Below are 55,800 nucleotides of genomic sequence, written 5' to 3'. Positions count from 1 at the left end.
CCATGTACAATATGTTGGTGAGGTATCATCTGTATCAAGCTGATAATCATCCCAACAATTTGTGGCTACTGGCTCCAAAGGTTCTGATCCTAAGTTAACCCATGTACAGTATGTTGGTGAGGTATCATCAGCATCAATTTGATAATTATCCCAACAGTTTGTCGCTACTGGCTCTAAGGGTTCTGATCCTATATTAACCCATGTACAATATGTTGGTGAGGTATCATCTGTATCAAGCTGATAATCATCCCAACAATTTGTGGCTACTGGCTCTAAGGGTTCTGACCCTAAGTTAACCCATGTACAATATGTTGGTGAAGTATCATCTGTATCAAGCTGATAATCATCCCAACAGTTTGTGGCTACTGGCTCTAAGGGTTCTGATCCCAAATTAACCCATGTACAGTATGTTGGTGAAGTATCATCAGTATCAATTTGATAATTATCCCAACAGTTTATGGCTGTTGGCTCCAAAGGCTCTGACCCTAAATTAACCCATGTACAGTATGTTGGTGAAGTATCATCTGTATCAAGCTGATAATTGTCCCAACAGTTTGTGGCTACTGGCTCTAAGGGTTCTGATCCTAAGTTAACCCATGTACAATATGTTGGTGAAGTATCATCAGTGTCAAATTGATAATCATCCCAACAGTTCGTGGCTGTTGGTTCTGTTGGTTGTGTACCAATGATTTCCCATTGACATATATTATAATCATAACTTGTAGTTTCCCAACAATTTGATGTTGTTGGTTCATCTTGTAAGGTTACAGTAACAACTGCAATACATGTATCAATATTCCCACTAGTATCTGTTACTGTTAGTGTTACATTATTTAGGCCTTCATTTGCACATGTAAATGCTGTTTGTGATGCAGCAATAGAACCTATTGCACAATTATCTGAAGAACCATTATTTATTTGCGATGGTGTTATAGTTGCGTTTCCACCAGCATCCAATTGAACAGTTATGTTTTGGCAAACTGCATTAGGATTCTGATTGTCAACAACTACATCTACGTTAAATGATACTGTATTGGTATTTCCATTACCATCACTAGTAGAGTAGCTAATCGTTGTAATTCCAGCAGGAAATATGTCGCCGCTATTGAGACCTGTTCCATCAGTTCTAGCTGGAGATAATCCAGTAGCACAATTGTCTGTTGCTGTAGGGTCTGTCCAAGTTGGCTGATTATTTCCGCAGGTTAATGTAATATTAGTAGGTACATTTACAAACACTGGATCTATTTGATCCACAACTGTTACTGTTGCTGTACATGTATCTGTTTGACTATCACCATCGGTTACCGTTAATGTAACATCAACAGGAGTTCCTATATCGTTACAATCAAATGAATTAATGTCTATACTTAAATCTGTAATAGCAACATCATCTGTAGAACCTCCATCAACATCGGCAGGAACAATAGTTACATTTCCAGTATTATCTAATTGTACTGTAATATTTTGACAAACTGCAACAGGAGGTGTGCTACCAGCAACATCTGATGTTATCCCGAAATTATCTATTGAGATATCACCTTGCCATCCTGTTGATCCATCAGAACTTGTAGTAGCACTAAATCTTAGTTTTATAGATTGACCATCAAATGATGATAAATCTATATTTTGTGTTTTCCATGCCTCAGTATGGCTATTCTGTTGGGCTCCAGACAAAGTGTAATCTGTTAATGTTGTATAATTAGCACCATCATCGATACTAACACCTACAGTAAGAACTCCAATAAAGCCTCCAAACATATGATAATCAAATGTTAATGCTGCATTTTCTCTATCTGTGAAATCTAAACACGGACTTATTAATCGCGCAATTTTACTTGGAAAATTCGGGTTAGATGCTTCTATGAATAAGAAATAACTACCGTCAGAAGCTAATGAAGGTCCTGTATCTGCTGAAGGTGTTGAGTTGCCATCACCTTCTTCTTGTTTGTTAGTCCACTCAAAGTCATCACTATTATCATTCGTCCATAGACCTAAAGTGTTCTCAAAGCTTTCCGAATATGGAAAAGAACTAATAGAACTTCCAGTACATGGTATAGGAGTCGCTGTCGTAAAATTAGTAATTGCGGTGTAGCTAGATGTATTTGTTACACATCTCGTTCTAACACGAACATCGTAATCTGTTGAAGGTATTAATCCTGTAATTAAATAACTATTTGTTGCAAGATCTGTGATTGTTGTCCAACCTGCTGCTCCAGATCCTGTTTCTCTATATCTAATGTCATATGTCGCAGAAGGTACTTCATCCCAATCTACTTGTGCTGTAAGTGTTGTGATATTTGTAACACTTAAATTGGTAGGAACCGTAGTTTGACAAGGAATTTGCACGCTAATAATTTTAAAATCATCAATAAAGAATCCATCGGAAGTTGTAGTATAATTTTCTGATTCGTTACTTCCGTCTGTTCTAAAGTTAAATCTGATTTTGACATTTGTTGAGCTTAGTAAACTAGCGTAGGTGCCATCAATAGTGATTTCTTCCATGACCCAATTATCCATTCGGTCTCCATCATAAACTTGTCCGTCACTATTCGCTTGAAAATTAGATGTACCTCCTTTATTATCATGGCTAGTTGTTGAGCTAGTGGCATTTGGTTTTGTGTAATTTCCACAGAGAGGAATCCAATTTGTACCACCATCTGGAGAGCCTAAGATCTCTACAAAGTCATAATTTCTTTCAATATCCCATTTCGAATAAAACTGAATAAGTACTTCATTTGAATTAGAGAAATCAAAACTATTTGTTGTAGTTAGTGTTTTAGTTGCACTGTTAGAATATGTTCCTGTATTTATTGAATTTGTTCCTGAATAGGCATCAGATGTTGTGTTAATCCAACCACCAGATTGTGTCCAACCTGTTAAGCCAGTAGCGTCAGGATCATGATCAAACAATGGTGTTACCGTTGCAATAGGTTGGTAATATTTTTCATAGTTAACTTCATAGATGATACCATCATCATTAGATAGCTTAACGTTATATTCAATTTTTTCATTATCTGTGATAGCAGGATTTAATTGCATTGTAGCTGTCACATTTCTTTGAGTACGAAACGAAGGATTTGTCGTAGTATTAATTGGAATCCCGGATTCCGAAGAAGGCGAGGCTATCGACATTATATTTGAAGATATTGGTGTAACTGTAACTGTAAAATCACTTTGTGTTTGACCAATACGTTCTATACCAAAATCTAAGCTTACATTCGATGTTTCAGTGATATTACTTTGTGTTAAGTCGTGTAGTTTTGCATATTTTCCACCATAATAAGCTGTTCCTAGGGAAATACGCATGGATTGCTTTGCTATAGGTACAATAAGTGATGGTGTTGGCCAAAACCCTGAACTACCATGTTCGGGAGTTGTTGCTATAATGCCTTGTCCAGATCCAGTAGAACCATTATTATCAGGAGCTCCACCCATCATCCAATCATCTGGCAGACCATTAGATTCGTAGAAAATTGTGGCTCCATATAAATATCTATTATATCTGGTCATTTCCTCATGCCATCTGTAATATTCATCCTCACGACCTGAGGCTTGACTTGGTACACCTCCATATGGATGAGGAACAGAATTTGCATATGAGTGATTCCAAACCCCAGACTTAATAGTTCTGCTGGTAATAAAATCGACCATCACTTGAGTTTCTGGCTCAGACTCTGCACTTGGACCTCTATAAGTTGAACCTGTGGGAGATCCTGAAGAACCAATATTATTGTAATTCCAGAAGTAATCAAAATTTCTATTTAAATCGACACCTCTGTTATTTGAGGTGTTACCTGTACCACCAGTATTTGGTCTCAGGTTTTTACGTTGTAAACCTCCACCTCCAGAGTTTAAATGTTCATTCCAGCGTAATCCATCAGGATTCACAACAGGAACAAAGTATAATTCGTTATTATCTACTAGTTCTGTTATTGCTGGATCAATACCATAGTTTTCAATAACATACCACATGAAGTAGATGTTGTTCATTAATGCACTTACTTCTCTAGAGTGAATCATAGAGGTAAATAGCATTTGTGGTTTTGAACCTTCAGGCGCAGTACTTTGATTACCAGTAACTCTTACATACCAAACAGTTTCAGGGTCCCAACGCGTTCCTCCTTGCCCAGTATATGTTAAACCGTTATTTGTTATTGTAGATGCTGGATTACCCCAAGTCGTTTGATTGGTAGAAGATGCATTTGCTTTTTGAGAAACGATGTCTAATCCATTGGATTGAGAATAGATATACATATCATCCAATTCAGATTTCATTTCACTAAATGTCAAACAACCTGCCATAGAACCTAAATTGAAATTTTGAGGTTCAACAAAGTCTATCTCATCACATTCTGCATATTGAATAATATTATCCATTACGACACTAGAAACAGAAGACCTTTCCAAAACATTTGCTCTCGCACTAGCTTTTGCCGCTTTAAGTTGTGCCTTTGCTCTAGGGAGATCTCTTGCTGCTCTATTAGCATAAAACTCTGTTAAGTCGTCAATTTCAAATGTAAAAGAGATATTATTAGCAATTAAACTATTGATTTCACTTTCAGACAATTCGATTATCAAATCTTCGCCATCATGATCTGCTCCACAACTTAAATCGATACCTTGAGAAGCTATCTTGTTGATGGTGATCTGACTAGGGTTATTAATTTTAATTCGCGAGTGTTTGTCTTGCGCAAAAGAAGTTTGTATAACTACAAATAGTAGCACAAATAAGCAGGTAAATTTTCTCATTAGTTTGGGTAAAATGAATTAATACCAATTAAATTAAGATGCTAATATATCATTATTATTTTATTTTACTCCACAAAATGCAATAAAAACCGACGAAGTGTGATTTTGAACTTTTGAAGAATGGTGTTTAATTAGTAGTTGATGGCTATTAAATACGTCTAATTCAATTTATATTTAGGCTTAAATAGCATTCATACTAAATCCTTTTTATTCCATATTCCTACGCTTGAGAGTAAACTCTAAGTTGAGTTTTAAAATGGCTTTTCATAAAGAAAGTCCAGATATTATATCTGGACTTTCTTTATAATAAGTAAATGGTTAGTGTTTACTTTCTCATGAATTTTTTAGTCATGATCTCTTCACCATCATTGACTTCTATGAAGTACATTCCTGAATTAAGAGCACCCACACTAATTTCGCCTTCAGAATCTCCTTTCAATATAGTTTGTCCAACCATATTCATAATTCTATAAGAGAAGCTTTCTCCTTCAGGTAATTTAATGTTTAGAACATCTCCTTTAACTGGATTTGGATACAATAAGAAATCGTCCTCGAAAATTTCAGGACTATCTAAACTTCCTACTAAAACAAGGCTATCCTTACCTCCTCTGCTAGAATTTGTTCCAGTAATGGTAACCTGATCAATAAAAATTTGATCATTATTACCAGATGCATCATTTTGGAACCTAAACCCTGAGTTAGCTACAAAAGCATATTGGGCAGCATTTAAGGTTATCGTTGCGTTGTAAAAGGTATTATTATTAATATTTACACCTCTTGTCCAGGTTGCAACAGTTGACCATGAAGACCCGTTGTAATAACGTAACCAAAAATCTTCATTGTTTTCCATACTTTGAACATAAAAATAGAAATCAACTTCAACCTGAGAAAAAGAAGTTATATCAACATTTGATAATGTCATTGCCGATCCAGTTCCTGAATTATCTCTAATTCTTATAGAATAGTTACCCTCATAAGAACGCGATCCATCAGACCTTCTTGCACAGTCGCTTCCACCGTCTAACCAGCCATCCCAACCAGATTCAAAGAAGCCTTGATTTAAAACAACATCGGTAACTACAGTGTTTACATTTACTGTTCTTGTAACCTCTGTTGCCGCATTTCCTGCTGCATCACTAACATTATAATTTACTAAATACGTGCCTGCTGTATTTGTATTTACCGTTCCGGTAATTGCAATACTCGATGTTAAATTTCCGTCTAAATTATCAGTCGCTGTTGCACCTTGTTCAGAATACGAGTCTCCTACATTTAGGTTAATCGTAGAAGCGCCTATTAATGTAATCACAGGAGCTGTGGCGTCTGTTACAACATTTACCGTTCTTGTAACCTCTGTGGCCGCATTTCCTGCTGCATCACTAACATTATAATTCACTAAATACGTACCGGCTGTATTTGTGTTTACAGTCCCTGTAATTGCAATACTCGATGTTAAATTTCCGTCTAAATTATCGATTGCAGTTGCGCCCTGTTCAGTATACGAATCTCCTATATTTAAGTTTATTGTAGAAGCACCAATTAATGTAATCACTGGAGCTGTGGTGTCTGCTACAACATTTACTGTTCTTATGACTGGTGTTGCCGCATTTCCTGCTGCATCACTAACGTTATAATTTACTAAATACGTGCCTGCGGTAGTTGTATTTACCGTTCCAGTAATTGCAATACTCGATGTTAAGTTTCCGTCTAAATTATCGGTTGCAGTTGCGCCCTGTTCAGTATAGGCATCTCCTAAATTTAAGTTTATTGTAGAATCGCCTACTAATATAATCACAGGAGCAGTGGTGTCTGGATTCACGGTGACGGTTCTTTCGACCTCAGTAGCTGCATTTCCAGCAGCATCACTAACATTATAAGTGACGATATAAGTTCCTGCTGTATTTGTATTAACGGTATCTCCAGCAATTATAATATTTGCTGAAATATCACCATCTACATTATCAGTTGCTATTGCGCCTTGCTCGCTATATGTGTCTCCAAGATCTAAACTTAGAGCTGAAGCACCATTTAGCGTTATCACAGGAGCTGTTATATCAGGACCTGAGCCCTCAATAACCACTGTGTAATCTTCAACTTCTCCATATGTAAAGGTTTCACATGACGTCGGAATACCGTTATATTTCATTGACACTCGCATGCGAGTAGAACTTTCAACTGCGCCACTTGGTATAGTAAAACTACCACTAACAGATGTGTTTTGTGTTGCGGCTTGAGACCATACTTGTTCTCCTGCATCTGTAAAATCACCATCTCGGTTGTAATCAATCCATACAGCATATCCCTCAGAATACACAGTTCCTGTCCATGTTGGTGTAACTGAAATTGTATATTGTGTGTCTTTAGTTACTGTTGTAGAAACTCCTGTAAAATCTGTATAAAATTGTGCTCCAGAAACATTATCAATTGTGTTTAACTGGACTCTACTGATATATTCATCATTTACATTTGTACTTGCTGATCCACAATAATTCAACTGAACATCTGTTGTCGTGAAATTCACAGATGAACTATATGAAGAATTACTTCCTCCAGAACATTTACTTCTTACTTGCGCTTCATAAGCGGTTAAAGTTGTTAAGCCAGTAATATTTGATGAAATTCCTGTTATAGTATTTGTAGTCCATGTAGACGCACCTACAACACGATATCTTAAATCGTATGTAGCACCAGGAACCGCATCCCAACTCAAAGTTGCGCTAGTTGTTGCTACATTAGAAGCAGCCAAACCTGTTGGGACATCTGAATTACAAACCACCTGACCTGCAATTGTAAAGTTAGAATTAGAAATATCAAAGAAAATGTTATTAGCTCCTCTAACCATTATTCTATTTTGGTTTCCTTGATTATTTGGCACAACGATATCATGTGATCCGTCGTTCGTTACACCAGAAGCCATAGAAATTGGATAGGTGTCTCCGCCATCAGTAGAAAGAAAAATATCAACATTAGCAGCGTTTACTCCATTTCCAGTTGTGCCTGCAACATTCCAAGTTACGGTTTGTGCTGTTCCTGCATTCCAAGTGACATTAGTATTTGGAGAGTTTACTATAAAAGGACCTGCAGTACCGTTAACGGATACTAACATATCATCACTATTATTGGTTGCTCCACCAGCTCTATTATCTCTTACTGTTAATCTGAAATTTAAGCTTCGAGCCACATTCGGAACGGCTTCCCATTGCCAAGACGTTGCTCCAGTTTTTACAGTAGATAATCTTGGGAAATATCTTTTTGTGTCTGTAGTAGGATTAAAAGATCTAAAAGCGACACCCGAAGTACCATTTACATTTGGAAGTGTAGTTGATGCATTGTTTTCATCATATTGTTCCCAGCAATAGGTTAACACATCTCCTGTATTTGCATCTGTTGCTGAGCCTTCTAAAACAAAAGCTGTTCCTCTCGGAATCGTATAATTTGAACCTGCACTAACTGATGGTACTGCATTACCAGTATTAGTATTGGTCTGGCAACTTGTAGTTTTTATATAATCCGTTATTTGCTCAATTGATTTTGCATGAAAGTATGGATCACTATTTGATTGTACATCTGTAGCTCCTGTAATTCCAGCATAACCCATAATAGTTGAACCACTACCAGGTTCCATTTGTGCATTAGTACCTTCGTTTCCACCATGAGTCCAAGTATGGTTTCCTCCAAACTGATGCCCCATCTCATGAGCTACATAATCAACATCGAATTCGTCTCCTTCTGGAACTGTATGAGAGGTCCACCCACTACCTTTTTGACCATTTACACAAACACAACCTATACAACCTGCATTACCATTGTTTTGAAGATTCGCAAATAAATGTCCTATATCATAATTAGCTTCTCCTATAACACTTGTTAAGGTCGATTGTAGTTGAGTATTATAACCAGATGTAGTGTTTCCATAAGGATCTGAATTTGTACTCGTATAGATAACATCATCTGTATTACCTATTACAACTAAGGTAACATTAAAATCGCTTTCATAAATACCATTAACTCGAGTCATGGTTGCATTAATAGCTGCTAATGCTAAGGCTTTAGTGCCTCCATGATAAGCTGTATATTCTCCTGTAGTAGATACAGCTAATCGGTATGTTCTTAAAATACCATCATCAGCATTTCTCATAGATAAGTCTCCACTGTCAAGCTTTTTATTTACTTTATCTGTGACCTCACATTCAAAATCATCAGAATAACCAAGTCTATCTGCTCTTTTATATGCTGTATATAATGTTAAATCTTGAGAATACGTTTCAATAAACGTTGCTGGCATATTAGCCGACAACCGCATACTTTGAAATCCTAAAGGCGAAACACTAAATCTTATTACTGCCGAAGGATCATCGATTCCTTGTCCAACATAAGACCGAATGTCTGTATAACGCTCTTGAAGCTCTGGACTAAAAACTGGAGCTTCAGCAATTCTAAAGCTTTCGAATTTACCTTGGTCATTTGGAAATGATAATACAACTCCAGAAGCCATCACATTTAAAGACTGCCTATTAGGCGCATTAACCAAAGCTTGTTTTAAAGCATTAATATTAAGTGTGTACGTTTGAGTTTTGGGGAGGTTTTGTTTGCTTGGTTTGACTTTGACATTGGTTCTGTTGAATTGTTTTGTCCAAACCGAATTACTTTGTGACATCGAAAAATTTACACTCAATATAATAATGAGTAGCCCTAGTTTTAGTTTCATTTGTGAAAAGTTTAAAATGGTTAATAATAGCTAATGAATCTGTATAAAATCACTTGAAGTTAAATATATTATTCTATTAAAGACATAAGACAAGCCCCAAACTTTCTGTTATCTATAATATTTGTGGTTTTCCCGTAATCATACCTCAGACTTACCTTACAATACATAAAAAAAGACCAGATTTTTCATCTGAACTCTCGAAATTAATTAAATAATTAATGTTAATATTAAATTTTCGGACAGAAAGCATTAAAGCATTGATAATATTAAAATTTAGCTATATAGTTTTCATTGAAGCCCACAAACAAAAAATTTGATTATAGTTTTTCCGTAAATCAATAACGGAAAATAACTACATTTACCTATGCAGAAGTCCAAATTACTAGATATTAAAAACCTTTCGATTTCGTTTTCTTCAGAAGGCAATGAAACTGAAATCATTCACAACATTTCATATCATTTAAATCCAAATGAAATTCTCGGTATCGTTGGCGAATCTGGCTCGGGTAAATCGGTCTCTTCATTGGCAATTCTTGGCTTGCTTCCAAAGCGTATTTCAAAAATTACTCATGGTTCAATTGTATTTAATGATGTGGATCTCACAAAACTTAGTCCTAAACAATTTCAGAAGATAAGAGGCAACGAGATTGCTATGATATTTCAAGAACCTATGAGTTCATTAAACCCTTCTATGACCTGCGGAAAACAGGTGATAGAAGTTCTTTTACAGCATACAAACTTATCTAAATCTGAAGCAAAGATTGAAACGCTTTCGTTATTTGAAAAAGTAAAACTACCACAACCAAAACGTGTGTATAATGCGTATCCTCATGAAATTTCTGGTGGACAAAAACAGCGTGTTATGATTGCCATGGCAATTGCATGTAAACCTAAAATATTAATTGCAGATGAACCTTCAACAGCCTTAGATGTCACAGTTCAAAAAGAGATTATTTTATTGTTAAAAGCATTACAAAAAGAAGAACAAATGAGTATTCTTTTCATCTCACATGATTTGTCGTTGGTTTCAGAAATTGCTGATCGCATTTTGGTCATGTACAGAGGTGATATTGTCGAGCAAGGAGATGTTTCACAGGTTTTTAAATTCCCAAAGCATATTTATACAAAGGCATTAATTAATTCTAGGCCTTCAATGCAAACGAGATTAAAACAATTGCCAACTATTGACGATTTTATAAATGACACGGCAAATAATGAAATTATTACTTCGGAAGAACGTACTCAAAATCATAACATTATATACGCGCAAGAACCGCTTTTAGAGGTTATAAATCTGGAAAAAGAATTTATCTCAAAATCGGGTTGGTTTTCAAAACCTGAATCATTTAAAGCTGTTGATAAGGTGTCTTTCAAATTATATAAAGGCGAAACTTTAGGGTTGGTTGGTGAGTCTGGTTGTGGTAAATCGACACTTTCAAACGCTATTTTACAATTAGACAAAGCCACAGCTGGTTCTATATTATATAAAGGAGAAGATATTACTAAACTCTTTAAATCTGAATTAAGAAAACTTAGAAAAGACATTCAAATTATATTTCAAGATCCCTATGCGTCTTTAAACCCAAGACTTACCGTTGGAAACGCTATAATGGAACCTATGAAAGTTCATGGTATAGGCATTTCTGAAGAAGATAGAAAAGTTAAAGTTCTGGATTTACTTTTAAAAGTAGGATTAGATGAGACGTATTTTAATCGTTATCCACATGAGTTTTCTGGAGGACAACGTCAACGTATTGGTATCGCTAGAGCTATTGCGTTAGAGCCTCAACTCATTATTTGTGATGAGTCGGTGTCTGCATTAGATATTTCAGTTCAAGCCCAAGTGTTAAATCTCCTGAATGAACTCAAAGACAATTTTGGATTCACTTATATATTTATATCACATGATTTGGCGGTAGTAAAATATATGTCTGACCAACTGGTGGTTATGAACAAAGGTAAAATTGAAGAAATGGGTGATGCCGATAAAATCTATGAATCACCTCATAAAGATTATACTAAAAAATTAATTAGTGCTATTCCACAGAGCTAGGTAAGGTAAAATTTCTATTTACGACATCGTTCATTCAATTATTACAATAGTTTTAAAAGCTTTAGAAATTTCTTGCGTAATTTTAGGTCAAGATAATACACAGAACATGGTCAACACTGTTTTTATCCTAACAAAACCATCAATACTATTATGAACACAAAAATTCACCACATTGTTTTATATCTCGGTATAATCTTAACGCTTTCAGGACACATAGATCATAAAAAATATCCCGCTGTAGCAATTCATAATTATGACACTATAGATAAAAAAGTAGACTCTCTCATAAACTTAATGACACTTGAAGAAAAAGTTGGTCAGATGAATCTCTACAATGGTTTTTGGGATGTAACTGGCCCTGCACCAAAAGAAGGGTCTGCAAAAACTAAGTATGACCACCTAAGAAAAGGATGGGTTGGTGGTATGCTAAATGTAAGAGGCGTTGAGAATGTTAGAAAATTACAAAAAATAGCCGTAGAAGAAACACGACTTGGCATTCCTCTTATTATTGGTTTTGACGTTATACATGGCTATAAAACCATAAGTCCAATACCCTTAGCAGAAGCTGCAAGTTGGGATTTAAAAGCCATTGAAAAGTCGGCTAGAAATGCCGCATCAGAAGCCTCAGCAGCAGGGATTAATTGGACCTTTGCTCCAATGGTCGATATTAGTAGAGAACCGCGTTGGGGAAGGGTAATGGAAGGCGCAGGAGAAGATCCTTACCTAGGCAGTAAAATAGCTAAGGCTAGAGTTCATGGTTTTCAGGGCGATGATTTAAAAAAAAAAAATACTATAGCTGCTTGTGCTAAACATTTTGCTGCTTATGGTTTTACTGAAGCTGGACGGGAATATAATACAGTAGATATTGGAACTTCAACTTTATTTAATACCATATTACCTCCATTTAAAGCTGCATCTGAAAGTGGTGTGAAAACATTTATGAATTCCTTTAACGACTTAAATGGTATTCCTGTAAGTGCTAGTAAATATTTACAAAGAGATATTCTTAAAACCAAATGGGGCTTTGAAGGGTTTGTAGTTTCAGATTGGGCGTCTCTAAAGGAAATTATTAATTGGGGACATGCCAAAAACAAAAAAGAAGCTGCAAAGATAGCATCTTCAGCAGGCTCAGATATGGATATGGAAGGTTCTGTCTATATTCAAGAGCTCGTTAATTTAGTGAAAGAGAGTGTCATAGAAGAGCATATTATAAATGATGCAGCAAAAAGAATTTTAAAGGTAAAATTTGAATTAGGCTTATTCGATGATCCTTATAAATATTGCAACACAAAAAATGAAAAAGAAATTATTGGTCGTCAAACACATCTAGATGACGCATTGGATATGGCAAAAAAATCTATTGTATTATTAAAAAATGAGACGAACATACTTCCATTAAAAAAAGAAGGTCAGAAAATAGCGCTAATAGGTCCTTTAGCTGCAGAAAAAAACAGTCCTTTAGGTAGTTGGCGAACGGCTTCAGACGATAATACGGCAGTGTCTGTTTTAGAGGGTATGAACGCATATTCAGGTAACGCTGTTCATTACTCAAAAGGAATGGACTTGATTATTGGTGAAACCTCTTTTATTAAAGAAGTAAAAATCAACACGACTAACAGAGATGGAATTAAAGAGGCTATTGAAACAGCAAAAAATGTTGATGTAGTCGTTATGGTTTTAGGAGAACACGGATTTCAAAGTGGAGAATCAAGAAGTCGAACTCACCTAGATTTACCAGGACTGCAACAAGAATTACTTGAAGCCGTTTATAAGGTCAACAAAAATATTGTACTTGTTTTAAATAATGGTCGTCCGCTTGCAATTGAGTGGGCCTCTCAAAACATTCCGTCAATTGTAGTGGGTTGGCAATTAGGGTCACAAACGGGAAATGCTATTGCTCAAGTTTTATATGGTGATTATAATCCTAGTGGAAAACTTCCCATGACATTTCCAAGAAATGTAGGACAAATTCCAATTTACTATAACCATAAAAATACTGGAAGACCTAAAAACACAGAAAATAATGTGTTTTGGTCTCATTATATAGACCAAGACAACTCACCACTATATCCATTTGGATTCGGATTGAGCTATACCAAATTCATATATAAAAATCTAACAATTGAAGATTCTAATTTTTCAATAAACGATACTGTAAAAGTTTCTGTAGAAATTTCAAACATTGGTGATTATGACGGTAAGGAAGTTGTTCAACTTTACATTAGAGATTTAGTAGGGAGTGTCGTAAGGCCAGTAAGAGAATTAAAAGGATTCGAATTGGTAATGCTAAACAAAGGAGAAACTAAAATTGTAGAATTTCTCTTAACAAAAGAAGAGTTAGGCTTTTATGATAACAATGGTGATTTTATTATTGAAGCTGGTGACTTTGAAGTTTATGTTGGAGGTGATTCTGATGCCAAACTAAAAAATCAATTTAATTTAAAATGATTTAAATGCACCTAAAAAACGTATTCATGCCATCCCAAAAGGGTTATAGCATGAATATTTTTTTAGTTAGGTTTAAGATGTTTTTGAGCAATCTTAATGTGTTTTGAAAACTTGCTGAATGCTTGTTTTCGGTACTAGTAGGTTTTGGTAAATTTGGGGCAAAAAAGTTCATAATTTAAAGTCTATGATAGATTTGGGGCAAATCATAAAACTAGGTTTATGGTAAATTTGGTTGTTTCGATTTGGTTTTACGAATATGAAACATATTTTTAGTTAATCAGTTAAAACACACAATAAATCGACGAAATGCACTATATTTTAACATTAATCATGTATTTATTAGAATTTTCCTACGAAAATATTTATCTGTTTTCTTTGGAAATAAAAAAAGCCACTCGTTAAAGTGACTTCTATAAGTTTAAAAAGTAATCTGCTTTAGAAATCCATTTCTGGAATATCGCCTTCAATAATTAAAGTGCCTTCGGTAGCATTTCTAATATCTTCTACAGATACACCTGGAGCTCGTTCTAAAAGTTTAAACCCTTTATCTGTAACTTCCATAACAGCCAAATTAGTCACCACCTTTTTTACACAGGCAACACCAGTTAATGGAAGTGAGCATTCTTTTAATAATTTTGAAGCTCCTGCTCTATTGGTATGCATCATGGCTACTATAATGTTTTCTGCACTGGCCACTAAGTCCATAGCGCCTCCCATACCTTTTACCATTTTTCCTGGAATTTTCCAATTAGCAATGTCTCCGTTTTCAGAAACCTCCATGGCCCCAAGAATTGTTAGATCTACGTGTTGACCACGTATCATAGAAAAACTTGTCGCAGAATCAAAAAAACTAGCGCCAGGTAATGTGGTAATAGTCTGCTTTCCTGCATTAATAATATCTGCATCTTCTTCGCCTTCAAAAGGAAATGGTCCCATTCCAAGAACGCCATTTTCACTTTGAAACTCTACTTCTATATCTTCTCTTACATAGTTGGCTACCAACGTTGGGATCCCTATACCAAGATTAACGTAGTAACCATCTTGGACTTCCTTAGCAATACGCTTTGCGATTCCGTTTTTATCTAACATAATTAATCTCTTTGTCTAACTGTTCGTTGTTCAATTCGCTTTTCATAACGTTCTCCTTGAAAAATGCGTTTTACAAATATGCCTGGAATATGAATTTGATTTGGGTCTAGTGTTCCAACAGGAACTAGCTCTTCAACCTCAGCGACTGTAATTTTCGCTGCGCCACACATATTCGGATTAAAATTACGAGCCGTTCCTTTAAATACTAAATTGCCAGCTTCGTCACCTTTCCATGCTTTTACAAAAGCAAAGTCTGCTTTAAACGCATATTCTAAGACGTACATTTTACCGTCAAATTCTCTTGTCTCTTTGCCTTCGGCGACCTCAGTTCCATAACCTGCAGGTGTATACACTGCAGGAAAACCTGCTTGTGCTGCTCTACAGCGCTCTGCAAGTGTTCCTTGCGGAATTAATTCTACTTCAAGCTCACCAGATAACATCTGTCTTTCAAACTCATCATTTTCACCTACATAAGAAGACGTCATTTTATCTATCTGCTTGCCTTGTAATAATAAGCCCAAACCGAAATCGTCTACACCTGCATTATTAGAAATACATTTAAGTCCTTTAATACCTAAACGCACCAATTCTGCAATGGCGTTTTCAGGAATTCCTGATAGTCCGAAACCACCAAACATAAAGGTCATATTATCTGAAACGCCTTCTAGCGCTTCTTGAACATTAGCTACTTTTTTACTAATCATTTGTCTTAAATTTACTATTGGAAAATTACGAAATAAAAAAGCCATTCAAAAATGAATGGCTTTTGTTTTTATAATAAAATAAGTGTTTAAAAATCTAATACATCATCCAATTCATCTTTAGGATCTTTACCTTCTCCATCATTTCCTTTCCACTTCTCACAATCAACTTCTATCGAAAGATTTTCAGGTTTTTCGAATTCATCTTTTGAAACCCCTAATTCTTCATCGGCATAACACGCTTTCATGTATAAGCCCCAAATTGGTAAAGCCATTGCTGCACCTTGTCCATAAGTAATACTGCTAAAATGCGCTGATCTATCTTCAGCGCCAACCCAAACACCTGTTACTAAATTAGGGACCATGCCCATAAACCAGCCATCACTCTGGTTTTGTGTTGTTCCCGTTTTTCCAGCTATTGGGTTTGTGAATTCGTAAGGGTATCCCGTTATAATTTCCTTATAGACCGGCACTTTTGTAGCCCATGAATGCGTTAATCTTTGACCAGAACCAGCTTGAACAACCCCTTGCATTAAGTTAACCGTTGTATAGGCGACCTCGGCACTTAGAACATCTTTAGTTTCTGGTGTAAATTGATACAAGATCGTTCCATTTTTATCTTCAATTCGCGTCACCATCACAGGTTTATTATAAACGCCTTTGTTGGCAAAAGTTGCATATGCTGCAACCATTTCATAAACGCTAATATCTGCAGTTCCTAATGCTATTGCTGGTACTGGAAGAATTTCAGATGTAATCCCTAAATTCTTTGCCATATCAACTACAGGTTCTGGACCTACTTTATCCATTAATCTGGCTGTTGCTGTATTTACTGAATTTCCTAAGGCAGATTTTAATGTTAAAAAACCATCATAACGATCATCAGAATTTTTAACTGTCCAAGGCTCTGGATTGCCATACTTATTTGCTTCGATAGTAATTTGTTGTCTTGGAATAGTATCACAAGGCGATAAATGTAACTGGTCTATTGCTGTGGCATATACAATAGGTTTAAATGTAGAACCTACTTGGCGCTTTCCCTGTTTGACATGATCATACTGAAAATGTCTGTAATTCATTCCACCAACCCAAGCTTTAACATGTCCTGTTTGGGGATCCATAGACATCATACCTGGTTGTAAGAACGACTTATAATAACGCATCGAATCGATAGGTTTCATAATCGTATCAATCTCACTAGGTTTTCCATCTTTCCAAGCAAAAATGCTCATTCGAACAGGCTTTTCAAAAGAGTCTCTAATGTCATTTTCTGACTTGCCTGCAAGCTTCATCACTCTCCAACGTTCTGAGCGTCTCATACCAGAGTTCATTAAACCTTTAATCTCTTGAGCGTCTAGTTCTAAAAATGGTGCCGTTTTGTTTCGCTTAGGTGTGTTTTGATTATCAAACTCTGCTTGAAGTCTTGGTATATGAAGAGCCACAGCCTCTTCAGCATATTTCTGCATTCTAGAATCTACAGTCGTATAGATTTTGAGTCCGTCGTTATATAGATTGTATTTTGACCCATCTGGTTTAGGATTATCTTTAATCCAATCTTTCATGAACTTGTCCAAATACGCTCTAAAGTAGGTGGCTGAACCTTCGCGATGTGATTCTGGAGAAAAATTTAAATCCAATTCTGTGTCTTGAAGACTATCTTTTAATGTTTCTGAAATGTATTCGTATTTGTTCATTTGAGCCAAGACTACATTTCGTCTGTTTTTAACTCCAACTGGATTACGAGATGGTATTGGATTATATAAAGATGAGTTTTTAAACATCCCAACCAACATCGCAGATTCTTTTAGTTTTAAATCTTTTGGCTCTTTTCCAAAATAAATACGAGAGGCGCTTCTAATGCCATCACCATTGTTTCCGAAGTCATAAATATTCAAATACATCGCAATGATTTCTTCTTTTGTGTACTGACGTTCCAAACGAATAGCAATCACCCACTCTTTTATCTTTTGAGTCATTGCCTCAAATTTATTTTTAGAACGCACACCTACAAACAACTGTCTAGCCAATTGCTGAGAAATCGTACTTGCTCCTCCTTTTTTTCCTAAATAGGCAAAAGCTCTAACTGTTCCTCTAAAATCGATACCTGAATGATCATAATATCTGATATCTTCGGTGGCAACTAAAGCATCAACCAATTCTTTTGGGAGCTCTTCATAATCTACAGGAGTTCTATTATCATCTAAATAGAATTTTCCTAGTGTTTTATTGTCTGAAGAAATAATTTCTGTTGCTAAAAATGTTTTAGGGTTTTCAAGAATGGTATGATCTGGCATCTCCCCTAAAGCGCCCCAAGAGGCCAAAAGAAACATAAAAAAGAATGCGAAAACGCCTCCTGCAAATATCATCCAGAAGCGTCTAATATATTTTGAAAAGTCTTGAGCGTTATTCTTAGTAGGTTTTTTCTTTGCTACTGCTTTTTTTGCCATAATCAATGAGTTTGCGAATGCTCTATTCTAAAACCGACATCTGTGATGCCTTCTAATTTATCAATGCCATCAACACTTCCGTTTTGTCTCATGGCATGTTGTATGTTAACGGTATATTCTCCAGATTCGTTGAAAACAAAAGGTTCTTCATAACCTTTATACCATAATTTATTTTCTTTGACGTCTGTAAATCCAGTGCCCAAAAATGTACCATCTGGATTGGCCATCTTGTATTCTAATGTGTCTTTCAACGTTTTTCCGTTAGGATAATTAACTTCTACAATTAGAAACAAATTACTGTATTTATAATCTTCAGTATTTCTTAAATTAACGAACAAATTATAAGCCCTTGTCGAGTCTGGAGGCGTGACCTTAAACTCAATCTTATTAGCTTTATTCCATTCGTCTGGCACTGATTTGTATTCGTCAAATACACGATTAGAGTCACAAGAAACTGAAATCACTAATATTAGTAGACAAATGAACCAATACTTACTTTTTTGCATTACTGTTATTTGTTTTATTGCTGCTTTGTCTTTGCTTGCCTCTATTATTTCTACGTTTCTTTTTACGTTTTGGACTATCGAAACGTGTTAAACTATCTTGACCAACAACGTTTTCAAACTCCGTTTTAGTATCTTCAATGAGTTCAGAAGCGTATTCTTCTAGGCTTTCGACTTTTTCTTTACGCCTATTTTTTTCTATAATTTCATTGGCTTGTTCAGTAGTTAATACATGCCAATTCATCCACTCACCTTCATAAGCATACCACATATGACCCCTAAAAATATCTGTTTTTTGACAAACAGCTTTACCTTTTTCAGTGTATAATCTAGTTTCGGTTTTTGGGAATGCTTTTAAGGCATCCAGATAAGCGTCTAACTCATAATTCAAACAGCATTTCAGTTTTCCGCATTGACCAGCTAATTTTAAAGGGTTCAATGATAATTGTTGGTAACGTGCCGCAGATGTGCTTACCGATCTAAAATCGGTTAACCAAGTAGAACAACAAAGCTCTCTTCCGCAGGAGCCGATGCCTCCAAGACGAGCGGCTTCTTGACGAAAACCAACTTGCTTCATTTCGATTCGTGTTCTAAACTCTCTAGCAAAAACTTTAATAAGTTCTCTAAAGTCGACGCGTTCTTCAGCTGTGTAGTAAAATGTGGCTTTACTCGCATCGCCTTGATATTCGATATCTGAGATTTTCATTTTGAGTTTTAGATCAATAGCAAACCGTCTAGCTTTGACCTTCATCGGGTCTTCCTTATCTCTTGCTGCTGACCAAATATCAATATCTTTCTGACTGGCCTTACGGTAAATCTTCATGACGTTTTCTTCGTCATTGATATCAACCTTTTTACGTTTCATTTGTACTCTTACCAATTCCCCTGTAAGAGTCACCATACCAATGTCATGACCAGAGCCAGCCTGTGTAGCAACGATATCACCAATGCTTAATGTGAGGTTTTCGGAATTTTTATAGTATAGTTTTCGACCATTTTTAAAACGGACTTCAATACCTATAAATGGATCTTGACCTTGCGGTAACGACATGTTGGCCAACCAATCAAAAACAGTAAGTTTATTGCAGCTATCTGTGCCACAAGTTCCATTGTTTTTGCATCCTTTGGGTTGTCCATCCTTTCCAGTTGAGCAACTTTTACAACTCATGAAATGTTATATATATAATTCGGCAACGTAGATAGATGCCGAATGACGATTAGTATTTATTTTCAAATGTAAAGATAAGATTATTTATTCAGTAAAGTAAAAGTAAATCTAACCCTTAATATTAAACTGAAATGAGTTACAAAAAGGCTATTTAACTGGTGTTATTTTTTAGGAAAAGAGTCAAAAATATTTCTCAAATCCTTTTTATAAGGCAAATGATCTGCTCTCCCTTTTTTGAAAATATCGTTGCTATTGCCTTGTCCTTTTCGTAAGGCCTTTTGTTCTTCGAAAGGTAATTTGTTAATTTCCATACAGCTTGCAGAACAACAATTTTCCATTTGCTCTTTACATGCATCACATTGAATAAACAATAAATGACACGCTTCATTAGCGCAGTTGGTATGCATATCTGCTGGTTTCCCACATTGGTGACAATTGGCAATCACGTCATCGCTAATACGTTCAGAGCGACGTTCATCAAATACAAAGTTCTTACCTAAGAACTTATTTTCTAAATCATTGGCTTCTACCTGTCTTACATAATTGATGATTCCGCCTTCTAACTGAAATACATTTTTAAAGCCTTTGTGTTTGTAGTAAGCGCTAGCTTTCTCACAACGAATGCCTCCAGTACAATACATCACCAAGTTTTTATCTTCCTTGTGCTCTTTTAAGTCTACTTCAATCAAGTCTAAAGATTCTCTGAAAGTATCGACATCTGGTGTAACAGCATTTTTAAAATGGCCTATTTCACTTTCGTAATGATTACGCATATCAACCAAAACCGTGTTTGGATCTTCGATAAGTTTGTTAAATGTTGAAGCGCCAACATGAACCCCTTTATTGGTCACATCGAAGGTATCATCATTTAAACCATCGGCAACTATTTTATGTCGCACTTTCACTTTGAGTTTTAAAAAGGCAAAATTATCATGCTCAATAGCAATATTTAATCTTACGTTTTCTAAAAAAGAAATGGTATCAAGATGATTTTTAAAGATTTCAAAGTTCTCTGCAGGAACAGAAAGCTGTGCATTAATCCCTTCATTTGCCACATAAATTCTACCTAAGACGTCTTGTTCGTCCCAAGCTAAATACAGGTGGTTTCTAAAAATTTCGGTATTGCCAATTTTGGCGTACTTGTAGAAAGAGATGGTTAAGCGTTCTTTTCCCGCTTGTTCGATAAGTTCCGTTCTCTCCTTAGCACTTAAGTTATTGTACAGTTGCATGCTATACTAATTTTTTAAGGTTAAAGACTATTACCATTTCTGGCATTGAGCTGCAAAGGTATGATTTTTACTAGAATATCAAATGGTTACAATAAAAAAGCCCTTTAGACGATCTAAAGGGCTTTTTTGAGGACTAACTCGTTATTAATATTTTTAAAATGTTTGTCTTAAAAATAGAAAACGAGTTAGCCTCCATCAGCTTTACAATTGCTGTTTACTGATACAGCTCCTGAAACACCTAATGTGTTGTTAAAAATAATTTTTCTAAAAAATCTCATTCCTCTGTAAGAATTAAATTTCGGATAAGCCAGTTAAGGCTTGGTTTTCATAGCAAGATTTCCCAATCTCAATTAGTAGATGCAAAAAGTTCAAAAAGGTTGCGTCATAACCTTAAAAAAAATTAAAAGTTGTTGTATTTTAGCTATCCGCTTCAAACAATTATTCAATTAAAACATACAGATCAATGAGCAGTGAAAAAGACGCAAAATTAAAAGCGCTAAAATTAACTTTAGACAAACTAGATAAGGCCTACGGAAAGGGAACCGTAATGAAAATGAGCGACCAACCAGTCGTAGATATTGACGCGATTTCTTCGGGATCTTTAGGACTTGATATTGCTTTAGGAGTTGGCGGTTATCCTAGAGGAAGAGTTGTAGAGATTTATGGTCCAGAATCTTCTGGAAAAACGACATTAACCTTACACGCTATTGCTGAAGCTCAAAAAGCTGGAGGTATTGCAGCATTTATTGATGCAGAACATGCTTTTGATAGAACATATGCTGAAAATTTAGGAGTAGATATTGATAATCTTATTATTTCTCAACCTGATAATGGTGAACAAGCTTTAGAAATTACCGATAATTTAATCCGCTCAGGTGCAATTGATATTGTTGTGATAGATTCTGTTGCAGCATTAACACCAAAAAGTGAAATTGAAGGTGAAATGGGTGATTCTAAAATGGGGTTACATGCACGTTTAATGTCGCAAGCTTTAAGAAAATTAACTGGATCTATAAGTAAAACCAATTGTACAGTGATATTCATTAACCAATTACGTGAAAAAATTGGTGTGATGTTTGGGAATCCAGAAACAACCACTGGTGGTAATGCCCTGAAATTCTACGCTTCGGTACGATTAGATATTAGACGTTCGACTCAAATTAAAGAAACTGATGGTAATGTAACAGGAAACAAAACAAGAGTGAAAGTTGTAAAAAACAAAATAGCTCCACCATTCAAAATGTGTGAATTTGATATCATGTATGGTGAAGGTATCTCTAAAGTAGGAGAAATTTTAGATCTTGCAGTTGAACATGAAATTGTCAAAAAGAGCGGTTCTTGGTTTAGCTATGGCGATACCAAACTAGGTCAAGGTAGAGATGCAGTAAAGGCATTGATAAAAGATAACCCAGAACTTATGGACGAGCTTGAAGGAAAAGTTCGTGCTATCGTAAATTCTGTAGATTAATTCCTTCAAAAAAGTATTAAAACATAATTATATTTAAAAAAATCCCTCTTTTTTGGGATTTTTTTTGTTTTTAGACGCAACCTTTCATAAAGTTGTGCATCTATAAATAGAAATCATATGTATTTCTCAATATTAAATAAATATGAAAAAGATAATTTTTTTAAGTTTTTTAGTGGTTTCGTTATTCTCATGTAATATATCGGACGACGCCCCAAATTTCTTTTATGAAGCTCAACCTGTGGTGAGTGTTGTCATACCTGATTCATTTCAATTAGGTGAAACCTATGAAATCACATTGACTTATATCAAGCCAAGTGGTTGTCATGTGTTCAATAATTTGCTTTATGAAAGTGACCTTAATCAACGAGATATCGCTGTGGTAACAGCCGTTTTTCCTGATCAAGGATGTAATGAAGTGCCCGAGGAGGAAGAGGTCAACTTTAACTTTAAAGTCAACAATACAGGTAGTTATATTTTTAGATTTTGGCAAGGCCCAGATGAAAACGGCGTTGACACGTATCTTGTTATTGAAGTGCCCGTAGAAGATTAAAACTAACTAAACAAAAATCATTTGAGTTTAGAGCAACTCATAGAGCGATGTAAAAAAAATGATGCTCAAGCACAAAGTGAACTATATAAGCTCTATGCGAGTAAACTGTTTTCGATTTGCTTGAAGTATTCGCGTAATTACGCCGAAGCCGAAGATAATTTGCAAGACGCATATATCACGGTTTTTAAAAAAATTGATCAGTTTAAAAGTCAAGGATCACTCGAAGGTTGGATGAAACGTATAACCATCAACACTGCTCTACAAAGGTATCGTAGCGCTGGTGTTTTTGACATTATTAATGAAGATCAAATTGAAGATGTAACCGTCGAGGACGATGACGACAATATCAGCATCGATTTTTTGCTAAACATCATTCAAGAATTACCAGATCGTTACCGATTGGTATTTAATTTATATGCCTTAGACGATTATTCGCATAAGGAAATTGCAACTCTGTTGGATATTTCAACAGGAACATCAAAATCTAATTTGGCGCGAGCAAGATTGATTTTAAAAGATAAAGTAGAACAATACAAAGCGAAACCCAACTCACAAAGTTTATAATGAGTGAAAACAAACATATAGACAAACTCTTTAAAGAGCAGCTTAAAAACTTTGAAGTTGCTCCTAATGATGCTGTCTGGGAAAATATAGAACGTGAGCTTCACAAGGATAAACGCAAGAAGCGTAGAATTATTCCAATTTGGTGGAAAATAGGTGGTATTGCTGCTGCTCTAGTTTTAATGTTTACTGTTGGTAAAGCTGTATTAAGCGACGATTCTAATACTCAAATAGAACGCCAGGTTGTGGATACTGAAACTTCTGAAAAAGATAACACTAATCATTCTGAAAACAAGTTGAATACTTCGAAGGAAGCAAACACTACTGTATCTGTAGCTACTTCAGAAAAGGAAAAGGAAAATTCAACTTCAAACAAGTCGTCTATCATAAAACATAAGTCTCAACAAAAAGATGCTGTTGTTAATACTGATGCACAACTTCCGAAGAGAAATAAAGATAAAAGTAATGTGACCAGCACAACTAAAAATGCGATCGCAAATCGTTCTAATGAGGATAAATTAAACAAAGACGTCATTCAAAATCCTATCAAAAAAGAAGAATCAGAGATTGACAAACTCATCAAAGAGACCACAAATTCAAAAGATACTCAGGTCACATCCTCTAATGTTTTAGAAAAAGAAAATGCCAATACAACAATTGATTCATCTGCAACAAAAGAGGCTATAGAAGAAGAAAATGCAATTGAAAATGCCATAGCAGATGCCGAAAAAGAGGAAGATAAAATTGAAGACATTGAAGAACCTATAAAACGATGGAGTGTTGCGCCTAATGTGGCTCCTGTTTATTTTAACACCTTAGGGAAGGGATCAACAATCGATGACCAATTTGTAAATAACACCAAAGAAGGCGATGTGAATATGAGCTATGGTATCAGAGGTGGTTACGCCGTAAATAAAAAATTAAAAATACGTGCTGGTATTAATAAAGTCGATTTAGGATACTCTACAAAGAACATTCTTGTTTTTGATGGTACAGGTCTTAATGCCGCTGTAAGTTCTAATTTACAACTTGGACATGTTAGATTTCATGATTCTATTGTTGGAAATAATGCTTATGTAAGTGCCAATAGTGTAAGTTTCACAACTGGGCCAGAAATTTTATTCACCAAAGAACAGGGTTCAATTGACCAACAGCTTGGTTTTATTGAAGTGCCTATTGAAATTGAATACAGCCTAATAGACAAAAAAATAGGTGTCAACCTTATTGGAGGTTTTAGTACATTCTTTTTAAATAATAACGAAATATATGCTGTTCAAAATAATGGAGACAGAACTTTATTAGGTGAAGCAACAAATATTAATGATTTGAGCTATAGTGCCAATTTTGGTGTTGGTGTCAACTATAGGTTTTCAAAACAATTACAATTTAATCTTGAACCCACGTTCAAGTATCAAATTAATACATTCAATGATACGTCTGGTGATTTCCAACCTTTCTTCATTGGTGTATATACAGGACTTAGTTTTAAGTTTTAGGTTTTTTAGTTGGTTAGATAATTATTGCAAACTTAAATGCAATGATGACGAAAAGCTGCTCTGTGCCAAGAGCGGCTTTTTTGATTTTAAGCGTTAAAGGCTTCTAATTGACTTGACAATAATGCATGAGATTCGGCATTTACGCGTTTAGTGTCTTCTATAGTTAATCCTTCAGTAGAGATAAACTTATGGACTTTTGCTCGCATTTTCCCTGGACTTCCACTAAAAAAAGTATATGAAAATCGCTTTTTGTTATCTCCAAAAGTAATAGGTACTATCGAGATTTCATGATTAATAGCCATTCGAAATGCGCCATCTTTAAATTTGTCTAAAATAATATCTTCATCAGGAACGCCACCTTCAGGAAAAATACAAATACTCATTCCTTGTTTTAAACGTCGTTGCGCTCTTAAAAAAACAGCTTGTCTACTTTTTAGACTACTTCGATCGACCAAAATACTTGTGCGTTTGTAGAAAAACCCAAATAAAGGAATTTTTGCTAACTCCTTTTTACCAACAAATACAAAAGGGTTTTTAACCGTTACCAACATGAGCATAATATCTGCCATTGAGGTATGATTCGCTACAAACATATAACTCTTTGCTCGTTCTGGGATTTGCTCATGCTCAATTTTTATACGGAAACCCATCCCAATCAAAATGAAACGTGCCCAAAAACGAGCGATTTTAAAAAAGAAAGGATACCAAGACTCTTTTAAAATGGATATGACTAGAAAAGGAAATAGTACAACAATTGGTATAGCTACCAATATATAGAACCAAATGCGGTATAATACCCAGAAAATGTGTTTAAAAAGCTTCATCTTCGTCAAAAGTACATAATTGTTTTGAGCTATTTAATTAAAAAAAATACCTTTGCTGACGATATAAGTTTAATTTATTAAAAGAGATTTCCGCTTTTGCGGAAAATGAACATGGCAAGAATACTTACAGGAATACAAAGTACAGGAACACCACATCTAGGTAATATCTTAGGTGCAATTTTACCTGCAATAGAAATGGCTAATAATGAGACAAATGATTCGTTTTTCTTTATTGCAGATATGCACTCATTGACACAGATTAAGGATGCGGATACGCTTCGTCAAAACACGTATTCTACAGCTGCGACTTGGTTGGCCTTTGGATTAGATGTTGACAAGACTGTGTTTTACAGACAAAGTGATATTCCTCAAGTAACTGAATTGTCTTGGTACTTAAGTTGTTTCTTTCCGTATCAACGATTAACATTAGCACATAGTTTTAAGGATAAAGCCGATCGTTTAGAAGATGTCAACGCTGGATTATTTAGCTATCCAATGCTTATGGCAGCTGATATTTTATTGTATGATTCTGAAATCATTCCCGTAGGAAAAGATCAACTACAACATATAGAAATGACACGTGATGTCGCTTCTCGGTTCCATGCCAAAATGGGAGATACTTTTGTATTACCTGAAGGAAAAGTCCAGGAAGATACAATGTTGATTCCTGGTACTGATGGTGCTAAAATGAGTAAGAGTAAGGGTAATATCATCAATATCTTTTTAACAGAGAAGAAATTGCGAAAGCAAATCATGTCTATCGAAACCGATAGTACGCCACTTGAAGAACCAAAAGATTGGAAAACGTGTAACTGTTTTGCACTTTATCAATTATTAGCTTCAGAAGGTGAGATTAATACCATGAAAGCCAATTACGAAAAAGGCGGTTATGGTTATGGTCATGCGAAACAAGCCTTATATGAATTAATCCTTGAAAAATTCTCTACACAACGCGAACGCTATAATCATTTTATGGCCAACCTCAACGAAGTAGATGCGGCTTTAGCTATTGGAACTCAAAAAGCAAAAACTGTTGCAAATGATGTGTTGAAACGAGTGCGTGAAAAAGTTGGGTATTAAACCAATTCAAATAACTTTCCGGGCAATGGTCTTGTGACACCCTTTAATTCCATAGTCAACAAAATACTGGCGACTTTAGAGATGGGCATTTGGCATGCTATAGCAATGACATCTAAAAGTTGTTTCTCATTATCTTTCAGGTAGTTGTAAATTACTTTTTCTTCGGAAGTTAGCTCGACAAATAACTGCTTTTGGATGACTGGAGTTTTGTTATCTTCCAATTGCCAGTTTAATATATATGGAACATCCAACGGATTTGACAATACATGCGCTTGTTGGGTTTTTATCAGGTTATTGCAACCCACACTTTGGCTATCTGTAACACGGCCAGGAACAGCGAATACATCTCGATTATAAGAATTAGCGATATCTGCAGTGACGAGGCTTCCACCTTTTTCTGCTGATTCGATAACAATCGTCGCTTCGCTTACACCAGCAATGATGCGATTCCGTTTTAAAAAGTTATTCCGATCAAAAACAGCTGTGCTCCAAAAGTCTGTGAGAAAGCCACCATTACGCTCTACATCTACCATATGTTTTTTGTGGATTTTAGGATAAATTTGATTGAATCCGTGTGCCAAACACCCAATAGTTTGTAGGTTGTGTTTTAATGCCGATTTATGAGCTGTGATATCTGTTCCGTAAGCAAAGCCAGAAACGATAACAGGATCAAAGGGCACTAATTGTTCGATAAGTTTTTTACAAAAGGCAACGCCATAGGTTGTGATTTTACGCGTACCAACAATACTTATGATTCGCTTTTTCTTGAGCTTAACAGTGCCCGCTTGAAATAATAAGATTGGACCATCGATACAATGTTTTAATTTTTCAGGATAATCATCGTTGGTAAAATACAAACTGACGATATCATTATCTTTAATAAATTTCAGCTCATCTTCAGCTGCTTTCAAATGCTCAGAAGCAAATAATCCTTTTACTGTAGTAGTTCCAATACCATCTATTTTAAGGAGATGATATTGTTTTTCTTTCAAAACAGCTTCAGCAGAACCACAATGACTAATTAATTTTTTAGCTGTAACATCTCCTATTTTAGGAACATTCTGTAAGGCTAGTACATAAATCAATTCTTGATCTGTCATTTTTATAGTATATTTTCTATATGCAAGAAACAAAATTAGACTGTTAATAAATAGTTATCCTTAAGTTTTATTCGCTTTCAAATTTTTTTAACTTTGTTTCTATGCAATTAGAAACTTACATCAGTGATTTACTATATCGATACGATTGTGTGATTGTACCTCAATTTGGTGCATTTTTAACACATCGTGTTTCAGCCAAAGTACACGAAACAACACATTCATTTTATCCGCCAAAAAAAGCGTTGTCTTTTAATGAGCAGTTACAAACCAATGATGGGTTACTAGCTAATTATATGGCTGAAGTTGAGAAAATTCCATACCAAGTTGCTGTTGAAAAAATCGCTAAACAAGTTAAAGCCATTAAATCTTATTTAGTTGAAGGTAAAACTATTGCACTAAATAATATTGGTGATTTAATTTTAAATTCTGAAGGCAAAATCAATTTTGAGCCGTCTCTTCATATCAATTATTTAACAGATGCTTTTGGCTTATCACAGTTCACTTCTGGTGATATTACTAGAGAAGTATACAAAGAAAAGGTTGAGAAAATCGAAAAAGTGATTCCGTTAACCATTACTCCTGAAACACGCAAAAGCAGACCTTATTTAAGATATGCTGCTATTGCTTTAATAGCCTTAACTATTGGAGGTTTTGCTGCATCTAAGCTTTATGTGGATCAAATTGAAAATCAAAATCAACTAGCTCAAGAAGAAGCTAATGAGCAATTGGATGCCAAAATTCAGGAAGCAACATTCATTATTGATAGTCCGATACCTGCAGCAACACTTACTGTAGAAAAACCAACTGGGAACTACCATATTGTTGCTGGCGCTTTTCGTGTAGAAGCGAATTCAGAAAAAAAAATACAACAACTCAGAGATCAAGGGTTTAAAGCTCGTGAAATTGGCGTGAACCGTTACGGGCTTCATGAAGTTGTGTATTCTAGTCATATCGATAGAAATGAAGCGTTAAAAGCCCTAAGAACCATTAAACGAACTCATAATCGTGAGGCTTGGTTATTAGTAAAAGCAGTAGACTAGTTCTCGATACAACCACTATTTAGTCGGTCACTCGAACTGACGTTATTAGAAGCCAGTTTATTTTTATAATTTCATAAATCACTTAGCGAAGATGTAAAATCATCTTACCTTTGCGTGAAATTAAACCCCTATTTTGATGGAGCCAAGAACAGCATTTCAGTCTAAAACAATCATGACCGATTTGGTACTTCCTAGTGAGACCAATCCGATAAATAATTTGTTTGGCGGTGAACTTTTAGCACGCATGGATCGTGCTGCTAGTATTGCTGCGCGTCGTCACAGCAGGCGTATTGTGGTTACAGCGTCGGTTAATCATGTTGCCTTTAATAGATCTATTCCTTTAGGAAGTGTTGTTACTGTAGAAGCTAAAGTCTCTAGAGCTTTCACAAGTTCTATGGAAGTGTATATGGATGTTTGGATAGAAGACAGAGAATCTGGTGAATGTATTAAAGCCAACGAAGCTATTTACACCTTTGTTGCTGTTGATGAAACTGGTCGTCCAATTAGAGTCCCAGAACTTATAGCAGAAACACAACTCGAAAAAGAGCGCTACGAAGCCGCGTTACGCCGTAAACAATTAAGCCTAGTCCTTGCTGGTAAAATGAAGCCTGGTGATGCCACTGAGTTAAAAGCGTTATTTTTTGACTAATTAAACCTTTTATTTTGAAGACCGTCTTATAGTAGAATCTAAAATACTATGAGAACCTTAATCCTTATTTTTTCGACAGCATGCTTATTAAGTTTAAACTCATGTGCAACACGAGTAGTCACGCGACCTGCTTCAGTAACGGTTATAAAAACACCACCTAGACATTATAAAATTGTAAAAGTAAAAGGGAAACGCTACTATTTCTGGAATGGAAATCACTACAAAAAAACTAGAAAAGGGTATGTGGTCGTGGGGGTTTAAAACGATGAAGATGAGATTCTGAAACAACACTTCGACTGCGCTCAGTGTGACAAATCAGAAAGACGAAATAACTATCACATTTTGTAAATCCTAGATTCACATTTCAAAATGCTATCACATTTTGTAAATCCATCCAGCTGGATTTTGAGGTTTGGAGTCTTTAAAAATACCGAAGCCTAACATCGTTTCACCATCGCTATTAGTAAAAACTTCTCCTATTTCTTGATTAGTTACAATCTTATCTCCTTTCTTGACGTAGACTTTTGACAAGTTTCGATATGCTGTAATATAGTTACCATGCTGTATCAAAACTGTTGGATTGGAATACTTTTGACCAGCAACCGCTAAGACTTCACCTTTGAAAACAGCTCTTACTCTAGAGTTTTTCTCGGTAGCTATTCTAACGCCATTACTGTTTATTTTAACTGTAGGGTCTATTGGAGATTGTTGTGTTCCATAACGCACCTTCACCACACCTTTCTCTACTGGCCATGGTAATTTACCTTTATTGGAAACGAAATTCTTGGCAATCAACTTAGCTTCGGGTGTTAATGCAAATCCTTTTGAACTAGATGATTTACCTGCTTTTTTATTGGATGCCAATATGGCTTCTCTAATCAATCTATTGATTTCTCTATCAATAGCATCGATCTCTTGTTGTTTCTTTTTAATCTTAGAAGCATAAGAACTTTGATCTTTTCTTATAGAAGCCATTAACCTTTCCTGTTCATTAACTTCTTTTTCGAGTTCTCTTTTAGTTTTACGGTTTTCGGCAACAAGTCTATCTTTATCTTCTTTCTGACGTAATAAATCGGTATTTAATTCTTGTAACTTTTGCGTTTTTGTTTTGATTAAATCGCCTTGCTCTTTTTGATAATTTGCATATTGCTTAATATACTGAAGTCTCTTATAGGCTTGCTTAAAATCGTTTGACGACAGTAAAAACATCACTCTACTCTGTTCCGATTTGCTTTTATAGGACTTGACAAGCATTTCAGAATATTGCTTTTTAAGCGTCGTTAACTGTTCTCTTAAGCTTGAAATTTCATTTTGGTTGGCATTGATTTCTCGTGTCAATAAATTAGCCTGGTCGTTGGTGACTTTAATTAGGTTTCTTCTTACGCTGACTTTATAATTTAAATCTTCTATCAGTGAAATGACTGATTTCTCTTCTTTCTTATTCGAAAAGAGTAAGACATTTAACTGTTTTAATTCCTTTTGATATTTAACACGTTTTGCTTCTAGTGCTTTTTGCTTAGCACTTTGTGCCTCCGAATAAAAACTACTCAGAAGTAAAAAAAGAAACAAGATGTAGGTTAATTTATTTCGCATTTGCTAAGATTATTTCTTCAAAACCTGAAGGGATTTTAAACGGAAATCTAACCTCTTGATTAACAGAAACCGATTTATATTCTAATACAACATTCAATTCTTCACGGTCTTCTACTGCTATTATTTTAATGTTTTGCGGCAAAATTTCTTTATCCACGTCTTGATATCCCAAATAATCGATTTGTAAGAATCGCTTTTTTGAAGGTTGTAGTAATTGTTGAGAATCCATTTTAAAATGTGATGGATTAAACAACAAAAACAATTCTAACAAGGCACTTTGATTTTTAGGCTGAAGGATATATGAATTCTCGTTAATTGAAATCACATAATTGTTATCCTTTAAGTCGAAAAGTGGCTCTCCAATCAATAGGCTTTGAACCTTATCATAATTTAAGTCTACACCTAAAAGGTTGCTTAATAACTGATAATCGCCATCAAAATATTGGTTATTGATTTTGTCGTAAAACTGAACCCGGTCTGGAGTAATCATTGCTCTAGCTAGACCCAAAGTTGCGCTTATCCAAATGGTTTTATCTTTTTCCATTCGGAGATTAACCGTATATGAAGTCTCTTTTAAATCTTCAATAATGTCAATCTTTACTTTAGCTTGTAGTGTTTTAAAATTTGCGTCTTGCTTTTTGTTTTCCTTAATGAGTTGTTTCGCAGACACATTTGAATCTACCTTACCCGAAGCGACAATACTTCGCGCTGATTTACACGAACTCGCCAATACGACAAATAAGCAAACTAGACTAGTTTTTATAATTCTCATATATTATTGTTCTTTCAATAAAGCTTCTGCCTTTTTAGCAAACGCTTCAGATTGACTAATATTATTGGTCTGTTTATACGCTTCACTTAATTGCTTGTAGAAATCGGCCTCCATACTAGGGTTTTCAACCACATAGTCTAATCCCATTTCTAAGTTTTCTATCGCTTTTTCAGGTTGCTTCAGCTTATTATTTGCAACACCATTTATAAGATATAAAATAGGTTGCGCTGGAAAAATCTCAAGTGCTTCCATGCTCTTTTGAGCTGCTTTCGCATCTTTATTTAAATCAATTTGAAGTAGTAGCACGTCTCTAATAATCTTAAACTCATTAGGTTCTTGTTTTAGAGCTTCTTCATAATAGCTTAATGCCTTTTCTTTGTCGTTAGATTTTAAGTAGTACTCACCTAATTCCAATAACGTTTTCACACTTTTATCCTCACTAACTAATGACGTGATTTCCACTAAATCTGATTCGTACTGAGGGTTTTGACCAACAAATTTCACAAAATCATTAAGCACTTTCGTTTTGGCTTCAGGTTTTATAACAGGACTTGTTAGAACCACTTTCATAGACTTAATAGCATTGTTAGTATCATTTCCGTCTAAATAAAACTTGTAAAGCGCTAAATGCACTAATTGTGATTCTGGGTTGCGTTGTAACAAACGTTTAGCAGCATCAAAAGCTTTTTGAGTTTCTCCTGTTTCGCTATATCTGTAAATCAATCTTAAGTATGCAGATTCGTCTTCAGGATTACTTTTAACGCGTTCTTCAAGATTTTCTATTCGGTCATCATCATTACCCGTGATATCATAAATTTGGTTACGCAAATAGTCTCTATCTTGACTATACCCTAATTGCTCATCCATTTCATCCAAAACCTTTAGAGCGTCTTTATATTTTTTAACTTGAATATAGAGTGACGCCAAATCTTGTTTGTAATCTGGATGAAACTTCACTAATTGCTTTACAGTTTTAAGCGCCTTATCCATTTCATTTTGCTGAATATAGACATCATACAACTCATCTAGAAACCATTCGTTATCAGGTGCTTTTGATACTGCTTTTTTTAAAGCATCTTCTGCAGCACCAAAATTTTTAAGGGCTTTATAGTTTTTGCCTAATTCGAAATATAAAACGGGATCACTATCCTTTAATTCTATACATTTTAAAAGCGCATCTGCAGACTTCTGATAATTTTCAATACCTTTTTGTTTTAACGCTTCAAAAAAGTACTCTTGGAACATATCTTCAACATTTCCCAAGTCATCATCTGGTCGCTTGTTGAAATCAACTTGCGCAACCATATTCTGCGGAAACATAAGTATTCCGAAGAAAAGAAGTAGGATGTATTGTTTAGTTTTCATTTATATTTATCTAACAAATGTATCTTCATGATTTATAAAAGATTCTTCGCTGTGCTCTGAATGACGTTTCAATAATTATTCCAAAACTGAATAATCACCAATACTGATGGCTGTAAAACGACCATCGTATTTAACATGATTCCCAATCATAGCGTTGTCCAATGTAGCATTTTTAATATTAGTATGGTTTTGTATTAAGCTATTTTTAACGCTTGAATTTTCTATCACACAATTGTTTCCAATAGACACATTTGGTCCAATCGTAGCATCATGCAATTCTACATTTTCTCCAATATAACACGGCTCTATAATATTAGAGTTCAAGATTTTAACTGAATCAGCAATCATTTGCTCTTCACCATCAGCTTTCAAAAACCCTAGCATTTTTGCATTGGTTTCTAGCGTAACACTTTTGTTTCCGCAGTCCATCCACTCGTCTACAGTTCCGGTTTTAAAAACTCGACCATCAGCCATCATACGTTTAATACCGTCATTAATTTGGTATTCACCTCCATTCATAACGTTTTCATCAAGAACTTCTTGCAATTTGCTTTTTAAAACGTCAACATCTTTGAAATAATAAATTCCAATAACCGCTTGATCACTCACAAAGGTTTCGGGTTTTTCTATCAACTCAACAATATTTTGAGCTTCATCTAATTTCACCACTCCATAAGCCTCTGGATTAGCTACACGTTTTGTCCAAATAACACTATCAGCAGTGGGGTCTAAATCGAACTCTGCTCGTATTAATGTATCTGCATAAGCAATTACAGCTGGACCAGAAAGTGAAGGTTTTGCACACATAATGGCATGACCAGTACCTAAAGGTTGGTCTTGACGATAAATAGAAGGCTTTGCTCCCAAACTGGTAGCTAACTTTTTTAAGCTTTCAACAACCTCATCACCGAACCAAGCAGGATCGCCAAGTATAAAGGCGATTTCATCAATAGGCTGATTTAATACCTTCGCAATATCTTTTACCAAACGATGCACTATAGGTTGACCTGCTACAGGAATTAATGGTTTTGGTACAGTTAAACTATGTGGTCTTAATCGAGAACCTCGACCAGCCATTGGTACAATTATCTTCATGTGTTAATCTTCGATGTTTACTTCTAATTTATTCTCTTTTGCTATTCGGTTAAACGCGTCTAACTGTCCTAGCTCTTTCATTTCAGTGTATATAAATCCTATATGTTTTTAGGAAACACATTCACAAGCTTAATCTGAAATCCTTTTTATTTTATCGTTATCCTGAGTAATCCCATGTATAAAGGCAAAAAGGCAAATCAGAGTAGTTATGTTTTTCATGATTTCATTTGTTGTTACTTAACTCCTGTGCTTCCAAAACCACCTTCTCCTCTTGTGGTTTCAGCTAATTCATCAACCTCAGTCCATTCTGCTCTTTCGTGCTTTGCGATGACCAATTGTGCAATTCGTTCGCCATTATTTATAGTAAAATCTTCGTTAGACAAATTCACTAAGATCACACCAATTTCTCCTCTATAATCTGCATCCACAGTTCCTGGAGCATTAAGAACGGTAATTCCTTTTTTTGCTGCCAGACCGCTTCTTGGTCTCACTTGGGCTTCGATACCAACTGGTAATTCTATAAATAATCCGGTTCCTACGATACTTCGCTCTAAAGGTTTTAGTATTCTAGCTTCTGAAAGGTTGGCGCGCAAGTCCATTCCTGCGGAAGCAATCGTTTCGTAGTGTGGTAAATCGTGATTGGATTTGTTGATGATTTTAATTTGCATGTTTCGTTCTATTTCAGATTTAAAAATCTAACTTTTTTTAAGTAATAACTTTAACTCTTTTCGTTCTAAAAATACAATTAGGGTTATATAGCATAACAAAAATACAGTTCCTAATAAAATATCTCTGTCAAAATAGTAATAAGTTATGAAACTTAGCGCCGCACTTAAAAGCAGGTATATTGCAATTCTAGAAATATGATAAGGCACAGGATAGTATTTTCTTCCTAAAGCATAAGAAATAAGCATCATCAAACTATAAGCAATTAGCGTGGCATAGGCACAAGCCATAAAGCCTATTTTCGGAATGAAAATGAGGTTAAATGCGATTGTTATTGCTGCTCCAATTAAGGAAATATACATTCCGAAGCGTGTTCTATCTGTTAGTTTATACCAAATGGAGAGATTATGATAAATCCCTAAACATAGATTTGCTAATAACACAATTGGCACAATATCAAGTGCTAATAAATAGCTTTCTTTTTGAATAAAAATAGGCCTCAGTAAATCTATATAGATCACCACTATCATTAGACCAAGACTACCAACAATAGTAAAATACTTTAAAATGGTAGCGTAAGTTTGCGTCGCATTTTCTTTATCTGAATGGTTAAAGAAAAACGGTTCGGCTCCCATTCTAAAGGCTTGAATGAAAAGCGTCATAAAAACCGCTAATTTATAACAAGCACTATAAGCGCCATTTATAAATTCACCTTCCAGTTCTGGCAAAAGCCATTTATCTAAATTTTCGTTGATAACAAATGCTAATCCAGCGATCATAATTGGCCAACCATAGGTAAATAGCTGTTTTAATATTTTGGTGTCGAATGTTAATCTAGCTTTAAAGAAATAGGGTATGACTAAAATCAACACAACAGCACTAGCAATAAGATTTGCAATAAATATATACTCAACATTATTTTCTACACTAAATAGATTCCTTAGGCCATCTGAGCCATAGCTAGTTGATAACAACAGTACGTTTAATGCCACAATAACTAGTACATTTATTAATTTAATAGATGCAAACTTAATAGGTCTTCCTGTGACTCTTAGATAAGCAAACGGAATCACGATTAAGGTATCTATAAGTGTTATTCCAACAAGTAAATTGTAAAAATCAGTATTGATTCTCAATGTTTCAGAAATAGGAACTCTAAACAAAAAAAGCAGAATTCCGAAAAACAATGTACTAACCACAATCGTTATCATCGCTGTAGATAATACTGCCTTCTTATCTTTGTTTTTACTAAAAAATCTAAAAAAAGACGTTTCCATTCCATAGGTAAGAATGACATTAAAAAAGGCCGCAACAACATAAAACTCTGTGTTTTCAGAGTAACTCTCATTTGGAAGGACATCTGTGTGCAATCGTACTAGCAGAAAGTTGATAAGTCGAGGCAATACTATTGCCAAGCCGTAAATAGCTGTGTCTTTAAAAAAGGTCTTTAGTACGCTCAAGAGTTTTAATTTGTTCTGCTAAAAATACGTTTTTAGCAAACGTGAACCAAAGATAGTTATTGCTTGTTTGGTGGAGCACTTGGGAAATTTATTGGTGCTTTCGGTTTTATGTTCGAAATTTTATAATACTGCATTTTATTGTCTTCTTGATAGCTCACCACACACTGATCATCTTTTAGTTCCCAAGGAACTTTCATCCCTTTAATAGGCATTTGATTAGCATATTCTTCATTGGAATCACTGCTCAAGAGAATATCCTTTGGTTGATATGTTTCGGTTTTAAAACGGCCAACAAATAATTCTTTGTCATTAGAGTTTGTTTCTAACTTTGAGGCTTTCCCTCTAAAATAAACACTATCAAAAATAATGGAAGTGCCAGTTACTGGAATAAATATATTTAAGCCAGAACCACCAGCTTGAAGACCAGATGTCCAGTTTTGATAATATACTTCACCAAATTGAGCAGGTGTTTTCTTTTGTAATTTTTGAGCCGTAGAACATTGTGGAAAACTAGCCATAAGAATGAACACTAAGATAAAAGACAATATGCGTTTAATTATTTTTACAACCATAATTGAAGTATTATAAATATACAATTTCAAAATTAGTGCCATAAAAAAGTCTAACTATAAAAGCAAGACTTTGAAATAATTATAATAAACTTACTAATCGTTGTCGTCATCCTCGTCATCATCAAGAGTAGCCATTCCTGCTGTAGCTGCTTTCAAATATAGAGAAGGAGGGCCATTTTCATAATATGTCCCTGCTACTTCATTTAATTGGGTGATTTTATGATACTTAGTAATTCCGTTCTCAATGTAACTAATTACACATTCATAATCTAAAAGTGTAAATGGATAGCTGTCTGGACGTTCTGATTTTCTAAAAGTATAACCCTTCGATATATTCTCAAGAACGGCAACATACTTTCCGTCTTTCTTTTCTAGTTTACCTTTTAAGTTCCTAAAGTAAATACTATCAATTGTTACATTTTGATTTACGTTGGTAACAGGAAGGAATACATTTATGCCTGTTGCTCCAACTTTAATACCTGCATACCATTCTTGAAAAGAAACAGGTTTAAGGTTAAATGGTATTTGTTGTTCAAATTGTGTAGTGACTGCTTTGGGGCTTGCACATTGAAAAGTAGTAGAAATAATTGCTGCAAAAGCAATGGCGAAAGCCACTTTCTTTAATGATTTCATATCAATTTAGGTTAAGATTTGGAAGGTAAATATAGATAAAAAAATCAATATAACCGATTAAGTGTGTCTTTTATCGATAAAACGCAGCGTGTGATATGCTTTTTGATTTTTAGAAAGAGCTATAGAATCATATAATGTATCACCTATAAATAATTAATATCAAAAAAAAACCAACTCTTACGAGTTGGGTTTTATAATTTATGTGAGATGCTAAAATCAAAGATTCATGAATACTTTAATCTAAAATAGATGTTTATGAATAAACAAGTTTAGCATGACGAAGTATACATTAGTTATTCAATGCTTCAGCTCCACCAACTATCTCAAGGATTTCGTTAGTAATTGCCGCTTGACGTGCTTTATTATATGTCAACTTCAATTGATCTCTTAGCTCTGTCGCATTATCTGTTGCTTTATGCATTGCAGTCATACGTGCACCATGCTCTGAAGCGAAACTATCTCTAATAGACTTGTATAATTGTGTCTTTAATGACTTCGGAATAAGTTGCTCAACGATTTCCGTTTTTGAAGGTTCAAAAATGTAATCTGCATTGGTATTAGCTTCACCTTCCATCGGAACAATTGGTAAAAATTGTTCGGTCATTATAATTTGTGTAGCTGCATTTTTAAATTTGTTATAGATCACTTCGATTTTATCAAAATCGCCTTCTACAAATTTATCCATTAGCACTTCAGCAATTTCAGCGACGTTATCAAAAGTTAAATCATCAAAAACTTCACTTCTGTTAGCGATAACATCGTTTATTTTTTTCAATGCATCATTTCCTTTTTTCCCGATAGCGAAATAAGACACTTCCTGGTTAGCATATTTTTCAGTAGCAAGATTTGTAACCGCTTTAATGATGTTAGAGTTAAAAGCGCCTGCCAAACCTCTATTAGAAGTAATCACGACTAATAATACTTTTTTAACCTCACGTTGATTTGCAAATTTACTACTCGAATCACCTTCTAAAGTCGCACTCAAGCTCTGTAAAAGCTCTGTCAACTTATCAGAATATGGACGCATTGCAGTAATTGCATCTTGAGCTTTCTTCAATTTTGCAGCAGATACCATTTTCATGGCACTAGTAATCTGCATCGTAGACGACACTGAAGATATTCTGTTACGTATTTCTTTTAAGTTTGCCATATTTCAAAATATGAAAATATTCCTGTTCTTATTAGAGAACAGGAATGTTAATTATGCTCTATATTTTCCTGATAAATCTTTAGCTACAGATGTCAATGTATCGATAACTTCATCAGTTAATTTTCCTGCTTTTAAAGTGCTTAATACATCTGCATGCTTCGCTTTTAAGAACTCCAGGTAATCTCTTTGGAATTCTTTTACTTTATTTACAGGAACGTCTCTTAATAAGTTTTTAGATCCTGCATAAATAATTGCAACTTGATCTTCAACTGTAAACGGGTCATTTTGTGCTTGCTTTAAAATCTCAACGTTACGTTTTCCTTTTTCAATTACGTTTAAAGTTACAGCATCTAAATCTGAACCAAACTTAGCAAACGCTTCTAATTCACGATACTGTGCTTGATCTAGTTTTAATGTCCCTGCTACTTTTTTCATAGATTTGATTTGTGCGTTACCACCAACACGAGATACAGAAATACCTACGTTAATTGCTGGACGAACACCAGAGTTAAATAAATCACCATCTAAGAAAATCTGTCCATCTGTAATCGAAATTACGTTTGTTGGAATATATGCGGAAACGTCACCTGCTTGTGTTTCAATAATTGGCAATGCTGTTAAAGAACCTCCTCCTTTTACGATTGGTTTTAATGAATCTGGAAGATCATTCATTTCTTTAGCAATGGCATCATTATTAATGATTTTTGCAGAACGTTCTAATAATCTAGAGTGTAAGTAGAAAACATCACCAGGATACGCTTCACGTCCTGGAGGACGACGTAATAATAAAGACACTTCACGATACGCTACAGCTTGCTTTGATAAATCATCAAATACAATTAAAGCTGGACGACCAGTATCTCTAAAGTACTCTCCAATAGATGCTCCTGTAAAAGGCGCATAAACTTGCATTGCAGCAGGATCTGATGCATTTGCAGCTACTATTGTTGTGTAAGCTAAAGCTCCTTTTTCTTCAAGAGTTTTAGCAATTAATGCTACCGTAGATGCTTTTTGCCCCACAGCAACATATATACAATATACAGGATTTCCTGCATCGTAAAATTCTTTTTGATTTAAGATTGCATCGATACAAACAGCCGTTTTACCAGTTTGTCTGTCACCAATAACCAACTCACGTTGACCTCTACCAACTGGAATCATCGCATCAATTGCTTTAATTCCTGTTTGTAATGGCTCAGTTACTGGCTCTCTGAAGATAACACCAGGAGCTTTACGCTCTAAAGGCATTTCATAAGTTTCACCTACAATTGGTCCTTTACCATCAATAGGGGTACCTAAAGTATCTACAACACGACCAACAATACCTTCACCTACATTAACAGATGCGATGCGTTCAGTACGTTTTACTGTAGACCCTTCTCTTACTCCTACTGAAGTTCCCAATAATACAATACCTACGTTATCTTCTTCTAGGTTTAATACTATACCTTCTAAACCGCCATCGAATTCTACTAACTCACCATATTGAGCGTTAGCTAATCCGTAAGCACGTACAATACCATCACCTACTGTTAATACTGTTCCAACTTCGTCTAATGAAGCTCCTGCCTCAAAACCCGCAAGTTGTTGTTTTAAGATTGCTGATATTTCAGCTGGTTTTACTTCTGCCATCTTATTGTTTATTTAGATAAAATATCTTAGTTTAATGTAAATTCTCTTTTTAATGTATTCAATTTGTTTGCTATACTAGCATTATATTGAATGTCTCCAACACGTAGAACGAAGCCTCCTAAGATATCTTCATCTATAATATTTTCAACCTCAACATCTTTTCCTGTAAGCTCCTTAACCTTAGCCAAAACCTTAACTCTTAAATCGTCTGTTAAAGGAACTGCAGTCGTTACTTTTGCAACTTGTGTTCCTTTCAATTCATCGTACAAACGGTTATAACTAGACGCTACATCACTTAAAAGCACTAACCTTTTGTTGGTAATCAAGGTGTCAATCAAATTAGCAATCATAACATTAGAGCCTTTAAAAACTTCTAATAATACGGCTTTCTTATCTGATGACTTTACTACAGGACTTTGAAGCATATCACTTAAGTCTTTGCTTTTTGCCATAGTAGTAGCAATTAACTTCATATCATTATTCACAACCTCAGCTGCTTTTTGATCTGATGCTAAGCTTAAAACTGCTTTTGCGTAACGTATTGCTGCTCTTGCTCCTGCCATTGTTCTTAGTTTAGTTTTGCTTCACTTAACATAGACTCCACTAATTCTAGTTGTTTGTCTTTATTAGATAATTCTTGACGCACTACTTTCTCAGCAATTTCTAATGATAAACCAGCCACGTGGTTTTTCAATTCTGCCATTGCAGATTTCTTTTCACTTTCGATAGCCATTTGAGCTTGCTCAATCATTTTATTTGCTTGCTCTTGTGCTTCTTCTTTAGCATCAGCGATCATCTTTGCTTTAATCTCACGAGCTTCTTTTAACATTGATTCTCTCTCAAACCTCGCTTCTTTTAAGATACGCTCATTATCCGCTGTTAAATTTTCCATCTCTTTACGAGCATTTACAGCAGACGCTAATGCATCTTTGATACCTTCTTCTCTATCACTAACAGCGCCTAAAATAGGCTTCCATGCAAATTTTCTTAAGATTAGAAGCAAGAACAAAAATGTAATTGCTGTCCAAAATACGAGACCAAATTCAGGTGTAATTAAATCCATTTCTTTTTGTTTTAAATAACTTAAATTTTAAAAGACACAGAAGCAACCAACCGTTACTTCTGTGTTTTTCTAGTTTTTACCCTTGTAAGAAAGCAACAACAACACCAAATAGTGCTACCGCTTCTACGAAGGCTGCTAAAATTAATGCAGAAGATTGGATCTTTCCGTGCATTTCTGGTTGACGAGCCATTGCATCCATAGCAGACCCACCAATTTTACCAATACCAACACCAGCTCCAATAGCTGCTAAACCAGCTCCAATAGCTGCAATTCCAGTAATAGTCATAGTTATAAAATTTAAATTAATTAATGATGATCTTCAGTTGCCATACCAAAATAAAGGGCTGACAATATTGTAAATATATATGCTTGTATTGCTGTTACAATAATTTCAATAACTGTAATAAACAATGAAAATGCTATAGATACTGGAGCGATTGCTACAGACTTAAACACAAATATTAATGACATTAATGCTAATATGATAACGTGTCCTGCTGTAATGTTTGCAAACAAACGAATCATTAACGAAATTGGTTTTACAAACATTCCGATAATTTCAATTGGCATTAAAAATATTTTCATTGGCACAGGTACTCCTGGCATCCAAAAGATGTGTTTCCAGTAATTAGAGTTTCCGCTTATTGTTGTAATGATAAAGGTAAAAACGGCAAGTGTAAATGTAAAGGCAATGTTTCCACTTAAGTTAGCGCCATTTAAGATTGGAATTAATCCAAAAATGTTATTAATCCAAATAAAGAAAAATATGGTTAATAAGTAAGGCATATACTTTTTGTATTTGTGCTCACCAATCATTGGTTTTCCAATTTCATCTCTAACAAATACAACAAGTGGCTCTACAAATGCTGCGATTCCAGTTGGAACACCATCCTTAGATTTTTTATAACTTCTGGCTGCTGTAAGGAATATTAATAATAACACGACTACAGACACCCACATCATGAATACATTTCTTGTGATAGAAAAATTTAAAGGTTTGTGAGCGTTGGTTGGGTGATCTTCAACATCAAACGCAACAGCAGTAGCACTGCCATCTAACTGATAGATTTTTTCGTGAAGCTTCACGAATTTCCCTCCATTAGCTGTAACAATTTCTTTACCTTCATCATCATGATGAAACTGACTTGAAGAAAAAGTTGTTAAACCGTTATCTGTCCAGAGTATAATTGGTAACGATAATGAAACCGGTTTACCTTTCCAATCCCATAAGTGAAATTCATGAGCATCTTTTACGTGATGCAAAATCATTTCTTTTGGATTGAACTCTTCTCCTTCTTGAGGATCACTATCTTCAGATGCATATCCAGCAAATGAAATTGCTAAAAATAGCACTGAAAATAATACGTTTTTATAAGTGTTTAATTTCATCGTGTATCGCTTAAAAATACGCTGCTTTAAATTCGGTGCAAATGTACGTACATTATATTAATTGTCAAACAATAATTCGATGATTATTTAATGTCTTCGTTTTATAGAAATCGTAAGATTAGAATCGTTATTTTTTCTGAAGAAATTTTACTACCGAATACACTTCAAAAGCGAGAAAAATGAAGTACGGAATAAAGAAATTGGCTAAATCAACCCCTTTTTGTTCTGGTTTAGATAAAACCCATGGTAATAAAAACACCATGGTTAATATCATTTTAAAAAGCATTCCTAAGATAAACGTATTGAAAACTTCTGTCTTTCCAATAGAGTCTCGGTAATTTATTAATGTGTATATAATGACAACTGTTATAATATGGAAAACATAAATCTGCCACAACGGAAAAAACAAAATAACCTCTTTTGCAAAATGATAATTAAGGTAGCCGTGAGCTCCAAATAATAAAGCCGTTAAAGCGATAAGCTGAATAAGAAAATTGGTTTCTCTCTTTTTAAAAAGGTCGTTCATGAACTAATCGTCTTTTGAAGCTGCAATAATACGTCTTATTATGTAAATTATAGATAAAATCACAGAGGATAGCGAACCCGCAAGCGTGTAGAGGTTGTGCTCGTTTGGGTACTTTTCGTCCAGCCTATAACCAATAAAAGTACCAAAACCTATAATGGCAACCATTTGAACTACGATTCCAGAAAGTCTTGTGTAAGTATTAAACGGTTTGTCCTTTTTCTGGACTTGGTCGCTGTGGTCTTTGGATGGTTGATTGTTGTCCTGGTGCTCCATTTCCATTGTTTGACTCTTTTATTGAACCTTTCATAGAACAGGTTGCATTAAATGTTGCCCCTGGTTCTACCGCTAATTTACCTACAATCACTTCGCCTTCAACATGCGCAGAAGACTTAAGAGATAAGGTGTCTGACAATAATAATTTGCCCATAAACTTCCCTTCAATATCTGCGTTAGCACTTTTTAAAGTTCCGTTAATGATTCCTGTTTTGCCAATAACCACTTTTCCTGGTGTTTTGATATTTCCTTGAATTGATCCTTCAATTCTGAAATCCCCTTCGCTAATAATATCTCCTGTAATTACAGTTCCTTTAGCTATTGTGTTTTGGTTTGAAATTGTTTCTGAAGCCATACGTCTTGTTTTTTTATCTGAAAACATAGGTCTAATTTTATTGAGATTCTAAGTATTCGTTTAAGTTTTTATGTCGTTGTACAATTTCGTAGTTGGGCGAAGAAATTGAATAAAAATTTCGGTCAATTTTATCTTTATTTTCTTTTAGGATTTCCGCAAAACCTGCTGCACCTTGAATACTTGTCAATCCGTGAACAACTACAAAAACCGTATTGGCATCATAAAGATCAACAGATGTAGACAAATCAAAATAGTTAACTTTTGAAATCGCGTCATCTAACTGTTTTACAAATTCTTCAATTTGATCCTTTTCATCGTTTGCAAATGGATAGAGCACATTGAAATGCTTGGCAGTATCATTACTCACAAACTCTTTCTTTGCAAGGAAAGGAATCACCTTCTGCATAATCTCTTGAGCTCTTTTTCCTTCTTCGGAATTTGGATACGTTAAGGCCACAAAATTGACCCCTTTTTTATAAGCTTCAAATCCATTTAATCGTCCGTTTGCAGATGCTTTTAAAATTTCGAATTTAGGTACCATAGGATCACCTTCAAACTGAGTGATATACCCATCTGCTTGCTGAACGACTTGTGCGTAATTTTGGTCACCAAACTGTTTAAATAATCCTTCGTATAAACTTTCTGGACTGTTTTCATCCTTAGCAAATTCTGATTTAGGATTCAGTAATATTTTTGCATAACGTGAGTCTGGGTAATTAGACACGATATCATCCTTCATTGCATTGGCTTTGCTACTCATCCCTAAGGCTTCGTAAATCTTTTGCAGATTATATTTTGAAGGTAATATTAAGCGGTCTTCAGGATTGTTTTGCAGTAATTTTTCAAGTTTTGCTCTTGCCAATTCGTACTCTTTAAACTTCTCTTTGTAAATCACACCTAACTGGTAGTAAGCGTAGTTTCGGTCTTTAGCAATGCTATCGATGACTTTTTGATCTGAAGGTATTTTAGACGTATAAAACTCAGGGTCAAAACGTTCTTCTTCCGAAGCATTAGCCACAACATCTACCGTTTCAATAGTGTTATTCCCTCTAGTTTTGGTGTCAGACAGTCTCCAATTATCTTTTAATTCTCTATTTCCCCAAATTTTTACAAACTCGTTTTTACCATAGGAAACTGTTATAGGGTTGTAAAAGTAAAACTCACTCTTACTACTTTTCGCATTAGGATCAGCACGTTGTGATTTCCCTTTTGGGTTTCCAATTTTGTTGTCAACCGTTTTAAGACCTGAATTAGAATTTTGACGCTCTTCGGCTTCGGCTTTTTCCTGTTCTGCTTCAGTAATGACTTTTAATTCTTCTATGTAGGTTGTGAAATAGGCTAGTCTTTCTTCTTTAGAAAAGTTAACTAATCTCAAAATACTGTCATTTGCCTGAGCAACATCTTCATAATAAATAACATCATCAAGATTTTCACGTTTTCGATTTATGATACGATATGGCTTAGAATTAAGTTTCATATTCGTCATTGTACTATCATAATATGCGCCAGCTATTTTATATCTAGCCTCATCAAAACTCATGTCGCCAAGCGTTTCATAATCTCTCGACATCAATTCCTTATCTCCTAGGTTTGTTCGTAAAGATTTATTGTAATTAGCCACTGCTAACGAATCCCTTTGGTTCGTTCTATGGAATTCAGCTATGCGGTAATAAATTTTGTCTAAAAACGGACGATTTTCACGGTCTTCTTCTAAATCGGTAAGATATTCTAAGAATTCTATTTGATTTTCGGCTTCCATGTCAAAGTTATTTGACTTTGCCAAATGCGCATTGATGTAGTAAGGTCTCGGAATTTTACGATGCATCTCGATGACTTTATCATACGCAATGTTTGCGCTGTCTTTCTCACCAAATTCATTGTATAATTGTCCGATGATATAGTTGAAACGCGCCTTCTCTTTGTTTTTCTTAGTATACTCTGCAGCAATCGATAATTGTGTTAAGGCGCTATCTTTAGCTTTAATGTTGATGTATGCCTGAGCAAGCATTGACGTCGCATCTGCCAAATCTTGAGCTTCTAGTTCTTCTTGATCTAAAAGGCGCTTAAGGTTCTTGATTGCTAACTCATTATTTTCTAAACGAATGTTTGTTTTTTCTCTCCAGACTTTAGCTGTATTGATTTTATCACTCGCAGGGTATTTGAATAGAATGTAATTAAATGCTTCTAATGCAGGCACAAAACGTTGATCAAAATAGCGTGCTTGTCCCAACAATAAATAAGATTCATCAATTTGCGGATTGTACTCCTTTCCTTTGATGTTCATCCCATGCTTTTGTACGGCTTTGATTGCTTTTTCTTCAGCACGTTCAAAATCTTGGTTTTTAGATTGACCTGGTAATACAATTTCGTCGGTAACTTGCATGCGTTCTATTGGAAGCATTTCCCAATAGTTATCGGTTGCAGCATTATCAACGGTTTCTCGTCCTTTCTCTAAAGCAATATTCCCGTTATAGAGAACATTATACTTCGTGCCTAAGGCATGAAAATTTCGATTAATAAACGTGTCTTTTTTGCGCGAACAACTGGTAACAACAATTGTAAGGCAAAGCAGTGATATGATGAGTTTTAAAGATGTATTCAAGTGGTTTAGTTTTTGTAAATACTATAACTAAAATCGCTTGCATATATTATGCAATGCTGTAAAAATAAGCATCTTTTTCAATTATCTCCGAAAAATGGTAGGTTTTTAGATGTATCGTGTAGGCTAAATTACCTCAGAACCTGCAAAATGTGCTTCTAATTCTTTTAATGTTGCCTCGTTGGTTGCCAAATCTTTAATGATCTCGCCTTTTTCTAAAACAACAATACGCTCACACACATCAGTTACATGCATTAAATCGTGACTAGACACTAGAACAGTAACACCTTGTTTTTGGGCTAAGTTTTTAATGATCCCTTTTAAACGTATTTGTGTGGTCGGATCTAAATTAGCAAAAGGCTCATCCAGAATAATAACTTCCGGATTACCAATCAAAGCGCCAACAATTCCCGCCTTTTTCTGGTTTCCTTTACTAAGGTCTCTTAAATACTTTTTCTGACCTAAAATTTCACCATGGAAAAAATCTTCAAACTGAGATACTAAAGCATCTACATCTGCTTTGTTTTGTCCACGAAGCTCACCGATAAAATAAAAATATTCTTCCGCAGTTAAATAACCAATTAGAAAGCTTTCATCAATAAAAGAGGAGGTAAATGGTTTCCAATCTTCACTTTCGTGAACCAGAACATTATTGTTTTTAATGTGTCCTGTAGTTGGCTGAATTAAGTCAAGCAACAAACTAAAATAAGTAGTTTTTCCTGCGCCATTGTTACCCACTAATCCGAAACTTTGGCCTTTTGGAATGTCAAGGTTTTCGATATGTAATACTGAAACGCCGTTATATTTTTTTGATAGGTTTGAAGTTGTTATCATTAGTGTTGTGTGTTTTAAATTCTAATTATTTTTTTTCGCTAAATGCTGCAATGGTCTTGTATTTTCCTTTTTGATATACTTGCTCTATTTTATTTAAGAAAAAGTTTTTAAACACAATTCCAATAACTCCAGATAATGCTAACGCTATAAGTCCTGCATTAAAGCTGATAAAATGATAAGGTATAAAAAAGATTATTATTGGTAATATCATTTTTGGTAATGCAATAAGCAGTTGCGTTGGGTTAAAACCATTAGTATTGCTAAAGGCTTTTGCCTTTGTATCTAATTCTATTGGGACTCTGTTCAAGGCGCCTCCAAATAAAGTGATAAATGTGTTTAGACCAATATTAAATAATGCACCAGCGGCTATTATTAAATAAATATCCACACCAAAATATAAGTAAGGTGTACTTAATATAAATGCAACAATTACTGCAAAAACCATTAAATACCATTTAGATTCTAAATATTGTCTATAGGGAATATTTTGACTCATTAAAAGTTTATAATATTCACTATCCCAAGATGGCACCAATTGACCAAAGCTTAAAAGAAATCCACCGGTAATAAATATTGAAGCAAAACCTAATAAATAAGGCATCTCTTCAATGTACACTTTTTGAGTGAAAAAGAATAAACCATAAAACAAGAAGAAAAATGACATTAATACCACTTGTTTTGGTCTTGCATTACGTGTAATCATTTTTATATCATTTTTAAGAAAAGGAGCAACGCTTCCAAAACGATCTATCCATGATAAATCAGTTGCATTTACTTCTTTTATTTTCTTAGATATTGCACCATCTAAATAAAAACCTCTTCTTATAAAATCAAAATTCACTTTATATAACCCAAATGCTATTAACAATGGTATGATTGCCAAATAAGGCTGATTATACAATCCATTAAAGATTTCTCCAACCGGTTCTGTGATATCAAAAATGTTAAAATACCTCAATGCTACAATTGCAATCACCACAAATGCAATACCATAAAAAACTGTATTGCTTTTATTAATTAAAAAATTCAGAAAGTTAATAGACATGGTAATACACATTAAAGCGAAAAACCATAAGATGACATTAGCTACTGGATAACCCTGAAATAATAATACAATAGAAAAGGGAAGAAGTAATAATGGTGAAATAAAATTGAAAAACGAAAGCATTGTTTTTCCCAAAAGATAATGAATAACCGTATTTCTTTTTATCGGAATAATCATTAATGGCTTAATATTCATTACAGGTAGTTGCTGCATAAAATACCGAATCATTAACTCAAATAATATCCAATAGATTAAGTAATTGTTTACCATAACTATTGGATCTATATCTGGAAATAGTTTTTTAAGTCCAAAGAACATTACGCCTCCAAGAATAATTGCCATTCCTCCAAAATATAAAACTGCCAATAAAAGTAAAATTTTTATGGCAATCCCTTTTTGAAAATAAGAAGCTCTTCTAAATTGTTTCCACTCTAAACCTAAAAAACGTTTAATCATAATTTTTGATTGTATTACAAGGGTTAGTAATATTAATACACTTTTTGTTACAAACAAAACCAAATTCAGTATTCGATTTCTTACTTTTGAAAAAAACATTCCTATGTCAAAATTTCACTCACTCAAGATAAAAAAATTAGAACGCTTAACAGAAAAGTCTATTTCTATTAGTTTTGATATTCCTCAACATTTAAAAACTGATTTTATTTTTAAAGCCGGACAATACATCACGTTAAAATCTACTATTAATGGAAACGAGGTTCGACGAGATTATTCCCTTTGCTCATCCCCTAAGAGTGGCGTGTTAAAAGTTGCTGTAAAAGAAGTTGAAGATGGTACATTTTCATCTTATGCTAATACCCAATTAAATGTTGGTGATGTTTTAGAAGTGGCACCACCAAAAGGTCGTTTTGTATTTGAGCCTAACGATTCTAAAACTAAAAACATAGCCTTGTTTGCAGCTGGAAGTGGTATCACTCCTGTATTAAGTATTATAAAATGTGCTTTGGAAGAGGAAGTCATGAGTAAAGTTATTTTGGTCTACGGAAATAAGAACACAAAGGAAACAATGTTCTTAAATGAGTTGCTTGAGCTTCAACATCAATACAGTTCTCGCCTTTCGGTACAATTTGTTTTTAGTCAAGCCGATGAAAATGACTCTATTTTTGGTCGTATTGAAAAAAGTACTGTGAATTATGTGATGAAAAACAAGTATAAGCACATTGATGTCGACGCTTATTATCTATGTGGCCCCGAAGCTATGATACACACCGTAAAAGATGTATTAACCGAACATGATATCGATGAAGAACGTATACACTTTGAGTTATTTAAAGCAGCCAAACCTGCCGAAATAGAGGAAACAACGGTAACAAATGGCAAAACAAAGATTACTGTTCTTTTAGATGACGAAACGGCAAGCTTTGAAATGTCACAAAAACAAACAGTACTAGAAGCTGCCTTGGATGAAGACATTGACGCCCCTTATTCTTGTCAAGGCGGAATTTGTAGTAGTTGCATTGCAAGAATTACAGAAGGAAAAGCCACAATGAGGCAAAATAACATCTTAACCGATGGCGAATTAGCTGAAGGATTAATATTGACCTGTCAGGCACAACCGACAACACCTACACTTTTTGTAAATTATGATGATGTTTAATAAACTGATAATTGCGTCTTTAATCGCATAAAGCAGGTGTTTTGTCGAAAAAACCATAGATATTCCTACAAACTCTTGATGGCTATTATTAATCAAAATACCTTCGCAACTGATTAGAATTTAAATCTTAGGGATTATCTATAAATTCTAAATCTTGCCTCATTCTTATGGAATGAGGCTTTTTTTATTTTAGATAGTTGGTAAGCTTTGAAGTAATTTGAATGGGGGAAATTGTTTTTATGGCATCTTGATAACCACTAGGGAATTTGTTACCATATACAGAGGTAGGGATTTTTGGATACTTGTTTTTGTCGGCTAAAATTGCTGAGTCTATCGTTTGATTAAACGGCAAGAAACCGGCATAAGGATGCGTCACTCCCCAAACCGTTATAACTTTTACACCCAACATAGCGGCCAAATGCGCATTACCAGAATCCATTGAAAGCATGATATCTAAATTGGAAATTATATCCAACTCTTCATCTAAAGAAAACTGACCCGCAATAGAGGTTACGTTATCAAACTTATTTGAAATCGCTTGTAGCATTTTAGCCTCATGATCTCCTGCTCCAAAAAGTAATACTTTGTAAGCTTTAGAGAGTGTTTCAATAACGTCTTCCATCAAATCTAGAGGATACATTTTCCCTTCAAAAGCAGCAAATGGGGCTATTCCAATCCATTTTTTAGCGTCTTGACCAACAATTTCAAGATATTTCGGACTTAAGTTTTTTGCCTTCGGAAATATGGGGTGATTTAAATCAATCGGAAATCCTAATGTTTTAAAAACATCCGCATAACGCTGATGAGTAGCTTTTAGCTGCTGAAATATTTCTCCACTTATTAAGGCTTTTTTCTCTTGTCGACCTTTATTAACTTGAACGACCCGCTTTCCGAAGAAAAAGAATTTTAAAATTTTACTTCGCAATACATTATGCAAATCTGCAACAACATCAACGTGTAATTTTTTAAGTTCTCTAGATAGTTTCCAAAGCCCTATAACACCTTTGTGTTTTCCCTTAATATCAGCCTCGAAAACCAAAACATTTGGAATGTCTTTAAAAAAAGGTTTAAAAAAAGGCTTGGTTAATACCGTAAGCTTTACTTCTGGGTATTGTGCCGTAAATGCTCGTAATACAGGAACGGTCATTGCAACATCTCCCATTGCTGAGAGTCGAATGATGAGGATGTGTTTTTGTGTTGGCATAAATCGAACGCCATATTGAGCGTTGTTAAAATCTGTTGTATCGAGATTCTTCGCTTTGCTCTGAATGACAGCTAATTACTTTTGAGATCGCAACACTGGATTAAGCTCGTCGTCGTTGTACATTTTCATTTGCTTATAAACTTTCATGTACTTATCTCCTTTTTGAATATCTTCTAAAAGTGTATCAATTGCGGTAGATAAATCAACACGTTGGTCCAATAAAACATCTAATTTCATTTGGCAAGCGTCTCGATGTCCTTCTGAAGCATCTACTCGAGTTGCTTCTTCATTCATATGATAGATTTTAAGTGCCAAAATTGATAATCTGTCAATTCCCCAAGCAGGGCTTTCTGTGTTAATTGTTGCGTCAGATTTTGGTGTTATCTCCTTATATTTCTCGAGGAAATAACCGTCTATGTATTCTACCATATCTGTCCTGTCTTGGTTAGAAGCGTCTATTTGGCGTTTCAATTTTAATGCAGCAACAGGGTCTATTTGTGGGTCACGAATAATATCTTCATAATGCCACTGAACAGTATCAATCCAACATTTTCTGTATAATAAATGCTCCAAAAGATTAGTGTCTTTTTCGTATATGTTACTAAATGGCTGATCGACCGTATTCACGATATGATATTTCGCTATAACATCCTGAAATATTTTATTAGCTTTTACTGAAAACATAATGTAAGATTTTAAAGTACAAATATATGAGTATTTATTAACTTTAGCGTTCATAAATGTAACACTAAGCCATGCACATTCACAATCTATCTCAAGAGCAATCTATTTTAAATTCTTTTATTTCTGAAATCAGGGATTCCAACATTCAAAGCGATCGTATGCGTTTTAGACGAAACATTGAGCGCATTGGTGAAATTCTGTGTTATGAAATGAGCAAAACCTTAGATTATAAATCTAAAACAATTACAACGCCTTTGGGTAAGAGTGATACAGAACTTTACAGTGATGAGATTGTATTGTGTTCCATTTTGAGAGCAGGTGTACCACTTCATAGCGGACTACTTAATTATTTTGATGATGCCGAAAACGCTTTTATTTCTGCTTACAGACATCATAAACACAATCCCGAAACTTTCGAAATCATTGTAGAATACCTGGCTTGTCCAAGTCTAGAGGGCAAAACACTCGTTCTTGCAGATCCAATGTTAGCTTCAGGGCAATCTATGGTTGCGACTTTTGAAGCACTCAAACCTTTTGGGACTCCAAAAAACATTCACTTGGTAAGTGTAATTGGTGCTCAAGATGGCGTTGATTTTGTGAGTAATCACTTCGGAAAAGACACGCATTTATGGATTGCTGCTATTGATAAAACCTTAAGCGACAAAGGTTATATTGTTCCTGGCTTGGGTGATGCTGGTGATTTAGCTTTTGGAAAAAAATTACAACAATAGTATCGCAACAGGTGTCAATATGATAACCCAAAGTAAGGTTTCCTTAAACCATTTTTCAGAAATAACTTCAAGATAATTAGTCATAATAATAGACAAAGGCGCAAACAAAAAGATGAATTCTCTGCCATCTTTAGAAGGTCCAACCGCTATAATTACTAATCCTAAAATTACTGTAATAATGATAAGCTTAAATGATGGCCTGTAGCTTTTCATTTGAGACTTTATGTTTTTGATATAGTAAAACAAAGCCCAAAGTCCAAAAGACAACAGTATCGTTGAACCAACAATAATTGGTTTCGAATTTAATGCGCTAAAATCTAAACTAAAATCAAATGATCCAGTTGCAAAACTTACGATATCAATTTCATTGATAATAAGATAAGAAATTAAAATCACAGCCACAGTAGCAATACCAAGGATAGGTATTAAATAATTTTTTAAATCGGTAATCGCATAAATTAATAGCGCTGCAAATACCAATACAAAAAACACTGAAGACCAAAAATAAAATAGTGTCGCTATAGAAATCCAAAACGATGCATCAAACAGTTTCTTTTTTATATCCTTTTGGGTTCTTAGACTTATGAGTCGACGTAAGGCAAGTAAAACAAAAAAGTTTGCGACGACTATTTGAGAGTTTAAAATCGTTTGGGGTAATATGGCAAAGAACAGTACAAATAAAACAATATTGTAACTGTTCTTTTTTGTGAGATTGTTTCGGGTAACTAAAAAATCAAAAACAAAAACAGATAGCAAACAAATTAAAAATAAACCTAATTGCTTTAAAGCAACTATAACATCAATATCTGTCGTTAGGATTTTAAATTTATTAACCACATAAACCAACAACAACATCAAACTGACTACGATGTAGTGAATTGGTTTTGATTTGCTAAAAAAATTTGAAATCATCGATGTAGATTAAAATGAAAAAAATACGTAATTTTGCACTGTAAATATATGATTATACCCTTGAAGCTCGATAAGAGTTTCTAAAAAATCAACACAATGAAAGACTTTTTTTACGCTATACAAGACCTTTTTGTAGATGTTTTATTTGCTCCTTTTGATGCTTTAAGAGCGTTAGAGCTAGAGGACTGGTGGACAGCCAACCTTATCTCATGGGTTTTTATCATCATTGGGATTGTTGCATTTGTATACTGGATGTTACAACTTAAAAAATCTAATGACAACAATGAAGAGGATAAAAGTATCACTTCTCATTCATATCTATAAATCGAAACCAATATCTTTTCGGTAATTCATCTTATCAAAATGTAGTTTATCTATATTTTGATAAGATTTTTTTATAGCTTCTTTGTAGGTGTTTCCGTAAGAAGTGATTGCCATAACACGTCCTCCAGAGGTTACCACCTTTCCGTCTTTGATGATAGCTCCCGCATGAAATGGGATAGAACCTTCTAGGTGTTCTAGACCGGTAATTTCTTTTCCTTTTTCGTAAGCTTCTGGGTATCCTCCAGAAACCAACATTACAGTTGTTGCTGCGCGCTCGTCTATTTCAATGTGAATCTCATTTAATTTTTCTTCGGAAATCGCCTTAAAAATTTCAACTAAGTCTGTCTTCAATCTTGGCAAAACCACTTCGGTTTCAGGATCTCCCATTCTAACATTATACTCAATGACTTTAGGGTCATCACCAACTTTGATTATACCAATAAACACAAATCCTTTATATGGTAAGTTGTCTTTTTGAAGTCCGCTGATTGTTGGTTTAACAATACGTTCTTCTATTTTGCTTAAAAATTCTTCAGTTGCAAAAGGCACAGGAGAGATAGCTCCCATTCCGCCTGTGTTTAATCCTGTATCACCTTCACCAATTCGCTTGTAGTCTTTGGCTGTTGGAAGGATCTTGTAATGTTTTCCATCGGTTAGAACAAAACAACTGAGTTCAATCCCATCCAAAAACTCTTCGATAACAACTTTAGAACTTGCCGCTCCAAATTTAGAATCCACTAACATACTTTTGAGTTCGGCTTTTGCTTCATCTAAGTCATTGAGAATTAAAACACCTTTTCCTGCAGCTAAACCGTCTGCCTTCAAAACGTAAGGAGGGTTTAAAGTCTCTAAAAATTGATAACCTTCTTCTACAGTATTGGCGTCAAAACTTTGGTATGCAGCTGTTGGAATATCGTGTCTAAACAAAAACTCTTTGGCAAATTCTTTACTGCCCTCTAATTCTGCTGCTGCTTTTTGAGGACCAATAACTGCAACGTGTTTAATTTGGTCGTCATTTAAAAAGAAATCATGAATTCCTTGAACTAATGGGTCTTCGGGGCCTACAACAACCATATCAATATCATGCTCTAAAACTAAAGTTTTAATCGCTTCAAAATCGGTTACCTTAATATTTACATTAGTAGCAATTTGAGCTGTGCCTGAGTTGCCAGGTGCCACAAAAAGTTTATCACACAAAGGACTTTGAACTGTTTTCCAAGCAAACGTGTGTTCTCTTCCTCCAGAACCAAGTATTAAAATTGTCATGTTTTCATTTTGTTTGCACAAAAATAATTGTTTTTGCGAGTTTCGAACTTTCCATACAAGACTTTTTTTCTTTACTTTACGTCAAATACTAACACTTTCGTTTTTTGAACCTTTTTGATTTTTCTTTACGGCTTAACGGATTCCCTTTAGACAAGGCAAGAACGGAGTTAAATCGTATT

The 55,800-nt window shown here is 34.7% G+C and carries 48 protein-coding genes (1 of these 48 cut by a window edge); 14 read left to right on the top strand and 34 right to left on the bottom strand.

From position 1 onward, the window contains the following. Together V7719_RS11190 and V7719_RS11185 are read right to left on the bottom strand one after the other, a co-directional pair. A partial coding sequence (locus V7719_RS11190) for a M14 family zinc carboxypeptidase (protein ID WP_335729993.1) occupies nucleotides 1-4,749 on the bottom strand: 4,749 nt, incomplete at its 3' end. Between the two features lie 325 nt (nucleotides 4,750-5,074). Continuing rightward, on the bottom strand, nucleotides 5,075-9,457 hold the full coding sequence (locus V7719_RS11185; RefSeq protein WP_335729992.1) for an immunoglobulin-like domain-containing protein: 4,383 nt from the start codon (nucleotides 9,455-9,457) through the stop codon (nucleotides 5,075-5,077). 364 nt (nucleotides 9,458-9,821) lie between these two features. Here V7719_RS11185 and V7719_RS11180 point away from each other — a divergent pair, with 364 nt between their 5' ends. After that, entirely contained in the window at nucleotides 9,822-11,510 is a 1,689-nt protein-coding gene (locus V7719_RS11180) for an ABC transporter ATP-binding protein (protein WP_335729991.1), read from the top strand. A gap of 150 nt (nucleotides 11,511-11,660) precedes the next feature. Then, complete coding sequence (gene bglX, locus V7719_RS11175; RefSeq protein WP_335729990.1) at nucleotides 11,661-13,958, top strand: beta-glucosidase BglX; 2,298 nt, start codon at nucleotides 11,661-11,663, stop codon at nucleotides 13,956-13,958. A 435-nt stretch (nucleotides 13,959-14,393) separates the two neighbouring features. On the opposite strand, the gene V7719_RS11170 is transcribed toward bglX, so the two are convergent. The 6 genes from V7719_RS11170 to trhO form a co-directional block, all read right to left on the bottom strand. Further along, nucleotides 14,394-15,047, bottom strand: a complete 654-nt coding sequence (locus V7719_RS11170) for a CoA transferase subunit B (RefSeq protein WP_335729989.1) — start codon at nucleotides 15,045-15,047, stop codon at nucleotides 14,394-14,396. 2 nt (nucleotides 15,048-15,049) lie between these two features. Further along, complete coding sequence (locus tag V7719_RS11165) at nucleotides 15,050-15,751, bottom strand: CoA transferase subunit A (protein WP_335729988.1); 702 nt, start codon at nucleotides 15,749-15,751, stop codon at nucleotides 15,050-15,052. A gap of 86 nt (nucleotides 15,752-15,837) precedes the next feature. After that, nucleotides 15,838-18,195 carry a transglycosylase domain-containing protein gene (locus V7719_RS11160; RefSeq protein ID WP_335729987.1) on the bottom strand — a complete coding sequence of 786 codons (2,358 nt, stop codon included), beginning with the start codon at nucleotides 18,193-18,195 and terminating at the stop codon, nucleotides 15,838-15,840. Between the two features lie 2 nt (nucleotides 18,196-18,197). After that, a complete protein-coding gene (locus V7719_RS11155; protein WP_335729986.1) occupies nucleotides 18,198-18,701 on the bottom strand; it encodes a gliding motility lipoprotein GldH in 504 nt (167 codons plus the stop codon). Then, nucleotides 18,688-19,866 (bottom strand): PSP1 domain-containing protein, encoded by a 1,179-nt coding sequence (locus tag V7719_RS11150; RefSeq protein WP_335729985.1) that lies wholly within the window; start codon nucleotides 19,864-19,866, stop codon nucleotides 18,688-18,690. The genes V7719_RS11155 and V7719_RS11150 overlap by 14 nt, the downstream gene beginning before the upstream one ends. 161 nt (nucleotides 19,867-20,027) lie before the next feature. Beyond that, complete coding sequence (trhO, locus tag V7719_RS11145) at nucleotides 20,028-21,095, bottom strand: oxygen-dependent tRNA uridine(34) hydroxylase TrhO (protein WP_335729984.1); 1,068 nt, start codon at nucleotides 21,093-21,095, stop codon at nucleotides 20,028-20,030. A 463-nt stretch (nucleotides 21,096-21,558) separates the two neighbouring features. Between trhO and recA the strand changes: the two genes are divergently transcribed. The 4 genes from recA (at nucleotide 21,559) to V7719_RS11125 (ending at nucleotide 25,170) form a co-directional block, all read left to right on the top strand. Continuing rightward, the gene (recA, locus tag V7719_RS11140) at nucleotides 21,559-22,563 is read left to right on the top strand and encodes a recombinase RecA (RefSeq protein WP_335729983.1); all 1,005 of its coding nucleotides are present in this window, start codon (nucleotides 21,559-21,561) and stop codon (nucleotides 22,561-22,563) included. A gap of 142 nt (nucleotides 22,564-22,705) precedes the next feature. Further along, nucleotides 22,706-23,113, top strand: a complete 408-nt coding sequence (locus tag V7719_RS11135) for a hypothetical protein (RefSeq protein WP_335729982.1) — start codon at nucleotides 22,706-22,708, stop codon at nucleotides 23,111-23,113. Nucleotides 23,114-23,134: 21 nt separating this feature from the next. Beyond that, nucleotides 23,135-23,677 carry an RNA polymerase sigma factor gene (locus V7719_RS11130; protein WP_335729981.1) on the top strand — a complete coding sequence of 181 codons (543 nt, stop codon included), beginning with the start codon at nucleotides 23,135-23,137 and terminating at the stop codon, nucleotides 23,675-23,677. Next, nucleotides 23,677-25,170 (top strand): hypothetical protein, encoded by a 1,494-nt coding sequence (locus tag V7719_RS11125; protein ID WP_335729980.1) that lies wholly within the window; start codon nucleotides 23,677-23,679, stop codon nucleotides 25,168-25,170. Before V7719_RS11130 ends, V7719_RS11125 begins: the two co-directional genes overlap by 1 nt. Nucleotides 25,171-25,256: 86 nt before the next feature. Here V7719_RS11125 and V7719_RS11120 read toward each other — a convergent pair whose 3' ends face one another. Continuing rightward, nucleotides 25,257-25,994, bottom strand: coding sequence for a lysophospholipid acyltransferase family protein (locus V7719_RS11120; RefSeq protein ID WP_335729979.1), 738 nt, complete (start codon nucleotides 25,992-25,994; stop codon nucleotides 25,257-25,259). A 111-nt stretch (nucleotides 25,995-26,105) separates the two neighbouring features. On the opposite strand from V7719_RS11120, the gene trpS reads away from it, so the two are divergent. Next, nucleotides 26,106-27,074: a tryptophan--tRNA ligase gene (gene trpS / locus V7719_RS11115; RefSeq protein WP_335729978.1), complete on the top strand. Its 969-nt coding sequence runs from the start codon at nucleotides 26,106-26,108 to the stop codon at nucleotides 27,072-27,074. Here trpS and dprA read toward each other — a convergent pair. Then, nucleotides 27,071-28,174: a DNA-processing protein DprA gene (gene dprA / locus V7719_RS11110; RefSeq protein ID WP_335729977.1), complete on the bottom strand. Its 1,104-nt coding sequence runs from the start codon at nucleotides 28,172-28,174 to the stop codon at nucleotides 27,071-27,073. The genes trpS and dprA overlap by 4 nt on opposite strands. Before the next feature lie 101 nt (nucleotides 28,175-28,275). Between dprA and V7719_RS11105 the strand changes: the two genes are divergently transcribed. The 3 genes from V7719_RS11105 (at nucleotide 28,276) to V7719_RS11095 (ending at nucleotide 30,124) form a co-directional block, all read left to right on the top strand. Next, nucleotides 28,276-29,214, top strand: a complete 939-nt coding sequence (locus tag V7719_RS11105; protein WP_335729976.1) for an SPOR domain-containing protein — start codon at nucleotides 28,276-28,278, stop codon at nucleotides 29,212-29,214. Nucleotides 29,215-29,350: 136 nt separating this feature from the next. After that, nucleotides 29,351-29,863, top strand: coding sequence for an acyl-CoA thioesterase (locus V7719_RS11100; protein ID WP_335729975.1), 513 nt, complete (start codon nucleotides 29,351-29,353; stop codon nucleotides 29,861-29,863). Between the two features lie 48 nt (nucleotides 29,864-29,911). Further along, complete coding sequence (locus tag V7719_RS11095) at nucleotides 29,912-30,124, top strand: DUF6515 family protein (RefSeq protein WP_335729974.1); 213 nt, start codon at nucleotides 29,912-29,914, stop codon at nucleotides 30,122-30,124. 114 nt (nucleotides 30,125-30,238) lie between these two features. Here the strand turns inward: V7719_RS11095 and V7719_RS11090 are convergent, their stop codons facing one another. The 20 genes from V7719_RS11090 to V7719_RS11000 form a co-directional block, all read right to left on the bottom strand. After that, nucleotides 30,239-31,456: a murein hydrolase activator EnvC family protein gene (locus V7719_RS11090; protein ID WP_335729973.1), complete on the bottom strand. Its 1,218-nt coding sequence runs from the start codon at nucleotides 31,454-31,456 to the stop codon at nucleotides 30,239-30,241. Beyond that, the gene (locus V7719_RS11085) at nucleotides 31,446-32,228 is read right to left on the bottom strand and encodes a DUF4292 domain-containing protein (protein WP_335729972.1); all 783 of its coding nucleotides are present in this window, start codon (nucleotides 32,226-32,228) and stop codon (nucleotides 31,446-31,448) included. The genes V7719_RS11090 and V7719_RS11085 overlap by 11 nt, the downstream gene beginning before the upstream one ends. A gap of 3 nt (nucleotides 32,229-32,231) precedes the next feature. Further along, nucleotides 32,232-33,593: a tetratricopeptide repeat protein gene (locus V7719_RS11080; RefSeq protein WP_335729971.1), complete on the bottom strand. Its 1,362-nt coding sequence runs from the start codon at nucleotides 33,591-33,593 to the stop codon at nucleotides 32,232-32,234. Between the two features lie 75 nt (nucleotides 33,594-33,668). Continuing rightward, nucleotides 33,669-34,688, bottom strand: coding sequence for a sugar phosphate nucleotidyltransferase (locus V7719_RS11075; protein ID WP_335729970.1), 1,020 nt, complete (start codon nucleotides 34,686-34,688; stop codon nucleotides 33,669-33,671). Nucleotides 34,689-34,921: 233 nt separating this feature from the next. Beyond that, nucleotides 34,922-35,356 carry a dUTP diphosphatase gene (gene dut / locus V7719_RS11070; RefSeq protein ID WP_335729969.1) on the bottom strand — a complete coding sequence of 145 codons (435 nt, stop codon included), beginning with the start codon at nucleotides 35,354-35,356 and terminating at the stop codon, nucleotides 34,922-34,924. Between the two features lie 27 nt (nucleotides 35,357-35,383). Next, complete coding sequence (locus V7719_RS11065) at nucleotides 35,384-36,814, bottom strand: oligosaccharide flippase family protein (protein WP_335729968.1); 1,431 nt, start codon at nucleotides 36,812-36,814, stop codon at nucleotides 35,384-35,386. A gap of 56 nt (nucleotides 36,815-36,870) precedes the next feature. Beyond that, nucleotides 36,871-37,386: a hypothetical protein gene (locus tag V7719_RS11060; RefSeq protein ID WP_335729967.1), complete on the bottom strand. Its 516-nt coding sequence runs from the start codon at nucleotides 37,384-37,386 to the stop codon at nucleotides 36,871-36,873. Nucleotides 37,387-37,479: 93 nt separating this feature from the next. Beyond that, nucleotides 37,480-38,019 carry a hypothetical protein gene (locus V7719_RS11055; RefSeq protein ID WP_335729966.1) on the bottom strand — a complete coding sequence of 180 codons (540 nt, stop codon included), beginning with the start codon at nucleotides 38,017-38,019 and terminating at the stop codon, nucleotides 37,480-37,482. Between the two features lie 289 nt (nucleotides 38,020-38,308). Continuing rightward, on the bottom strand, nucleotides 38,309-39,169 hold the full coding sequence (gene atpG, locus V7719_RS11050) for an ATP synthase F1 subunit gamma (protein ID WP_335729965.1): 861 nt from the start codon (nucleotides 39,167-39,169) through the stop codon (nucleotides 38,309-38,311). 51 nt (nucleotides 39,170-39,220) lie between these two features. Further along, entirely contained in the window at nucleotides 39,221-40,801 is a 1,581-nt protein-coding gene (gene atpA, locus V7719_RS11045; protein ID WP_335729964.1) for a F0F1 ATP synthase subunit alpha, read from the bottom strand. Between the two features lie 26 nt (nucleotides 40,802-40,827). After that, nucleotides 40,828-41,364: an ATP synthase F1 subunit delta gene (gene atpH / locus V7719_RS11040; protein WP_335729963.1), complete on the bottom strand. Its 537-nt coding sequence runs from the start codon at nucleotides 41,362-41,364 to the stop codon at nucleotides 40,828-40,830. 5 nt (nucleotides 41,365-41,369) lie between these two features. Beyond that, a complete protein-coding gene (locus V7719_RS11035; RefSeq protein ID WP_335729962.1) occupies nucleotides 41,370-41,864 on the bottom strand; it encodes a F0F1 ATP synthase subunit B in 495 nt (164 codons plus the stop codon). A gap of 76 nt (nucleotides 41,865-41,940) precedes the next feature. Continuing rightward, nucleotides 41,941-42,150 (bottom strand): ATP synthase F0 subunit C, encoded by a 210-nt coding sequence (gene atpE, locus V7719_RS11030; RefSeq protein WP_230934552.1) that lies wholly within the window; start codon nucleotides 42,148-42,150, stop codon nucleotides 41,941-41,943. Nucleotides 42,151-42,170: 20 nt separating this feature from the next. Next, nucleotides 42,171-43,253: a F0F1 ATP synthase subunit A gene (gene atpB / locus V7719_RS11025; RefSeq protein ID WP_335729961.1), complete on the bottom strand. Its 1,083-nt coding sequence runs from the start codon at nucleotides 43,251-43,253 to the stop codon at nucleotides 42,171-42,173. 127 nt (nucleotides 43,254-43,380) lie between these two features. Next, entirely contained in the window at nucleotides 43,381-43,779 is a 399-nt protein-coding gene (locus V7719_RS11020) for a hypothetical protein (protein ID WP_335729960.1), read from the bottom strand. A 3-nt stretch (nucleotides 43,780-43,782) separates the two neighbouring features. Continuing rightward, a complete protein-coding gene (locus V7719_RS18800) occupies nucleotides 43,783-44,052 on the bottom strand; it encodes an AtpZ/AtpI family protein (RefSeq protein ID WP_442969077.1) in 270 nt (89 codons plus the stop codon). Continuing rightward, nucleotides 43,979-44,434 (bottom strand): bactofilin family protein, encoded by a 456-nt coding sequence (locus tag V7719_RS11015; protein WP_335729959.1) that lies wholly within the window; start codon nucleotides 44,432-44,434, stop codon nucleotides 43,979-43,981. Before V7719_RS11015 ends, V7719_RS18800 begins: the two co-directional genes overlap by 74 nt. Before the next feature lie 10 nt (nucleotides 44,435-44,444). Beyond that, complete coding sequence (gene porW / locus V7719_RS11010; protein WP_335729958.1) at nucleotides 44,445-47,009, bottom strand: type IX secretion system periplasmic lipoprotein PorW/SprE; 2,565 nt, start codon at nucleotides 47,007-47,009, stop codon at nucleotides 44,445-44,447. A gap of 123 nt (nucleotides 47,010-47,132) precedes the next feature. Beyond that, nucleotides 47,133-47,840, bottom strand: a complete 708-nt coding sequence (locus tag V7719_RS11005; RefSeq protein WP_335729957.1) for an ABC transporter ATP-binding protein — start codon at nucleotides 47,838-47,840, stop codon at nucleotides 47,133-47,135. 25 nt (nucleotides 47,841-47,865) lie between these two features. Beyond that, on the bottom strand, nucleotides 47,866-49,341 hold the full coding sequence (locus tag V7719_RS11000) for a DUF5687 family protein (RefSeq protein ID WP_335729956.1): 1,476 nt from the start codon (nucleotides 49,339-49,341) through the stop codon (nucleotides 47,866-47,868). Nucleotides 49,342-49,444: 103 nt separating this feature from the next. Between V7719_RS11000 and V7719_RS10995 the strand changes: the two genes are divergently transcribed. Beyond that, entirely contained in the window at nucleotides 49,445-50,500 is a 1,056-nt protein-coding gene (locus tag V7719_RS10995; protein ID WP_335729955.1) for a ferredoxin--NADP reductase, read from the top strand. A 184-nt stretch (nucleotides 50,501-50,684) separates the two neighbouring features. Here the strand turns inward: V7719_RS10995 and V7719_RS10990 are convergent, their stop codons facing one another. Together V7719_RS10990 and V7719_RS10985 are read right to left on the bottom strand one after the other, a co-directional pair. Beyond that, nucleotides 50,685-51,704 carry a glycosyltransferase family 9 protein gene (locus V7719_RS10990; RefSeq protein WP_335729954.1) on the bottom strand — a complete coding sequence of 340 codons (1,020 nt, stop codon included), beginning with the start codon at nucleotides 51,702-51,704 and terminating at the stop codon, nucleotides 50,685-50,687. A gap of 75 nt (nucleotides 51,705-51,779) precedes the next feature. Next, nucleotides 51,780-52,388 (bottom strand): DUF4254 domain-containing protein, encoded by a 609-nt coding sequence (locus V7719_RS10985; RefSeq protein ID WP_335729953.1) that lies wholly within the window; start codon nucleotides 52,386-52,388, stop codon nucleotides 51,780-51,782. Between the two features lie 71 nt (nucleotides 52,389-52,459). Between V7719_RS10985 and upp the strand changes: the two genes are divergently transcribed. Next, nucleotides 52,460-53,119, top strand: coding sequence for a uracil phosphoribosyltransferase (gene upp, locus V7719_RS10980; protein ID WP_335729952.1), 660 nt, complete (start codon nucleotides 52,460-52,462; stop codon nucleotides 53,117-53,119). Here the strand turns inward: upp and V7719_RS10975 are convergent. After that, nucleotides 53,108-54,031 (bottom strand): DUF6427 family protein, encoded by a 924-nt coding sequence (locus tag V7719_RS10975; RefSeq protein ID WP_335729951.1) that lies wholly within the window; start codon nucleotides 54,029-54,031, stop codon nucleotides 53,108-53,110. The two genes, upp and V7719_RS10975, sit on opposite strands and share 12 nt — an antisense overlap. Nucleotides 54,032-54,127: 96 nt before the next feature. Between V7719_RS10975 and V7719_RS10970 the strand changes: the two genes are divergently transcribed. Next, nucleotides 54,128-54,355 carry a DUF6341 family protein gene (locus V7719_RS10970; RefSeq protein WP_335729950.1) on the top strand — a complete coding sequence of 76 codons (228 nt, stop codon included), beginning with the start codon at nucleotides 54,128-54,130 and terminating at the stop codon, nucleotides 54,353-54,355. On the opposite strand, the gene purD is transcribed toward V7719_RS10970, so the two are convergent. Next, on the bottom strand, nucleotides 54,350-55,621 hold the full coding sequence (gene purD, locus V7719_RS10965) for a phosphoribosylamine--glycine ligase (protein WP_335729949.1): 1,272 nt from the start codon (nucleotides 55,619-55,621) through the stop codon (nucleotides 54,350-54,352). The two genes, V7719_RS10970 and purD, sit on opposite strands and share 6 nt — an antisense overlap. A gap of 104 nt (nucleotides 55,622-55,725) precedes the next feature. On the opposite strand from purD, the gene V7719_RS10960 reads away from it, so the two are divergent. Then, nucleotides 55,726-55,800 carry the 5' portion of a phenylacetate--CoA ligase family protein gene (locus V7719_RS10960; RefSeq protein WP_335729948.1) on the top strand. 1,245 nt of this gene lie beyond the right edge of the window, so 75 of the gene's 1,320 nt are visible here — the first part of the coding sequence; its start codon is at nucleotides 55,726-55,728; its stop codon lies off the right edge, out of view.

The organism is Psychroserpens sp. (assembly GCF_036960315.1).
GTDB lineage: Bacteria > Bacteroidota > Bacteroidia > Flavobacteriales > Flavobacteriaceae > Psychroserpens.
Note: the sequence above shows the minus strand (reverse complement) of the source record. Positions and strands in the feature narration are given on the sequence as shown.

Excerpts from the sequence above, each read along its gene's own strand:
- V7719_RS11100 (WP_335729975.1), top strand. The coding sequence starts at position 29,351 with ATGGAGCCAAGAACAGCATTTCAGTCTAAAACAATCATGACCGATTTG.
- V7719_RS11060 (WP_335729967.1), bottom strand. The coding sequence starts at position 37,386 with ATGGTTGTAAAAATAATTAAACGCATATTGTCTTTTATCTTAGTGTTC.
- atpG (WP_335729965.1), bottom strand. The coding sequence starts at position 39,169 with ATGGCAAACTTAAAAGAAATACGTAACAGAATATCTTCAGTGTCGTCT.
- V7719_RS11020 (WP_335729960.1), bottom strand. The coding sequence starts at position 43,779 with ATGAACGACCTTTTTAAAAAGAGAGAAACCAATTTTCTTATTCAGCTT.
- V7719_RS18800 (WP_442969077.1), bottom strand. The coding sequence starts at position 44,052 with ATGGAGCACCAGGACAACAATCAACCATCCAAAGACCACAGCGACCAA.
- V7719_RS10995 (WP_335729955.1), top strand. The coding sequence starts at position 49,445 with ATGTCAAAATTTCACTCACTCAAGATAAAAAAATTAGAACGCTTAACA.
- V7719_RS11015 (WP_335729959.1), bottom strand. The coding sequence starts at position 44,434 with ATGTTTTCAGATAAAAAAACAAGACGTATGGCTTCAGAAACAATTTCA.
- V7719_RS11155 (WP_335729986.1), bottom strand. The coding sequence starts at position 18,701 with ATGCAAAAAAGTAAGTATTGGTTCATTTGTCTACTAATATTAGTGATT.
- V7719_RS11160 (WP_335729987.1), bottom strand. The coding sequence starts at position 18,195 with ATGGCAAAAAAAGCAGTAGCAAAGAAAAAACCTACTAAGAATAACGCT.
- atpH (WP_335729963.1), bottom strand. The coding sequence starts at position 41,364 with ATGGCAGGAGCAAGAGCAGCAATACGTTACGCAAAAGCAGTTTTAAGC.
- V7719_RS11090 (WP_335729973.1), bottom strand. The coding sequence starts at position 31,456 with ATGCGAAATAAATTAACCTACATCTTGTTTCTTTTTTTACTTCTGAGT.
- dut (WP_335729969.1), bottom strand. The coding sequence starts at position 35,356 with ATGCAAATTAAAATCATCAACAAATCCAATCACGATTTACCACACTAC.
- V7719_RS11185 (WP_335729992.1), bottom strand. The coding sequence starts at position 9,457 with ATGAAACTAAAACTAGGGCTACTCATTATTATATTGAGTGTAAATTTT.
- V7719_RS11125 (WP_335729980.1), top strand. The coding sequence starts at position 23,677 with ATGAGTGAAAACAAACATATAGACAAACTCTTTAAAGAGCAGCTTAAA.
- V7719_RS11150 (WP_335729985.1), bottom strand. The coding sequence starts at position 19,866 with ATGAGTTGTAAAAGTTGCTCAACTGGAAAGGATGGACAACCCAAAGGA.
- purD (WP_335729949.1), bottom strand. The coding sequence starts at position 55,621 with ATGACAATTTTAATACTTGGTTCTGGAGGAAGAGAACACACGTTTGCT.
- V7719_RS10970 (WP_335729950.1), top strand. The coding sequence starts at position 54,128 with ATGAAAGACTTTTTTTACGCTATACAAGACCTTTTTGTAGATGTTTTA.
- atpA (WP_335729964.1), bottom strand. The coding sequence starts at position 40,801 with ATGGCAGAAGTAAAACCAGCTGAAATATCAGCAATCTTAAAACAACAA.
- bglX (WP_335729990.1), top strand. The coding sequence starts at position 11,661 with ATGAACACAAAAATTCACCACATTGTTTTATATCTCGGTATAATCTTA.
- V7719_RS11095 (WP_335729974.1), top strand. The coding sequence starts at position 29,912 with ATGAGAACCTTAATCCTTATTTTTTCGACAGCATGCTTATTAAGTTTA.
- atpE (WP_230934552.1), bottom strand. The coding sequence starts at position 42,150 with ATGACTATTACTGGAATTGCAGCTATTGGAGCTGGTTTAGCAGCTATT.
- V7719_RS11135 (WP_335729982.1), top strand. The coding sequence starts at position 22,706 with ATGAAAAAGATAATTTTTTTAAGTTTTTTAGTGGTTTCGTTATTCTCA.
- V7719_RS10985 (WP_335729953.1), bottom strand. The coding sequence starts at position 52,388 with ATGTTTTCAGTAAAAGCTAATAAAATATTTCAGGATGTTATAGCGAAA.
- V7719_RS11120 (WP_335729979.1), bottom strand. The coding sequence starts at position 25,994 with ATGAAGCTTTTTAAACACATTTTCTGGGTATTATACCGCATTTGGTTC.
- V7719_RS11035 (WP_335729962.1), bottom strand. The coding sequence starts at position 41,864 with ATGGATTTAATTACACCTGAATTTGGTCTCGTATTTTGGACAGCAATT.
- dprA (WP_335729977.1), bottom strand. The coding sequence starts at position 28,174 with ATGACAGATCAAGAATTGATTTATGTACTAGCCTTACAGAATGTTCCT.
- V7719_RS11075 (WP_335729970.1), bottom strand. The coding sequence starts at position 34,688 with ATGAAGATAATTGTACCAATGGCTGGTCGAGGTTCTCGATTAAGACCA.
- recA (WP_335729983.1), top strand. The coding sequence starts at position 21,559 with ATGAGCAGTGAAAAAGACGCAAAATTAAAAGCGCTAAAATTAACTTTA.
- trhO (WP_335729984.1), bottom strand. The coding sequence starts at position 21,095 with ATGCAACTGTACAATAACTTAAGTGCTAAGGAGAGAACGGAACTTATC.
- V7719_RS10975 (WP_335729951.1), bottom strand. The coding sequence starts at position 54,031 with ATGATTTCAAATTTTTTTAGCAAATCAAAACCAATTCACTACATCGTA.
- V7719_RS11180 (WP_335729991.1), top strand. The coding sequence starts at position 9,822 with ATGCAGAAGTCCAAATTACTAGATATTAAAAACCTTTCGATTTCGTTT.
- V7719_RS11005 (WP_335729957.1), bottom strand. The coding sequence starts at position 47,840 with ATGATAACAACTTCAAACCTATCAAAAAAATATAACGGCGTTTCAGTA.
- upp (WP_335729952.1), top strand. The coding sequence starts at position 52,460 with ATGCACATTCACAATCTATCTCAAGAGCAATCTATTTTAAATTCTTTT.
- V7719_RS11165 (WP_335729988.1), bottom strand. The coding sequence starts at position 15,751 with ATGATTAGTAAAAAAGTAGCTAATGTTCAAGAAGCGCTAGAAGGCGTT.
- V7719_RS11000 (WP_335729956.1), bottom strand. The coding sequence starts at position 49,341 with ATGATTAAACGTTTTTTAGGTTTAGAGTGGAAACAATTTAGAAGAGCT.
- V7719_RS11170 (WP_335729989.1), bottom strand. The coding sequence starts at position 15,047 with ATGTTAGATAAAAACGGAATCGCAAAGCGTATTGCTAAGGAAGTCCAA.
- V7719_RS11105 (WP_335729976.1), top strand. The coding sequence starts at position 28,276 with ATGCAATTAGAAACTTACATCAGTGATTTACTATATCGATACGATTGT.
- V7719_RS11085 (WP_335729972.1), bottom strand. The coding sequence starts at position 32,228 with ATGAGAATTATAAAAACTAGTCTAGTTTGCTTATTTGTCGTATTGGCG.
- trpS (WP_335729978.1), top strand. The coding sequence starts at position 26,106 with ATGGCAAGAATACTTACAGGAATACAAAGTACAGGAACACCACATCTA.
- V7719_RS11055 (WP_335729966.1), bottom strand. The coding sequence starts at position 38,019 with ATGAAATCATTAAAGAAAGTGGCTTTCGCCATTGCTTTTGCAGCAATT.
- V7719_RS11080 (WP_335729971.1), bottom strand. The coding sequence starts at position 33,593 with ATGAAAACTAAACAATACATCCTACTTCTTTTCTTCGGAATACTTATG.
- V7719_RS10990 (WP_335729954.1), bottom strand. The coding sequence starts at position 51,704 with ATGCCAACACAAAAACACATCCTCATCATTCGACTCTCAGCAATGGGA.
- atpB (WP_335729961.1), bottom strand. The coding sequence starts at position 43,253 with ATGAAATTAAACACTTATAAAAACGTATTATTTTCAGTGCTATTTTTA.